33 protein-coding genes are annotated in these 45,865 nt (G+C 70.4%); 9 read left to right on the top strand and 24 right to left on the bottom strand.

Annotated features, from left to right (window positions below):
* Nucleotides 1-63: 63 nt before the first annotated feature.
* The 5 genes from CR470_RS08040 to ngcE form a co-directional block, all read right to left on the bottom strand.
* Nucleotides 64-1,176 (bottom strand): sugar ABC transporter substrate-binding protein, encoded by a 1,113-nt coding sequence (locus tag CR470_RS08040; RefSeq protein WP_097866872.1) that lies wholly within the window; start codon nt 1,174-1,176, stop codon nt 64-66.
* Nucleotides 1,177-1,296: 120 nt separating this feature from the next.
* Nucleotides 1,297-2,496 (bottom strand): ROK family transcriptional regulator, encoded by a 1,200-nt coding sequence (locus CR470_RS08035; RefSeq protein ID WP_097866871.1) that lies wholly within the window; start codon nt 2,494-2,496, stop codon nt 1,297-1,299.
* 215 nt (nt 2,497-2,711) lie between these two features.
* Nucleotides 2,712-3,659 carry a carbohydrate ABC transporter permease gene (locus CR470_RS08030; RefSeq protein WP_097866870.1) on the bottom strand — a complete coding sequence of 316 codons (948 nt, stop codon included), beginning with the start codon at nt 3,657-3,659 and terminating at the stop codon, nt 2,712-2,714.
* On the bottom strand, nt 3,659-4,579 hold the full coding sequence (locus CR470_RS08025; protein ID WP_097866869.1) for a carbohydrate ABC transporter permease: 921 nt from the start codon (nt 4,577-4,579) through the stop codon (nt 3,659-3,661). The genes CR470_RS08030 and CR470_RS08025 overlap by 1 nt, the downstream gene beginning before the upstream one ends.
* Nucleotides 4,580-4,628: 49 nt before the next feature.
* The gene (ngcE, locus tag CR470_RS08020) at nt 4,629-6,074 is read right to left on the bottom strand and encodes an N-acetylglucosamine/diacetylchitobiose ABC transporter substrate-binding protein (protein WP_097866868.1); all 1,446 of its coding nucleotides are present in this window, start codon (nt 6,072-6,074) and stop codon (nt 4,629-4,631) included.
* Between the two features lie 503 nt (nt 6,075-6,577).
* Here ngcE and CR470_RS08015 point away from each other — a divergent pair.
* Nucleotides 6,578-10,462, top strand: a complete 3,885-nt coding sequence (locus tag CR470_RS08015; RefSeq protein ID WP_097866867.1) for a GH92 family glycosyl hydrolase — start codon at nt 6,578-6,580, stop codon at nt 10,460-10,462.
* 59 nt (nt 10,463-10,521) lie between these two features.
* Here the strand turns inward: CR470_RS08015 and CR470_RS08010 are convergent, their stop codons facing one another.
* From CR470_RS08010 to CR470_RS07995, 4 genes are all read right to left on the bottom strand, one after another.
* Nucleotides 10,522-11,139 (bottom strand): histidine phosphatase family protein, encoded by a 618-nt coding sequence (locus tag CR470_RS08010; RefSeq protein WP_097866866.1) that lies wholly within the window; start codon nt 11,137-11,139, stop codon nt 10,522-10,524.
* A 138-nt stretch (nt 11,140-11,277) separates the two neighbouring features.
* Nucleotides 11,278-14,007, bottom strand: a complete 2,730-nt coding sequence (acnA, locus tag CR470_RS08005; protein ID WP_097866865.1) for an aconitate hydratase AcnA — start codon at nt 14,005-14,007, stop codon at nt 11,278-11,280.
* Nucleotides 14,008-14,293: 286 nt separating this feature from the next.
* Nucleotides 14,294-15,196 carry an aminoglycoside phosphotransferase family protein gene (locus CR470_RS08000; protein ID WP_097866864.1) on the bottom strand — a complete coding sequence of 301 codons (903 nt, stop codon included), beginning with the start codon at nt 15,194-15,196 and terminating at the stop codon, nt 14,294-14,296.
* Between the two features lie 83 nt (nt 15,197-15,279).
* Entirely contained in the window at nt 15,280-15,714 is a 435-nt protein-coding gene (locus CR470_RS07995) for a VOC family protein (protein ID WP_097866863.1), read from the bottom strand.
* Nucleotides 15,715-15,976: 262 nt separating this feature from the next.
* Between CR470_RS07995 and CR470_RS07990 the strand changes: the two genes are divergently transcribed.
* A complete protein-coding gene (locus CR470_RS07990; RefSeq protein ID WP_097866862.1) occupies nt 15,977-16,429 on the top strand; it encodes a RidA family protein in 453 nt (150 codons plus the stop codon).
* Between the two features lie 168 nt (nt 16,430-16,597).
* Entirely contained in the window at nt 16,598-18,127 is a 1,530-nt protein-coding gene (locus CR470_RS07985) for a helix-turn-helix domain-containing protein (protein ID WP_097866861.1), read from the top strand.
* 92 nt (nt 18,128-18,219) lie between these two features.
* Here the strand turns inward: CR470_RS07985 and CR470_RS07980 are convergent, their stop codons facing one another.
* Complete coding sequence (locus CR470_RS07980) at nt 18,220-19,617, bottom strand: YncE family protein (RefSeq protein WP_097866860.1); 1,398 nt, start codon at nt 19,615-19,617, stop codon at nt 18,220-18,222.
* Between the two features lie 364 nt (nt 19,618-19,981).
* On the opposite strand from CR470_RS07980, the gene CR470_RS07975 reads away from it, so the two are divergent.
* From CR470_RS07975 to CR470_RS07965, 3 genes are all read left to right on the top strand, one after another.
* Entirely contained in the window at nt 19,982-20,902 is a 921-nt protein-coding gene (locus CR470_RS07975; protein WP_097866859.1) for a hypothetical protein, read from the top strand.
* A 168-nt stretch (nt 20,903-21,070) separates the two neighbouring features.
* Nucleotides 21,071-21,739 (top strand): signal peptidase I, encoded by a 669-nt coding sequence (lepB, locus tag CR470_RS07970; protein ID WP_097866858.1) that lies wholly within the window; start codon nt 21,071-21,073, stop codon nt 21,737-21,739.
* 266 nt (nt 21,740-22,005) lie between these two features.
* Entirely contained in the window at nt 22,006-22,998 is a 993-nt protein-coding gene (locus tag CR470_RS07965; RefSeq protein ID WP_097866857.1) for an NAD(P)/FAD-dependent oxidoreductase, read from the top strand.
* Between the two features lie 52 nt (nt 22,999-23,050).
* On the opposite strand, the gene CR470_RS07960 is transcribed toward CR470_RS07965, so the two are convergent.
* The 5 genes from CR470_RS07960 to CR470_RS07940 form a co-directional block, all read right to left on the bottom strand.
* Nucleotides 23,051-23,653: a helix-turn-helix domain-containing protein gene (locus tag CR470_RS07960; protein WP_097866856.1), complete on the bottom strand. Its 603-nt coding sequence runs from the start codon at nt 23,651-23,653 to the stop codon at nt 23,051-23,053.
* Between the two features lie 124 nt (nt 23,654-23,777).
* On the bottom strand, nt 23,778-24,920 hold the full coding sequence (locus CR470_RS07955; protein WP_097866855.1) for an acyl-CoA dehydrogenase family protein: 1,143 nt from the start codon (nt 24,918-24,920) through the stop codon (nt 23,778-23,780).
* 4 nt (nt 24,921-24,924) lie between these two features.
* A complete protein-coding gene (locus CR470_RS07950) occupies nt 24,925-25,674 on the bottom strand; it encodes a thioesterase II family protein (protein WP_257138501.1) in 750 nt (249 codons plus the stop codon).
* A gap of 2 nt (nt 25,675-25,676) precedes the next feature.
* Entirely contained in the window at nt 25,677-27,302 is a 1,626-nt protein-coding gene (locus CR470_RS07945; protein WP_097866854.1) for a GMC family oxidoreductase, read from the bottom strand.
* A complete protein-coding gene (locus CR470_RS07940) occupies nt 27,299-30,580 on the bottom strand; it encodes a non-ribosomal peptide synthetase (protein WP_097866853.1) in 3,282 nt (1,093 codons plus the stop codon). The genes CR470_RS07945 and CR470_RS07940 overlap by 4 nt, the downstream gene beginning before the upstream one ends.
* A gap of 216 nt (nt 30,581-30,796) precedes the next feature.
* Between CR470_RS07940 and CR470_RS07935 the strand changes: the two genes are divergently transcribed.
* Entirely contained in the window at nt 30,797-31,381 is a 585-nt protein-coding gene (locus CR470_RS07935; RefSeq protein ID WP_097866852.1) for a flavoprotein, read from the top strand.
* A 64-nt stretch (nt 31,382-31,445) separates the two neighbouring features.
* Here CR470_RS07935 and CR470_RS07930 read toward each other — a convergent pair whose 3' ends face one another.
* From CR470_RS07930 to CR470_RS07890, 9 genes are all read right to left on the bottom strand, one after another.
* Complete coding sequence (locus tag CR470_RS07930) at nt 31,446-31,853, bottom strand: RidA family protein (protein WP_097866851.1); 408 nt, start codon at nt 31,851-31,853, stop codon at nt 31,446-31,448.
* 110 nt (nt 31,854-31,963) lie between these two features.
* Nucleotides 31,964-33,421, bottom strand: coding sequence for an NAD(P)/FAD-dependent oxidoreductase (locus tag CR470_RS07925; RefSeq protein WP_097866850.1), 1,458 nt, complete (start codon nt 33,419-33,421; stop codon nt 31,964-31,966).
* Nucleotides 33,422-33,532: 111 nt separating this feature from the next.
* A complete protein-coding gene (locus CR470_RS07920) occupies nt 33,533-34,282 on the bottom strand; it encodes a methyltransferase (RefSeq protein WP_097866849.1) in 750 nt (249 codons plus the stop codon).
* A gap of 130 nt (nt 34,283-34,412) precedes the next feature.
* Entirely contained in the window at nt 34,413-35,639 is a 1,227-nt protein-coding gene (locus tag CR470_RS07915) for a Cmx/CmrA family chloramphenicol efflux MFS transporter (protein WP_097866848.1), read from the bottom strand.
* A 371-nt stretch (nt 35,640-36,010) separates the two neighbouring features.
* Nucleotides 36,011-36,475 (bottom strand): group II truncated hemoglobin, encoded by a 465-nt coding sequence (locus CR470_RS07910; protein WP_097866847.1) that lies wholly within the window; start codon nt 36,473-36,475, stop codon nt 36,011-36,013.
* Between the two features lie 103 nt (nt 36,476-36,578).
* On the bottom strand, nt 36,579-37,406 hold the full coding sequence (locus CR470_RS07905; protein ID WP_097866846.1) for an AfsR/SARP family transcriptional regulator: 828 nt from the start codon (nt 37,404-37,406) through the stop codon (nt 36,579-36,581).
* A gap of 331 nt (nt 37,407-37,737) precedes the next feature.
* Complete coding sequence (locus tag CR470_RS07900) at nt 37,738-38,628, bottom strand: class I SAM-dependent methyltransferase (RefSeq protein WP_097866874.1); 891 nt, start codon at nt 38,626-38,628, stop codon at nt 37,738-37,740.
* A gap of 163 nt (nt 38,629-38,791) precedes the next feature.
* Nucleotides 38,792-39,535: a thioesterase II family protein gene (locus CR470_RS07895; RefSeq protein ID WP_097866845.1), complete on the bottom strand. Its 744-nt coding sequence runs from the start codon at nt 39,533-39,535 to the stop codon at nt 38,792-38,794.
* The gene (locus CR470_RS07890; protein WP_097866844.1) at nt 39,532-40,098 is read right to left on the bottom strand and encodes a hypothetical protein; all 567 of its coding nucleotides are present in this window, start codon (nt 40,096-40,098) and stop codon (nt 39,532-39,534) included. The genes CR470_RS07895 and CR470_RS07890 overlap by 4 nt, the downstream gene beginning before the upstream one ends.
* A 535-nt stretch (nt 40,099-40,633) precedes the next feature.
* Between CR470_RS07890 and CR470_RS07885 the strand changes: the two genes are divergently transcribed.
* The gene (locus CR470_RS07885; RefSeq protein WP_179892180.1) at nt 40,634-43,438 is read left to right on the top strand and encodes a helix-turn-helix transcriptional regulator; all 2,805 of its coding nucleotides are present in this window, start codon (nt 40,634-40,636) and stop codon (nt 43,436-43,438) included.
* Between the two features lie 393 nt (nt 43,439-43,831).
* Nucleotides 43,832-45,865 (top strand): sensor histidine kinase (locus tag CR470_RS07880; protein ID WP_097866873.1); only part of this gene is annotated, 2,034 nt, incomplete at its 3' end.

The following is a 45,865-nucleotide window of genomic DNA, read 5'->3' as shown; positions in this document are numbered from 1 at the left end:
AGCTCGCGGGAAGCGCGGCGCGGGCGGGACCCGGCGGCCCGAGGGCGGGCCGGGCCCGGGAGCCTACTTCAGACCGATCTTGTCGCAGTCGGCCTTGTACTTGGCCGAGCAGATCTCGTCCAGCGTCCAGATGCCGTCCTTGATGACGGTGTCCTTGATGTTGTCCTTGGTCAGCGAGACGACCGGGACGAGGACCGTCGGGATGCCCTTCGCCGTGGCGCTGTCGACCTTCGAGGTGGCGATGGAGTCGAGCTTCTCGCCCTTGGCGAGGGCGACGGCCATCTCCGCGGCGACGATGCCCTCGGCCGGGTAGGACTTGTAGACGCTCATGAACTGCTCACCGGAGACGATGCGCTGCACACCCGCCAGTTCGGCGTCCTGGCCGGTGACCGGGGGGAGCTTCGGCAGACCGGCGGCCTTGAGGGCGGTGATGATGCCGCCCGCCATGCCGTCGTTGGCGGAGTAGACGCCGTCGATCTTGTCCTTGCCGAGCGCGGTGATCGCCGCTTCCATGTTGGCGTTGGCGTTCTCCGGCTTCCACTCCTTGGTGTCGTACTCCTTGCCGTACTTCACCTTGCCGTCGAGGACCGACTTGGCGCCCTTCTTGAAGAGCGCGGCGTTCGGGTCGGTGATCGCGCCGTTCATCATCACGATCGTGCCGCCGTCGGCCTTGTCGCCCAGGGCCTCCAGCAGGGCGGTGCCCTGGGCCCGGCCGACCTCTTCGTTGTCGAAGGAGGTGTACGCGTCGATGGGACCCTCGGCGAGACGGTCGAAGGCGACGACGGGGATGCCCTCGTCCTTGGCCTTCTTGACGCTGTTCGCGATCGCCTTGGCGTCCACCGCGCCCAGGATGAGCGCGTCGACCTTGTTGGTGATCATGGTGTCGACCTGCTGCGACTGCGTGTTCGCGTCCTGCTTGGCGTTGGCGTAGACGACCTCCGCCTTGCCGCCGGTGAGCTCGCTGATCTTCTTCTCGATGATCGGCCGGTCGAACTTCTCGTAACGGGCCGTCTGGTTCTCGGGGAGGAGCAGACCTATCTTCAGGTCGTCGCCCTTCTTCTCCGAGCTCTGCTCGGCCTTGTCACCGGACTCCTTGGCGCTTCCGCAAGCGGCCAGCGAGACCGCCATCGTGGTGGCGGCAACGGCAACGGCGGCACGACGCATACGCGTGTTCATTCTCGAACCTCCCTGACGAGGCCGCGACGTTGCGGCCGAGGTGGCTGGAAGTCAACTCGGCCCCAGCGTCAGCGTCAAGGAGTAAATCCTTAACGAGATGACAACGGTGCCATTCGTTATCTAAGTGAAGGCAGGAGTCGCCGCAGGGAAGGTGCTCTCCAAAAGGGTTGAATCCCCCATCTCGCTGAGCACCAGGGCGAGTGCGCCCAGTACCTCGGCACGCCCGCCGAGCGCGCCGGGCAGCACCGAGAGCTGCCGGGCGGCGCTCGGGATCGCGTAACGCGACACGGAGTCCCGTATGGGTCCCAGGACCAGCTCCCCGGCCTCCGCCAGCGAGCCGCCGAGCACGACGCGGCTGGGGTTGAGCAGATTGCACAGGTTGGCCACGCCGCTGCCTATGTGGCGGCCCACGTCGCCGATCACCCGGCGGCAGCCGGGATCGCCCTCCCGCGCCAGCTGGACCACCCGCTCCATGGTGAGCCCGGGGCCGTGGCTGGGCTGGAGCAGCGGCAGGACGTAGCGGGCGGCGGTGAAGGTCTCCAGGCAGCCGCGGTTGCCGCAGCGGCACACCGGGCCCGACTCGTCGAGCGTGATGTGCCCGATCTCGCCGGCCGTGCCGCCGGGGCCCCGGTAGATGGTCCCGTCGATCACCAGGCCGGCGCCGACGCCGCTGGCCACCTTGATGTACGCGAGGTCCTTGACGCCCCGTCCGCTCCCCCAGACCAGCTCGCCCAGCGCCCCGAGATTGGCGTCGTTGTCGACGTACACGGGCACGCCGAGGCGGCCGGAGAGCTCCTCGCTGGGGTTGATGCCCGTCCAGCCCGGCAGGATCGAGGTGGAGCCCAGGGTGCCGGACTCGACGTCGATGGGGCCGGGCACGCCGAGACCGATGCCGATCACCTTGTCCGGGCCGATCCCGGTGGCCGCGATCAGCCGCTTGACCAGCACCTCCGCCCGGTCGAAGCCCTCGGCGGACGAGGCGTCGACGTCCAGCGGCTCGGACTCCTCGGCGAGCACCTGGTGGGCGAGGTTACCGACGGCGACGCGCAGATGCGTATGGCCGAAGTCGACGCCGATGACGATGCCCGCGTCGCCGCTGAGCGAGACGCTGCGGGCCCGTCGGCCACCCGCCGAGGTGGGAGTGACCTCGACCGTTCCGCCGTCCTTCAGCTCCCGGACGATATTGGAGACGGTGGCCGCGGAGAGCCCGGTGCTCCGGGCGATCTCCGCCTGGGTGAGCGATCCCGCCATCCGTACGGCGCGTACGACCCGCTCCAGATTGGCCCTGTGCAGCGATGTCTGCGACCCGGGAGTCTCCATCGACTCATCCACTCCTGCCCTTGGCGGGCGGTCCGGCAGGACCGCCCCGGCCGGGGCCGCAGCGATGAGACCCCGGCTTCCTCCAACATGTGAACTCTAAGCTGACCGTTCGGGGGTGCCTCCCGTCAAGACCTGAGCACCCGTGCGCACCGCGACGGCCCGGTGCCCCGGCGGAGGGATTCCGCCGGGGCACCGGGCCGTACGCGAGGGACGAGCTACTTCAGGGCGCCCGCCGTCAGGCCGGAGACGACCTGACGCTGGAAGATGATGTACGCCGCCAGCACAGGCAGCATCGCGATCACCAGGCCGGCGAAGAGGCCGGAGTAGTCGCCCTTGTAGCCCTGGCTGGACGCCAGCTCCACCAGGCCCTGGGCCAGCACCCGCTTCTCCGGGTCGGTGTTCAGCACCGTGGGCAGCATGTACTGGTTCCACTGCCCCAGGAAGTTGAAGATGCCGACGCTGATCAGGCCGGGCTTGGCCATCGGCAGCATGACCTGGAAGAACGTGCGGGTGTGCGAGGCCCCGTCGATGATCGACGCCTCCGCCACCGAGGTCGGCAGCGTCCGGAAGAACGAGGTCAGGAAGAACACGGTGAACGGCAGCGAGTACGCGATGTACACGAGGATCAGGCCGTGGATCGTGTTCAGCATCCCCATGTTGTCCATGACGTAGAACAGGGGGACCAGCGCCAGCATGATCGGGAAGCTCATGCCGCCGACGAACAAGAAGTAAATGAACCGGTTGCCCGGGAACTCGAAGCGGGCGAGCACATAGGCGGCCATGGACCCGAGGACCAGGGTGCCCGTGAGCGACCCGCCCACCACCAGGATGGTGTTCAGGAAGTACTCGCTCATGTGGGCCTGGCTCCAGGCCCGGCCCCAGCTGTCGAAGTTCAGTGAGCTGGGCAGCGACCACGGGGTGTTGAAGATGTCCGCGTCGGTCTTGAACGAGGACATCACCGCCCAGAACAACGGCAGGACGACCATGATCGCCCACAGGATCAGCACCCCGTGCGAGAAGACGTTGAGGACCTGGCCCTCGCTCTTCTTCGCGGGGGCGGGCGCGCCCTTGCCCACCGGCCCGGTGCGCTGGGCCGGAACCTTCGCCGCGTCGGCGTCGGCGGGGCCGGAGGGCCCGGTGGGAGGGGTGTCAGTGGTCTTCATCAGAACTCCAGCCGCTCGCGCCGGCCCACCCGCATGACGATGGCGGCGAACGCCAGCGTCACGAGGAGCAGGGCGACACCGATCGTGGTCGCGTAGCCCGCCTGTCCGTCACGGAACGCCGACTGGTACACGTACAGCGGCAGGACGGTGGTCGAGTAGTCGGGCCCGCCGGGACCGACGCTCATGATGTGGACGATCGCGAAGCCCTCGGCGCCGAGCGCCAGGATGCCCATGTAGACCCACCCGGACTGGACCGTGTCCCACAGCAGGGGCAGCGTGATCCGGAAGAAGGTCGTGAAGCGGCTCGCCCCGTCCAGCAGGGCGGCTTCGTAGAAGTCCTTGGGGATGGAGGCCATGCCCGCGGAGAACAGCACCACGAAGAAGCCGGTCGTGCACCAGACGAGGACCGCCATGATGCACCACAGGGCCAGCTGCGGATCGCCCAGCCAGTCCGGTACGTCGCTGATCCCCACGGCCTTGAGCGTGCCGTTGATCATGCCCTGGGCCGGGTCGAAGGCGAACTGGAACAGGATGGCCACGATCGCGATCGAGAGCACCTGCGGGAAGAAGTACGCGATCTTGTAGAAGCCCGAGCCCCGTACGCCGGCGATGGCGGCGTCCTTACGGCGCCGCCCGCCCACGTTGAGCATGAAGGCGAAGAAGAGTGCGAGCCCCAGCGTCACCAGCGGCAGCAGCACGGCCAGCAGCACACTGTGCTGCAGTGATTTCCAGAAGATGTCGTCATCGAGCATCTTGGTGTAGTTGTCGAACCCGACCATCTTGAAGTCGGGACTCAGCCCCGTCCAGTCCGTGAACGAGTAGTAGATGGACTGGATGAAGGGCCAGATGACGAAGATGACGTACAACGTCATCGGGACCACCAAGAACCCGATTATGAACCGGTATTTACCGTGTTGCATCGTTACCGACTCCGACCTTCCCGTGCTGCCCGCCGCTGGTGACGCGTGGTCACTGGTGCTTGAAGTGCTTGATGGACTGGTCCTTGGCGGTCGCGTCGGCGAAGGCCTGGATCTTCTTGATGGTCTCGGCCGGCTTGGCGCGGCCGGCCATCATCTCGCCGAGCGCGGCGACGCCGATCTGCTCCTTCTGGAGCTTCACGTACCAGTCCTGCAGGCGGGGGTTGACCACGTTGGTGCCGGCCTTCTCCAGCGCGGCGACACCGGACTTCAGGCCGTCGGACAGCTCGATGCCGTCCGTGCCGCCGTTGAAGGCGGAGAGCGACTTGGTGCTGCTGGTGAAGGACTTCGAGGAGGCCTCGCTGAGCATGATGCGCAGCTGCTCCATGCCGCCGGCGGGGTTCTTCGCCTTGCTCGGGACGATGAACGGCTCGCCGCCGGACGCCCACAGCGTGCCGAAGGGCAGCTTGTCGGAGGAGTCGAGGCTGGAGGGAGCGCCCACGGACAGCTTGAAGTCCTTGGGGATGATCGCCGCTTCCTCGTTCTCGACCCAGGAGCCGTTCGGGATGAACAGCGCCTTGCCGCGGGCCCACGCGCCCTGGGAACCGCGGTGGTCCAGACCCGGGGTGCCCTTGAGGATGTAGCCCTTGGCGACGAGCTCGTAGTACGCCTCGAAGGCCGCCTTGACCGCGGGGTGCTCCCAGGCCTTCGGCTCCAGGTTGTCGATCGCGTCGAGGACCTCGACGCCGCCGATCTTGGCGATGAAGGGGTACAGCGAGAAGGGGAGGTAGTAGGGGTGCTTGCCGGGGTAGGTCCAGCCGGCGATGTCCTGCTTCTTCGCCTTCGCGCAGAGCGCGAGCATGTCGTCCCACGTCTCCGGGTACGTGGCGTCGAGCTTCTCCAGCGCGGTCTGCGAGTACCAGACGCCGTAGACCGTGTACGCGTAGTACATGATCCAGACCTGCTCGCCGTCGAACTGGCCCATCTCGATGATGCCGGGCCGCAGGGTGTCGCGGACCTTCTTGGCGGGGTCGTCGATGGAGGGGGCGTCGAGCAGCGGGGTCAGGTCGGTGAGCTGCTTCTTGCCGACCAGGACGCCCATGTCCATCTGCTGGGCACCGGAGTTGTCGATCAGGTCCGGCGGGGTACCACCGTTGAACCGCGGCTGAAGAACCGACTGGATCTTCTGCGTCGCGGAGAACTTGACCTTCGCGTCAGGATAGGTCTTCTCGTAGACGGCCTTGGCGTCCTCGGCGTACTTGGTGCCGAAGCCACCGTCGAAGATGACGATCTCCAGCGGTGCGCTGCCGTTGACGGCCAGCGGGTTCTTCTCGGTCTTTTCGCCCTTTTCGACCTTGTCGTCGCTGCCGCTGTCGCCGCTCGCGCAGGCGGACAGGAAGCTCATCGTCGGAACAGCGATCAGGCCGAGTGCGGCAGAACGCTTGATCAGATCGCGACGGCCAAGGCCCTCATTGTTGTGGGCGGAGGTGGATCCCATGCTCAAGTCCTCGCCTTCTCCAGGACTCAGGCGGTGTACCGGTCACCCGTCGAAAATTCGCCTAGGCGAAGGGCCCCGCCACCGCGGTCAGTTGCGCTTGGGTCATGCGGATAAACAGATGTACCGGACGGGCCGGTGCAGTGGGGATGCCGGGAGACCGTACAGCGAGGACACCTCTGGCGTCCTCGCAACCGTCTCTGTTTCCCCCGTGCGCACGTCCGCGCGAAGCGGCTGTGCGGGTGCCGACAGGTATAGTCCACTTGTCGCCAACTGAGCAAGATCGAAAGCAGGTTTGGGCGGCAGTCTTTCCCGAGTTGAGACCTCACGGATACCTCGGCACCCCGCGCCCTCCTCCCGCGGCGGCTATTTCCCCATTCCGGCCGATTCGCCGACGAGCCCCGCGACAACACCCTTGACACGTCCAGCCACTTGGATCCCTACTGGACCTTGCATCCCGCTTGACAACGTTGTCCACGCATTTTCCCGGGGAGGAACGGCTCGGCATGCAGCCACCACGCGGCCTCGATCACGGATCCGACAAGGCCCCTCACGCGGTCCCCCGCCCGGCTTCCCGCCGGAGACGGACCCCCACAGCAGCCGCCCTGGCGGCATCCCTCGCCCTGGTGGTGATCGCCCCGGCGGTCGCCACCGCTCAGCCCTCCTCACCGGACCGGAAACCGCCCGGCGACCGGACGTTCAGCACCTCGTTCGAGGCGGACGAGAAGCAGCCGGACTGGCGCAGCACCGTCGAGGAGGGCCCCGACGGTGAGGAACGCTCCTCCGGCGTCGACGGGGGCTTCTCCTCCGGCATACCGGGCAATGTCACCGACCGGGTGACGGAGCTGCGCGCGAGCGCCGAGAACACCGCGGGCGGCGAGGTCAAGGAGAACCTCGTCGACGTCGAGCCGGGCTCCAAGTGGCTGACGTTCAAGCCCACCGGCTGGGTCGAGTTCGATCTGGACGAACCCGTCAAGGTCGTGACGTACGCCCTCACCTCGGCCAACGACCACGCCGAACGCGACCCGAAGGACTGGACGCTCAAGGGCTCGGCGGACGGCAAGGAGTGGACCGACCTCGACACCCGCGCCGGCGAGACCTTCGCCAAGCGGCACGAGACGAAGACGTACGACTTCTCGGGCGGCACCGCCTACCGGCACTTCCGGCTGGAGATCACCGCGAACAACGGCGCGTCGGACGCGCTCCAGCTCGCCGACGTTCAATTCTCGAACGGTGACACCTCCGCACCGGTGCCCGAGGAGATGCGCAGCCAGCCCGACCGCGGCCCCTCCGGATCCCCCACCGCGAAGTCCGGCGCGGGATTCACCGGAAAGAAGGCACTGCGTTACGCGGGCACCCACACGCCCGACGGACGCGCCTACTCGTACAACAAGATCTTCGACGTGAACACGGCCATCACCAAGGACACCGAACTGTCCTACCTGGTCTACCCGCAGATGGGCGAGACGGACCTGAACTACCCCGCCACGCACGTCGCGGTGGACCTGGCCTTCACCGACGGCACGTACCTGAGCGAGCTGAAGGCCACCGACAGCCACGGCGGGCCGCTGACACCGCAGGGCCAGGCGGACGCCAAGCGCCTCTACGTCAACCAGTGGAACAAGGTCGCCGCCCGCCTCGGCACGGTCGCCGCGGGCAAGACGGTCGACCGGATCCTGGTGGCGTACGACTCCCCCAAGGGTCCGGCGAAGTTCCAGGGCTGGATCGACGACATCACGATCGCCCCGAAGAAGCCCGAGAAGCGCAAGGCGCATCTGTCGGACTACGCGCTGACGACCCGCGGCACCAACTCCAGCGGCGGCTTCTCGCGCGGCAACAACATTCCGGCCACGGCCGTGCCGCACGGCTTCAACTTCTGGACGCCGGTCACCAACGCGGGCACCACCAGCTGGCTGTACGACTACCACCGGGGCAACAACGCGGACAACCTCCCGACGCTCCAGGCCTTCGCCGCGAGCCATGAGCCGAGCCCCTGGATGGGCGACCGGCAGACCTTCCAGCTGATGCCGTCGGCCGTGAGCGGCACCCCGGACGCGTCCCGGAGCGCCCGCGCGCTGCCGTTCCGGCACGAGAACGAGACGGCGAAGCCGCACTACTACGGCGTCACGTTCGAGAACGGCCTCAAGGCCGAGATGACGCCGACCGACCACGCGGCCCGGATGCGGTTCACCTACCCGGGCAAGGACGCGAGCCTGGTCTTCGACAACGTCACGAACGACGGCGGCATCACCCTCGACCCGAAGACCGGTTCCTTCTCCGGCTACTCGGACGTCAAGAGCGGCCTGTCCACCGGGGCGACCCGGATGTTCGTGTACGGCGTCTTCGACGCGCCGGTCACCGACAGCGGCAGGCTGAAGGGCGGCGGGGGCGACGACGTCACCGGCTTCTTCCGCTTCGACGCGGGCAAGGACCGCACCGTCAACCTGCGGCTGGCCACCTCGCTGATCGGCGTCGACCAGGCGAAGCGGAACCTGGCGATGGAGATCCCGGAGTCCACCTCCTTCGAGCGCATCCAGCGCAAGGCGCAGAACGCCTGGGACGACATCCTGCGGACGGTCGAGGTCGAGGGCGCCGACGCGGACCAGCTGACCACCCTCTACTCCAGCCTCTACCGGCTCTACCTCTACCCGAACTCCGGCCACGAGAAGGTGAAGGGCAAGAACAGGTACGCCAGCCCCTTCTCCAAGGCGACCGGTGAGAACACCCCGACGCGGACGGGCGCGAAGATCGTCGACGGCGAGGTGTACGTCAACAACGGCTTCTGGGACACCTACCGCACGACGTGGCCCGCCTACTCCTTCTTCTCCCCGAAGAAGGCCGGCGAGCTGGTGGACGGCTTCGTCCAGCACTACAAGGACGGCGGCTGGACCTCGCGCTGGTCCTCCCCCGGCTACGCGGACCTGATGACCGGCACCAGCTCGGACGTGGCGTTCGCCGACGCGTACGTCAAGGGCGTGAAGTTCGACGCCGAGGCGGCGTACGAGGCGGCGCTCAAGAACGCCACCGTGGCCCCGCCGTCCTCGGGCGTCGGCCGCAAGGGTCTTGAGACCTCGGTCTTCACCGGGTACGCGGACACCGCCACCCACGAGGGCCTGTCCTGGTCGCTGGAGGGTTACGTCAACGACTACGGCATCGCCCGGATGGGCGAGGAGCTGTACAGGAAGACGAAGAAGGCCCGGTACAAGGAAGAGTCCGAGTACTTCATGAACCGGGCGCAGAAGTACGTCAAGCTCTTCGACGACAAGGCCGGATTCTTCCAGGGCAAGAAGCCGAACGGTGACTGGCGCCTGCCCTCCGGCAGTTACGACCCGCGTGTCTGGGGCTACGACTACACGGAGACCAACGGCTGGGGCTACGCCTTCACCGCCCCGCAGGACAGCCGGGGCCTGGCCAACCTGTACGGCGGCCGGGACGGGCTCGGCAAGAAGCTGGACACGTACTTCTCGACGCCGGAGACGGCCGGCCCGGAGTTCGTCGGCAGTTACGGCGGCGTCATCCATGAGATGACCGAGGCGCGTGACGTGCGGATGGGCCAGTACGGGCACAGCAACCAGGTCGCCCACCACGCCACGTACATGTACAACGCGGCCTCGCAGCCGTACAAGACGCAGGAGAAGGTCCGCGAGGTCCTGGGCCGGCTGTACGTCGGCAGCGAGATCGGGCAGGGCATCCACGGCGACGAGGACAACGGCGAGCAGTCGGCCTGGTTCCTCTTCTCGGCACTCGGCTTCTACCCGCTGGTCATGGGCAGCGGTGAGTACGCGATCGGCTCGCCGCTCTTCAAGAAGGTGACCGTCCGCATGGACAACGGACGCAAGCTGGTCGTGAAGGCCCCGAAGAACAGCGACAAGAACATCTACGTGCAGGGCGTGAAGGTCAACGGCAAGAAGTGGACCTCCACGGCGCTCCCGCACGACGTGCTGGCCAAGGGCGGCACGCTGGAGTTCGCCATGGGTCCGAAGCCGTCGGCCTGGGGCACGGGCGAGGACGCGGCCCCGGTCTCCGTGCAGAAGGACGACAAGGTCCCGACGCCCAAGGGCGACGCGCTCAAGGGCGACGGCGCGCTCTTCGACGACACCTCGGCCACCTCGGCGACGGTCGACTCGGTGGAGCTGCCGGTGTCCTCGGCGACGAAGGGGCTCCAGTACACGCTGACGTCGGCGGCGGCCGACAAGGCCCCGCGGGGCTGGACGCTCCAGGGCTCGGCCGACGGCGAGAAGTGGACGGACCTCGACCGCCGCTCCGGCCAGTCGTTCGCCTGGGACAAGCAGACCCGGGTGTTCTCGGTGGACAGGCCCGGCTCGTACACCGCGTACCGGCTGGTGCTGACGGGTTCGGCGACGCTCGCGGAGGTGGAGCTGCTCTCCTGACCCCTACGCGATGAGTGCGGGCGGCCGGCACCCCCTGGTGGGGTGCCGGCCGTCGGCGTTCACGTCTGCTGGAGGCTCTCGGGCAGGGCGAGGTTCAGGGCCACGACGACCGGCCGGCCGTGTTCGGTACCGAGCCGGGAGACGGCTCCGGTGGCGAGCTGGAAGAGCCGCCCCTCGGCCGGTGTCAGACCGAGATAGCGGGCGGTCAGGACGCGCAGGAAGTGCGAGTGCGCGACGAGCGCGATGTCCGCGCTCCCGATTCCCTCGGCGGCGGACCGGACGCCCGCGAGGACCTGGTCGGCCCGCGCCCCGATCTGGGCGGGGCTCTCGCCGGGGTGCTCCTCGGAGCCGGGGTCGACGCCGTCGGTCCACAGGTTCCAGAAGGGCCGGGTACGGCGGATCGCCAGGGTGGTGATGCCCTCGTAGCCGCCGTAGTCCCACTCCCGCAGTTCGGGGGTGACCCGGGGGTCGGGGAGTCCTGCCAGTTCGGCGGTGCGGCGGGCCCGGATCAGCGGGCTGACGAGGGTGAGCCCGATGTTCCGGTCGGCCAGCAGCGGGACGAGCGCGCGGGCCTGGCGCTCCCCGACGTCGGTGAGAGGGAGGTCGGTGTAGCTCGTGTGCTGTCCGGAACGGGACCACTCGGTCTCGCCGTGCCGGATGAGGATCAGCTCGCCCATGGGGTCCGTTCACTTTCCGTACGGGTGGTGCGGGTGGGGCGCCGCAGCCCCACGATCGCACGCCGGGCTCCGGGAACGCGGAAGGGCCGCGCCCCGGGGAGACCCGGGACGCGGCCCTTCTGTTCCGCTGTCCGCCGCCTACTTGCGGATCAGGCTGCGGAGCACGTACTGCAGGATGCCGCCGTTGCGGTAGTAGTCCGCCTCGCCGGGGGTGTCGATACGGACGACGCCGTCGAACTCCACACCGGTGTCGGTGGTGACCTTGACCGTGCGCGGGATCGTGCCGTTGTTCAGCTCGGTGACGCCGGTGAAGGAGAAGGCCTCCTCGCCGGTGAGGCCGAGGGTCTCGGCGGTCTGGCCCTCGGGGAACTGGAGCGGGAGGACGCCCATGCCGATGAGGTTCGAGCGGTGGATGCGCTCGTAGGACTCGGCGATGACGGCCTTGACGCCGAGGAGCGCGGTGCCCTTGGCGGCCCAGTCGCGGGACGAACCGGAGCCGTACTCCTTGCCCGCGAGGATCGCGAGGGGGGTACCGGCGGCCTGGTAGTTCTGCGAGGCGTCGTAGATGAACGACACGGGAGCCGCGTCAGCAGTCGCAGCCTGGGTGAAGTCGCGGGTGTAGCCGCCCTCGGTGCCCGGCGCGATCTGGTTGCGCAGGCGGATGTTGGCGAACGTGCCGCGGATCATGACCTCGTGGTTACCACGGCGCGAGCCGTAGGAGTTGAAGTCACGGCGCTCGATGCCGTGCTCGCTGAGGTACTTGCCGGCCGGGGTGTCGGCCTTGATGGCGCCGGCCGGGGAGATGTGGTCGGTGGTGACCGAGTCGCCGAGCTTGGCGAGCACCCGGGCGCCGGTGATGTCCTCGACCGGGGTCGTCTCCATCGTCATGCCCTCGAAGTACGGGGGCTTGCGCACGTAGGTGGACTCGGCGTCCCACTCGAAGGTGTCACCGGTCGGGATCGGCAGCGCCTGCCACTGGGCGTCGCCCGCGAAGACGTCCTGGTAGGACTTGTTGAACATGTCCTCGCCGATGGCGTTCGCCACGACGTCGTTGACCTCGGCCTCGGAGGGCCAGATGTCGGTCAGGTAGACCGGCTTGCCCTCCTGGTCGACGCCGAGGGCGTCCTTGGTGATGTCGACCTTCATCGAACCGGCGATGGCGTACGCGACGACCAGCGGCGGGGACGCCAGGTAGTTCATCTTGACGTCGGGGTTGATCCGGCCCTCGAAGTTACGGTTGCCGGAGAGCACCGAGGTGACGGCGAGGTCGTTGTCGTTGACCGCCTTGGAGACCTCCTCCGGCAGCGGGCCGGAGTTGCCGATGCAGGTGGTGCAGCCGTAGCCGACGAGGTTGAAGCCGACCTTGTCGAGGTACGGGGTCAGGCCCGCCTTGTCGAAGTAGTCGGTGACGACCTTCGAGCCCGGGGCGAGGGTGGTCTTGACCCACGGCTTGCGGGTCAGGCCCTTCTCGACGGCCTTCTTCGCCACGAGCGCGGCGGCGACCATGACGTAGGGGTTCGAGGTGTTGGTGCAGGAGGTGATCGCGGCGACGGTGACGGCGCCGTGGTCGATCTCGTACGTCGAGCCGTCGGGGGCCGTGACGGTGACCGGCTTGGACGGGGCGCCGTTCGGCGTGTTGGCCGGGGCGTCGGAGGCCGGGAAGGACTCCTTGCTCGCCTCCATGTCGTCCGAGACGTAGTTGCGCACGTCCTGGACGAACTGCTGAGAGGCGTTGGCCAGGACGATACGGTCCTGCGGGCGCTTCGGGCCGGCGATGGAGGGGACGACCGTGGAGAGGTCGAGCTCCAGCTTCTCGGAGAAGTCCGGCTCGGCGGCCGGGTCCAGCCAGAGGCCCTGCTCCTTGGCGTAGGCCTCGACGAGCGCGACCTGCTGCTCGTCGCGGCCGGTCAGGCGCAGGTACTTCAGCGTCTCGTCGTCGATCGGGAAGATCGCGGCGGTGGAGCCGAACTCCGGCGACATGTTGCCGATGGTGGCGCGGTTGGCGAGCGAGGTGGCGGCGACGCCCTCACCGTAGAACTCGACGAACTTGCCCACGACGCCGTGCTTGCGGAGCATCTCGGTGATGGTCAGCACGAGGTCGGTGGCGGTGGTGCCGGCCGGGAGCTCGCCGGTCAGCTTGAAGCCGACGACGCGCGGGATGAGCATGGAGACCGGCTGGCCGAGCATCGCGGCCTCGGCCTCGATGCCGCCGACGCCCCAGCCCAGCACGCCGAGGCCGTTGACCATGGTGGTGTGCGAGTCGGTGCCGACGAGGGTGTCGGGGTAGGCCTGGCCACCCCGGACCATGACGGTGCGGGCCAGGTGCTCGATGTTCACCTGGTGGACGATGCCGGTGCCCGGGGGGACGACCTTGAACTCGTCGAAGGCGGTCTGGCCCCAGCGCAGGAACTGGTAGCGCTCCTTGTTGCGGCCGTACTCCAGCTCGACGTTCTGGCCGAAGGCTTCCTTGGTGCCGAACTTGTCGGCGATGACGGAGTGGTCGATGACCAGCTCGGCCGGGGCCAGCGGGTTGATCTTCGCCGGGTCGCCGCCGAGCTCCTTGACGGCCTCGCGCATGGTGGCGAGGTCCACGACGCACGGCACGCCGGTGAAGTCCTGCATGATCACGCGGGCCGGCGTGAACTGGATCTCCTGGCTGGGCTGCGCCTGGGAGTCCCAGCCCCCGATGGCCCGGATGTGGTCGGCGGTGATGTTCGCGCCGTCCTCGGTGCGGAGCAGGTTCTCCAGCAGGACCTTCAGGCTGTACGGGAGGCGCGCGGAGCCCTCTACCTTGTCCAGCTTGAAGATCTCGTACGACTCGTCGCCCACGCGCAGCGTGCTGCGGGCGTCGAAGCTGTTCGCCGACACGACAGTCTCCTTCTTCAATGTGCGCGTATCTCCGCGCCGCGCCTCATTGGCAGTCGGCGCCGCGTTTTGCCGCCTACTGCCCCGCCCATCCGCTAAGGTAAGGATTAGTTAGGTAACCCTTACCGGGCAGCGGCCGCGGTGCGCCTCGGCAGATATCTCGATGTCGAGATAACTCTAGTACATAGCCGCCGCCCGGTCATGCCCAGGTGTCCCACCACACCCCTGGCGCGCCGGTCCGCCCCGATCACCAGCGGCCTTCACCGACGCCGCACGCAGGACAGGGCGCTCAGACCACACCCGTACGCAGAACGCGGTCGAGGGCCGTCCGGCCCGCGGGCCCCCAGGCCGGCTTGCCGCCGGGAAGCCCCCGGTCCCCGTTCTGGCCCATGAGCATGAGGAAGAGGCTTTTCAGAGCGGCCAGCCCGCGGGCGCGCCGGATCGTCGCCCCGTCCGCGCGCCCGTACGCGTCGAAGAACCGCGAGGCGGCGCCCCCGGGGAGGACGACCCATGCGGCCGCGAGGTCCCACGCCGGATCGCCGGCGAACAGGTCGCCGAAGTCGATCACGCCCGAGAGCGTCCCGTCCGACACGACGACGTTCGCGGGGTGGAGATCACCGTGGACCCACACCGGCGGCCCCTCCCACCCCGGGGCCGCGACGGCATCGTCCCAGACAGCCCGGACCTCGGCGGCGACGTCCTCCGGGACGACGGCGTGGAAGAAGTGGTCGAAGCCCTCCGTGTGCAGGCCGGGATGGCCGCCGCGGTCCGAACCGGCCGGCGCGTCGACGGGCGCCTCCACGTGGAGTGCCCGGAGGAAGTCCGCCAGAGCGCCGGCCGCGTGGTCGCCGCGACTGATCGAGGTGCGGTCCAGCGGCTCGCCGGGGACCCACGTCATGATCGTCCAGGGCTTCGGGAAGCGCACGGACGGTTCACCGGCCCGCACGGGGTTCGGGACGGGCAGGGGCAGGCGAGGAGCCAGGACCGGCAGCCACCGGCGCTCCTTGCGCTGCAGTTCCGGGGCGCGTTCCGTACGCGGCATGCGGACGGCCAACTCGCCCCCGAGGCGCCACTGCTGGTTGTCCCATCCGCCCGTGACCTCACGGACGGCCAGCCCCGCGAGGTCCGGATGCTGCTCCTGGAGCAGGCCGCGGACCAGGTCTGCCGTGATCTCGATCTCGATGCCGGTCATGCGAGGCCACGGTAGTGCGGTGGACCGGGTGAACCCGGCCGGACGGCCCCCGGGCCCTGCCCGCGCGGACAGGGCCCGGTGCGTCAGTCGAGGCAGAACTCGTTGCCCTCGATGTCCTGCATGACGAGGCAGGACTCGTTCTCCTCATCGGCGAGCAGCAGCTGCACGCGCACCGCGCCGAGCGGGATCAGCCGCGCGCATTCGGCCTCCAGCGCGGCGAGGCGCTCCTCCCCCACGAGCCCGGTGCCGACGCGCACGTCGAGATGCACCCGGTTCTTGACGACCTTGCCTTCGGGAACGCGCTGGAAGTACATCCGCGGACCCACACCCGTGGGGTCCTGGCAGACGAATCCCGCGTCCCGCTTCTCGGGCGGCAGCGAGAGGTCGTAATCGCCCCACGTGGCGAACCCCTCCGGCGGGGGCGGAACGACGTACCCCAGCACCTCGCACCAGAAATACGCGACGCGCGAGGGCGACGCGCAGTCGAAGGTGATCTGTACCTGCCTGATCGGAGCCATCGGGCCACCCTAGTGGCGCGCCGTTCGCCGATCCTCCGATTTTCTCGTCAGGGACGCCCCTGCACGACGGACGGGACGGTCGCCGGCGGCCGGAAAAGGGGAAGCGAGACGCGAAGCGCGCTGAAAGGATGGCGTGCTCCGGGGGCGGGCCGACAGAGGGCGGGACACCCGGCCCGGCCCGGCCCGCTCGCCCCTCGCCGCACACAACCCGGCACGACCGCACCACACCCAGCACGCGCCCAGCACCAGGAGACGCACCACCATGACGCGCACCAGCGCCGTTTCGCTGATCCGTTCCCGCTCCCTCTCCGACGTGGCCGAGTACGCCTATGCGGCCACGGCTCCCGCCGAGTCCCGGCTGATCTTCCTCGCCGGCTCCTGTCCGCTCGACGAGCACGGCAACACCGTGGCCGTGGGGGATTGCGCGGGCCAGGCGGCGAAGGCCGTGGAGAACCTGCGGACGGCGCTCGCCGACGCGGGCGCTTCGGTCGAGGACGTCATCAGCACGCGGGTCCTCGTGGCATCCGCCCGGCAGGAGGATCTCGTGGCCGCCTGGGAAGTGGTCCGGGACTCCTTCGGCGACCACGACGTGCCCAGCACCCTGATGGGCGTCACCGTGCTCGGCTACACGGACCAGCTCGTCGAGATCGAAGCCGTGGCCGCCGTCCTTGACGCCCCGACACCGGATGGCCCGGCAGGCCCCCCGTCGGTGTAGTGGCGGGGGGGCGCGGCCCCACGACCCGTACGGACGCGCGGACCGCGCCCTTCGCTCCCGCGCGGGCGACGATGGAAAAGGCGGCATACGCGGAGCCGGTGCACACCTGTCACTCGAACGGCACACCCCCACATCATCCTCATCTCATATCTGAGATAACCTGCCGACATGTCAGACGACTACCTCGCACGCATCGGCAAACTCATCCGTGACGCCCGTCAGCACCGGGGCTGGACACAGACGCAGTTGGCCGAGGCGCTCGCCACGAGCCAGAGCGCCGTCAACCGCATCGAGCGCGGCAACCAGAACATCAGTCTTGAGATGATCGCCCGCATCGGCGAAGCCCTCGACAGCGAGATCGTGTCGCTCGGTTACGCCGGGCCCATGCATCTGCGGGTCGTCGGCGGCCGTCGGCTCTCCGGCGCCATCGACGTCAAGACCAGCAAGAACGCCTGCGTCGCGCTGCTGTGCGCCTCGCTCCTCAACAAGGGGCGCACGGTCCTGCGCCGGGTGGCCAGGATCGAGGAGGTGTTCCGGCTCCTGGAGGTGCTGAACTCCATCGGGGTGCGCACCCGCTGGGTCAACGACGGCGTGGACCTGGAGATCGTGCCGCCCGCGCAGCTGGACCTGGAGGCGATCGACGCCGACGCCGCGCGCCGCACCCGCTCGATCATCATGTTCCTGGGTCCGCTGCTGCACCGGACGGAGCAGTTCACCCTGCCGTACGCGGGCGGCTGCGACCTCGGCACCCGCACCATCGAGCCGCACATGATCGCGCTGCGCCGGTTCGGGCTGGAGATCGCCGCCACGGAGGGCCTGTACCACGCACAGGTGGACCGCTCCGTCTCCCCGGGCCGGCCCATCGTACTGACCGAACGCGGCGACACGGTGACCGAGAACGCCCTGCTGGCCGCCGCCCGCCACGACGGTACGACCGTCATCCGCAACGCCTCGTCCAACTACATGGTCCAGGACCTGTGCTTCTTCCTGGAGGCGCTGGGCGTACGGGTCGACGGGGTCGGCACGACGACGCTCACGGTGCACGGGGTCCCGCAGATCGACGTGGACGTGGACTACTCCCCCTCGGAGGACCCGGTCGAGGCGATGAGCCTGCTGGCCGCCGCCGTGGTGACCGAGTCCGAACTCACCATCCGCCGGGTGCCGATCGAGTTCCTGGAGATCGAGCTCGCGGTCCTGGAGGAGATGGGCGTCGACTGCGACCGCACCCCGGAGTACGCCGCCGACAACGCGCGCACCCGCCTGGTGGACCTGACCGTGCGGCCCTCCAAGCTGGAGGCGCCGATCGACAAGATCCACCCGATGCCGTTCCCCGGCCTCAACATCGACAACGTCCCGTTCTTCGCGGCCATCGCCGCCGCCGCACACGGCCAGACCCTGATCCACGACTGGGTCTACGACAACCGCGCGATCTACCTCACCGACCTCAACCGCCTCGGTGGCCGCCTCCAACTCCTCGACCCCCACCGGGTCCTGGTCGAGGGCCCGACCCGCTGGCGCGCCGCCGAGATGATGTGCCCGCCCGCACTGCGGCCCGCCGTGGTGGTGCTGCTGGCGATGATGGCGGCGGAAGGCACCTCCGTACTCCGCAACGTCTATGTGATCAACCGCGGTTACGAGGAACTGGCCGAGCGCCTCAACTCGGTGGGCGCGCAGATCGAGATCTTCCGGGACATTTGACAGGAGGACGCCGCCGCACCCCGTCTGACCTGCGGCTCAGCGGGTCAGGGAGGGGTGCGGCGGCGTCTCTGGGACTTTGAGCCCGCCAGCGGTCAGTCCGAGACGATGTCCACCGTGACCGAGCCGTACGAGTAGGCGTGCCGGGCGTCACCGTAATAGTGCGCGGTGTACTGCACGGAGCCCTTCGCGCGGGGCAGGTCGACGAAGCTGAAGGTGCCGTCGGCGGCCACGGGGGCAGTGCCGATGTGGGTGCCCTCGCCGAGCGCGGGGTCGTCGAGCCGTATGACGTCGACGGTGCTGTCCGCCGCGAGAGGAACCGGCGAGACCACACGGCCCGTCAGCGTCAGGTCGTGGTTGCGCGGTGAGGTGGCGGGTGCCGTGAGGGTGAGGCTGGTGGCGACCTGCGGCATGTCCAGGACCCGCAGCCCCACGGACGTGGGGTGGCTCGCGCCGATCTCGGTGACCGCGAAAAGACGCCCGCCGTCGGGCGCCCAGGCCAGGCCCGCCGAGCGGAGCGTGTCCTCGGGCGCGTACAACTCGTCCGAGGTCGCCGGGAGGTCCCAGTTCTTGAACGCCGCCTCCTCACCCGGCGTGAAGAGCGAGACGTCCGGCTGTCCGCCGCCGGCGTGGGTACCGGTGGCTATCGTGCCGTCCGGGGCGACGGCCACCGCGACGGGGTTGCCGTCGACCGCGTACTGGCCCTGGTGGGACAGGTCCGTGGTGCTGAAGACCTGGTGCATGTCGGGCTCGGCGCAGGAGACGACCACCTGCCGCGCGTCCGGCGTCAGGGAGAGGTCCTGCAGGCTGGAGCATCCCTGAGGGCCGGGGCCGACCTTCTGCTCACGCCGCTCGGCCTGCCCGGAGCCCACGTCGTACAACGCGACGGCCACCGAGTTGCCGTCGGCCTCGGCGGCCACCAGGAGGTCCGGGTCCGCCGGGGAGGCGACCAGGTGCGGGAAGCCCCCGAAATCGTCCATGACGTGGTCCAGAGTGACCTTCGGCTCGGTGTCCGAGAGGTCCACGGAGCCGAGCGCGCCCGTCCAGGTGTCCTTGGCATAGCCGAACCAGAGCTGCCCGCCGGCCGTCGCCAGCGAGGTGGGGCCGGCGTACACGCCCGCACCGGTGCCGGTGTCGAACCGCGCGGTCTCCCGCAGGGTGGCGGTGTCCACGGCGGCGATCGCCCCGGCATCCCGCAACGCCACGTAGAGCGTCCCGGAGTCCGCGGAGAGGGCGAGCCCCCAGGCGCCGGCCGCACCGTCGATACGCTGTACGACCTGGCCCTGGTAGTCGGTCACCAGGACGCTGCCGCCGACCGGGTCGCTGAGGAAGACGTGCTGATGGACGCCGTCGACCACGATGTCCTTGTACGAGCTGATCGGCAGTGCGCCGCTGTTGGTGTCCGCGCTCGCGGCGGGTGCTCCGACACCCAGGAGCGACAGCCCCAGGGCCGCGGTGAGCGCAGCCCGGCCCACTCGTCGTCGAGTCTTCATCTCTGTGGTCCCCTCCTCTTCGCCCTACGCGGACCGTTTCCGCGCAGGGCGTGACGGACAAGGCGGTCGGATCTCCCCGACCACCCGTCGTGACCAACAAACTAGGCGGCACCACTGACACATCGTCGGCCGTGCCGGTGACGACGCGCCCTGGTGCCGTGCCGGAGCAGGGTGAGCAGCCGTGCGTCGTCGGCTCGCCCGGTAGCAGGTGAGGGATGGCCCGGGCCGGCTCCGGATCCGTAGGCCCTGTGACGTTTCGCAGCAGGTAGGCGCTGGACCTTTCAGGCCGCCCATGTGACGGGTGTGCGCCGCCGTGATCACAGTCCGGTCGTGGGGACCGGGACCATTCGTATGAGGGAGCATCATGACAGGAAGCAGCATCCTGGGCCGTAACGTGGCCCGTACGGCGGCCGTCCTGACAGCGGCATTCGCACTGGCGGTGACGACGGCCCCGTTCACGGGCACGGCGCACGCCCATGAAGCGGTGACGGGATCACTCAGCTTCAGCGGTGAGCCGGGTGAGTACATATCCGGCGGGCAGTCCCACGTCCATACCCCCGAGACGACGGAGATGTTCGACATCTCCGGGCCGACCTCGGAGTCCGCTGTGGGCGCTACGGTCGTCACGCCCGAGGGTGAGCGCTGGGCCCTGTCCATGTCAGCCCCTTACGGCCAGAAGCTCGTGGCCGGCACCACCTACTCCAACGCCCGCAGTTGGCCCGAGGCCGGGCCCGAGGACCCCCAACTGCAGTTCAGCGTGACCGACAGGTACTGCGAGAGCGGCACCGGTTCCTTCACCATCTCGCACATCGTCTACGGGCCCCACGGCTACATCCGTGAGATCGACGCCGCCTTCGAGCGGACCTGCAGCGGATCCACGCTGCCCGTGCGCGGCGAGCTCCACGCCCGTATGCCCGAGCCGCCCGCGGAACTCGCCGTCGGCGTGCAGCTCAACACCACGGGTCCGGTGGCCACCCGCACCGGTGAGATCACCGTCGGCGGCACCACCACGTGCAACAAGCCGGCCCGCATCAGCATCGACGTCAGCGCCTACCAGACGCAGAAGCACGGGACGGCGACCGGCTCGCACGAGAACCTGATCGTTGTCTGCGAGCCCGGCACCCCGGCCCCGTGGACCACGTCCTTCACCAGCAACATCGACCCCACCGTCTCCTTCCAGCCCGGCACCGCCGTGCTCCGGGGGCTGGCCCGTGCGGACGACCGCGACTATCCGGTGAGCGTCACCGACTTCCAGAGCGACGACATCACGCTCGTCAGGTCCTGACCCTGTGGCGGGCCCGGCCCGGCCGGGCCCGTCCTGTTCGTGTAAGCATCAAGCGCGCCAAGGGCTTCAACGTCCTGTGCGGCCTTGAGGGTGAGGTGCGTTTCCGTCCCGGAACCGCCTGGCCTCCACTGGTCCGCCCGGCCCGGGGCGTTTCAAGGGAAGGTGTTCATGCAGCAGCAAGGAGCGGGCCGCGGCCTGAGAGTCGCGGCCCGGGTACTGGTGCCACTCGGACTACTCCTGGCGGTAGGAGGCATCGGGTACTTCTTCACGCACTACCAGGGGGCCACCGTCATGAGCGAGGCGATGGAGCCCACCTACCACCAGGGGGACCGGCTGGTCATCGAGCGCATCGACGCGGACGAGGTGCGCAGGGGTGATGTCGTGCTCGTCGATGTGCCCCATCGCTATGAGGGCGGTCCGGTCCTGCAGCGGGTCATCGGGATGACCGGTGATCACGTGGTGTGCGACGGACATCGGATCACGGTGAACGGCAAACCGGTCGACGAGCCGTATCTGATGCGCGGCGAGGTGAACCCGGCGACCGGGCCGTACGACGTGCGGGTGCCGGACGGGCGGCTCTTCCTGCTGGGCGATCACCGGGGGAACTCCAACGACTCGCGGTTCTTCCTCGACGAGCAGTCGGGCAGTGTCGCGGACTCCGGGGTGCTCGGGCGCGTGCACAAGGGTCTCGCCGCGCCGGCGGCTTCGGGGACGCTCGGAGTCCTGGGGCTCCTGCTGACCCTGGTCGGAATCGGCTTGGGGATCGGGGGCTACGTGGCCGAACGGAGCGCCCGGCGGCCGAGCACGGCTGTGCCGCCGTGGCCCGCGGCCCAGTGAGGCGGCGGCGACTCCGCGTCTGCCGGCCTTCTCCTCCGGGGGCGCGGGCGGCGTTATCCAGGCGCGCGAGCCGGCGTTCTCTCCGCGCGAGCGGAGGTGAGCCGGGATGCGAGATGACGACCGTTCCGGTGAGTACGGCCGGGAAAGGCTGAGCGTCGAGGCGACGCGGGGCTGCTCGGCCCGGGGCCGCGGCCGTGTTCCGGAAACGGCAACAAAGATTGCGCGGTGGGGGTCCGCACCGCACCCTTGCGGCGGAGGTGATCGCCATGACCGGCGCCAACAACACCACGAACACCCGGACTTCGTATGACGTCATTGTGATAGGTGGCGGGGCGGGCGGACTGAACGCAGCGCTCGTTCTCGCCCGGGCCCGTCGAACCGTCGCCGTCGTCGACGCCGGGGAGCCCCGCAACGCTCCCTCGGCCCATATGCACAGCTTCCTCTCGCGCGACGGTGTCCCCCCGCTCACCGTGCTGGAGGTCGGCCGTGCGGAGATAGCGCGCTACGGCGCGGTCCACGTCGACGGCCGGGTCGATCAGGTGGAGGCCGCGGAGACCGGGGGGTACGTGGTGCGGCTCGCCGGAGGCGCGACGCTGGACGCCCGTCACGTCGTGCTCGCCACGGGGCTGCACGACGAGCTGCCCGACCTTCCCGGCGTGCGCGCCATGTGGGGGCAGGACGTGCACTTCTGCCCGTACTGCCACGGCTACGAGGTCCGTGACCAGCCGATCGTCGTGCTCGGTGTCCACCCCGCGTCCCCCGGGCAGGCTCTGCTGCTGCGCCAGTGGTCGAGCCACATCACGTACGTCCCGCACGGTCGGCCGCTCACCGACGAGGAGCGGGAGCGGATGGACGCGCGGGGGGTCGAGGTGGCCGAGGGGACGGTGTCCACCCTGCTCGCCAAGGACGGCCGGCTCAACGCGGTGGAACTCACCGACGGGCGGACGCTGGAGTGCGCCGGCGTGTTCCTCTTCCCGAAGATGACTCCGAACGACGGGGCCTTCGACGGGCTCGGCTGCGAGAAGAACGAGCAGGGCTGGCTGGTCACGGACCGGGCGGGCCGCACGAGCCGCCCCGGCCTGTGGGCCGTCGGCAACGTGGTGGACTCGCGCGCCCAGGCCGTCACGGCGGCCGGTATGGGTGCCGCCGCGGCCTTCGCCCTCAACCACGACCTGGTGGACGAGGAGATCGAGCGCGCTCTCGCCGAGCACCGGGCTTCCGCCGACCGGTCGACGGAAGCGCCCGTGCCCGCGTCCTGAGTGGCCCGACCGGAGACTCACACCTCCGTGTTCGCCCCACGCCCGCCCCGGCTCAGGTGCCGGAGGCGGGCGTCCGGCGTGTCGGCCGGGCTCTTATGTGCATCCTCTCGCCCTGCTGCCCGAAGAGGCTCAGGACCTCGACCGGGCCGTCCCCGGTGCTGCCGAACCAGTGCGGCAGCCGCGTCTCGAACTCGGCCACCTCGCCGGGGTCGAGCACGATGTCGTGGTCGGCCAGGACCAGACGCAGCCGCCCGGAGAGCACGTACAGCCACTCGTACCCCTCGTGGGTGCACAGCTCCGGGGTGGCGCGGCTCGCCGGCAGGACCATCTTGTAGCTCTGCAGCGGACCGGGCTGACGGGTCAGCGGCAGGACGGTGTTGCCGTTCACCGCGTGCGGCTTGAGCCGCACGCGCGGATCGCCCACCTCCGGGGCGCCGACCAGTTCGTCGAGCGGGACCTGGTGGGCCTGGGCGATGGGCAGCAGCAGTTCGAGACTGGGGCGGCGCTGCCCCGATTCGAGGCGGGACAGCGTGCTCTTCGAGATGCCGGTGGCCTGCGACAGGGCGGCGAGGGTGACACCGCGCGCTGTGCGCACCCGCTTGAGCCGGGGTCCGACAGCGGACAGGGCCTGGGTGATGGTCGAGGACTGCTCCACGCCGTCATTAGACCGACTGAATCCGGGAATCGCAACCGACGGTGCCGGTTCGGCAACACCCCGTCCCCGGCTCGGGGCCGGGGACGGGGCGCGGGTGCTTCCGGGGCTGTGCCCACGGACTGTTTCAGAGGCCCAGGGACCGCCCGATCAGCTCCTTCATCACTTCCGTCGTCCCACCGTAGATCGTCTGCACCCGGCTGTTGGCCCACTCCCGGGAGATCGCGCTTTCCTTCAGATACCCGTAGCCGCCGTGGATCTGGAGGCAACGGTTCGCGATGTCCACCTGGAGCTCCGTCGTCCACCACTTCACCTTCGCGGCGTGCGTCACCGAGAGCCGTCCGGCGTTGAGTTCGGCGACACAGTGATCGAGGAACACCTGGGCGACCGTCAGCTCGGTGTCCATCGTGGCCAGTTGGAAGCGGGTGTGCTGGAAGCTGCCGATGGTCTGGCCGAACGCCTCGCGGGTCTTGGCGTACTCCAGCGTGTCCGCGAGCATCCGCTCGATGGCGCCCACCGCCACGGTGGCGATGCTCAGTCGCTCCCGGGGCAGCCCGGCCATCATGTAGGCGAGACCGGCGTTCTCCTTGCCGATCAGGTTCTCGGCCGGCACCCGGCAGTCGTCGAAGAACAGCTCGCAGGTGTCGCTGGCGTGCCAGCCCAGCTTCTCCATGCGCCGCCCGCGGGTGAACCCGGGCGTGCCGCGTTCCACCACCATCAGACTGATGCCCTGCGCGCCTCGGTCGGGGGCGGTCTTGACGGCGACCACGACGACGTCGGCGTTCTCACCGTTGGTGATGAACGTCTTCTGCCCGTTGAGGACGTAGGAGTCACCGTCGCGGCGCGCGGTGGTGCGGATGTCGGCGACGTTGGAGCCGGCGTCGGGCTCGCTCATCGCGATCGCCGCGATCAGCTCACCCGAACAGAGCCCCGGCAGCCATCGTTTGCGCTGCTCCTCGGTGGTCCGCCCGGCGAGATAGGTGGCGATGACGTCGTTGTGCGCCACGAAGCCCGGCGCGGTCGCGCGGGCCCACATGATCTCCTGCGAGAACACCGCGGGGTAGCGGTAGTCGGGCTCGCCGCCCCCGCCGTACGCGGGGTCCACGCCGATGCCGAGGAGCCCCGTCCGCCCGGCCTTGCGCCACACCTCACGGTCGACGATGCCCTCCCGCTCCCACCGGGCGTGGTGCGGCACGACCTCGCGATGGAGGAACTCCCGGCACGTCGTCCGGAACTGCTCGTGCTCCGCCTCGTACCTGCTGCGTGCCACGCGGTCACCCCTTCCCGGGGTCGGTGTCGTCGACGATGGTGGTCAGGGTTTCCTTGGGGCGCTGTACCGCCGCGAAGTGACCGCCGTCGATGGCGACCCGGCGGACGGGGGCCGAGGTGCAGGGGGACCACTGCCAGACCTTCTCCGGCGGGGCGTGCACGTCCTGACGGGCGGCGATCAGGGTGAGCGGGAAGTCCACCCGCAGCCCGGAGGCCTCCTCGGCGAACTCGGCCCGTACGGCGTCGTCCTCCCGGAGCATCCGCAGCAGGATGCGGCTCATCGTCGGATCGGCGAGCACGGCGGACGGCGTTCCCCCGTCGGCGGCGGTCCTGGCCAGCAGTTCCTCGTCGGGTACGGAGTCGAGCAGCGTTCCCGGTCGCTGGAGCCGGGGCGGAATCGCCGCGGACAGCACGGCCCGCTCCGGCGCCGCACCGACCTGGCGGACCACCTCCGCGGCCACCGCCAGGGCCATCGTCGCGCCGAAGCTGTGACCGAAGGTGGCCCAGCGTACGCCGGGGGTCCGTTCCCGTTCGGCCAGCAGATCGGCCACGACCGGCTCGGCCATGGACCGTACGAGGGCGTGGAATCCCGCGGCCTTCCGCTCCCGGCGGCGGGTGCCCCGGCCCGGTGCGTCCACGCCCCGGACCAGGAGGTGCGGCTCGCTCTGGGCCTGCCACGCCCGGTAAACCAGCGAAGTCGCCCCGGCGTGCGGAAAGCAGTAGAGCCGCAGTGGGGGGCTGGGTACTGACTGCACCTTCACTCCTTCGTGCTCCGGGCCAGCTTCTCGGCCAGCATCAGGGTGGTCAGGTTGGTGGGCGCGCTGGGGATGACCGGGAAGAGCGAGGCGTCGGCGATCCGCAGGTTCCGGATGCCGTGCACACGGCCTTCCTGGTCCGCGACCGCCCACGGGTCGCTCTCCGGGCCCATCCGGCACGAACCGGCGGCGTGCCAGCCGGGGTTCATGATGTGACGGACTCCGCTGCGCAGTACGCCGTCGTTGGCGACCATCCGGTCGCTCCAGAACTGGGTCCGGGTCAGGCTGCCGGAGAGACCGGGCGAGCGCAGGAAACTCCAGGCCCGGCGGACGCCGTGGCACAGCCGATCCACGTCCTCGGTATCGGTGCCCAGGCCCAGCTCGATGACGGGCGCGGCCTGCGGGTCGGCGCTGTCGAGGTAGACCCGGCCCCGGGAGCGCGGGCGCATCAGCATCACCGAGATGCCGACGACGAGCGGCCAGCCGAGACGGTCGACGAAGCCGGGGATGGTGTGGCTCTCCACGTTGTTGAGAAGGCCCACCTGGACGTCGACGTCGTCGTCGAAACCGCTGCTCATGCGGGCCGCCACCTGCCGCCAGGGCAGGCCGGGCGTGCAGACCCCGTCGGCCGGCTTGGACCAGATGACCACCGACGGGTGGTCCACCAGGTCACGGCCGACCCCGGGCAGGTCCACGACGGGGGTGATGCCGAGGGACCGGAGCAGTCCGGCGCCGCCGACGCCGGAGCGCTGAAGGATCACGGGCGTGCCCACCGCACCGGCGGTCAGCAGAACGTTCCGGGCCCGGATCGTGGTGAGCGTGCCGTCGATCTCGGCTTCCACGCCGACGGCCCGGTCCTTCTCGAACAGCAGCCGGGTGACCCGGACACCTGTGCGCAGGTGGAGGTTGGGCAGGTCACGGACGCCGGCCAGGAAGGCGGTGGAGGCGTCGATGCGTTCGCCGTCCACGGCGTTGCCGGGGATCGGGCCGACTCCGGCATCCAGACCGGCGTTGAGGTCCGGGAGGTCGGCGACGCCCTGGCGGTTGCACTCCTCCCAGAAGGCCGCGTCCAGCCGGTGCACCTGTTCGCGCGGGGTGCGGCGGATCGGCAGCGGTCCGCTGTCCCCGTGCAGGCGGCCGGGGAAGTCGGCGTCGTTCTCGATGTCCTTGTAGAACGGCAGCACCTGCTCCCACGACCAGTCCGGGTTGCCGCCCGCCTCCCAGGCGGCGAAGTCGCGCGGCAGCCCCCGCAGGGCGATGGCGCCGTTGACGGCGGAACCGCCGCCGACGACCTTGCCGAGCTGATAGGGGAAACGCTCCCACAGGGCCCGGGCCGCCGCGCGGCCACCGGCGCGGCCCTGGATCACCTCCTCCCAACTGCTGTCGCTGGTACGCAGATTGGCGCGGTAGTCCCAGTTGTGGCCGGCCAGTACGAGACGGCCGGCGTCGGCCAGGGGGTGGGAACGGTGCCGGGGGCGCGGCTGGTCCTCGCCGGCCTCCAGGAGCAGGACGTCCCCGGCGTCCCGGGCGGCGAGCCGGGCGGCGGTCACAGCTCCGGCGGAGCCCGCACCGACGATCACGTACTCCCACTCGCGGACCGGCGCGACGGGCTCAGGGGTGGCGGTCACGCTGCGGACTCCTCGACGGATGCGATCAGTTCGGCGAACGAGGCGATCGACGCGTTCATGAACAGGCCCTCGACCATCTCCTGCTCCATGTCGGCCTCGGTGCCGAACTCCGTGCGCAGCAGCGCCAGCAGGCCGACGGCGTGCAGCGAGTCGCCGCCGATGTCGAAGAAGCCCTCCTCGACGCCGAAGTCACTGTGCTCCAACTGCTGGGACCAGAGGGCGAACAGCCTCTCCTCGACCCGGCTGCGTGGCGCCACGCGCGCGGAGACGCCGGCGGAGTCCTCGTTCCACGGCGTGGGAAGCGCCTTGTGGTCGATCTTGCCGTTCGCCGTCACGGGAAGGGTGTCCAGGGTCAGGAAGCGGCTGGGCACCATGTAGCCGGGCAGCCGGGCGGTCAGCGCCTCGCGCAGCACGGCCGGGTCCGGTTCCGTCCCGGGCTCGGGCACCACGTACGCGACGATCTGCCGTTGTCCGGTCCGGGCGTGGGCGGGCGCGGTGACGAGTGCGGTGCGCACCTCCGGCCGGCGCACCAGGGCGGCCTCGATCTCGCCCAACTCGACGCGATAGCCGTTGATCTTCACCTGGAAGTCCTCGCGGCCGAGGATCTCGATGTCGCCGCCCGGCAGATAGCGGCCGAGGTCGCCGGTGCGGTAGACGCGCTCTCCCGTGACCGGGTGGACGGGGAAGCGTTCGGCGGTGCGCTCGGGGTCGCCCAGATAGCCCTGTGCCACGCCTACGCCACCGATGTGGATCTCGCCGGTGACGCCGACGGGAGACGGCTCCAGCCACTGGTCGAACACGTGCATGGTCTGGTTGGCCAGCGGCTTCCCGTAGGGGATGCTCGACCACTCGGGCCGAACGGTCTCGATCGGATGGTGGATCGACCAGATCGATCCCTCCGTTGCTCCGCCGAGGCTGATCACCCGCATCGCGGGGATCTTCTCCCGGATGCGGTTCGGCAGGTCCACCGGGATCCAGTCACCGCTCAGCAGGGCCAGTCGCAGCCGGCAGCCGCGCGGTACGGCCCCCTCGCCGAGCGAGTCGATCCACATCCGCATCGGAGCGGGCACGCTGTTCCAGATGGTCACGCCGTACCGGCCGATGAGCTGCGACCAGTGGGCGAGGTCGTTGCCGCGCGCGGGGTCGGGCACGACGACGGTGCCGCCGGCGCCCAGGACGCCGAAGACGTCGTACACCGACAGGTCGAAGCCGGCCGGCGCGAGCGCCATCACCCGGTCCTCCTCGCCCACGGCGAAGCGCCGGTTGATGTCCTGCACGGTGTTGGCGGCGCTCCGGTGGGTGATCATCACGCCCTTGGGTTCGCCGGTGGAGCCCGAGGTGAAGATGACGTACGCCAGGTCGTCGTGGTCCTGCCGCCGCTCCGGCCTCTCGGCGGAACACGCCAGGGTCTCCTCGTCGTCGGCGGTCACCACCGCCACATCCGCCGGCCAGGCCAGCTCGTCCCGTAACCCCGGCTCGGTCACCACGGCCCGCACCGAACACCGGGCCAGCAGCTTCAGCCGCCGTTCCTCGGGCAGTTCCGGGTCGATCGCCACGTAGGCGGCACCGGTGTGCAGCACGCCGAGCAGCGCGGAGAACTGGGCGGCGCCCGGCCGCATCGACACCGCGACGATCTCGTTCGGCCCGGCGCCGGGGCCCTGGAGAAGCCTGTGCGCGATCCGGTGGGCGTCCTCGGTGAGCCGGCGGTAGGTGGTCTCCGCGCCGGGCGTGATCACGGCGATCGCGTCGGGGCGGCGCGCGGACGCCTCGGCGACCAGCTCGTGCAGCAGGGCCGGCGGGATGTCCTCGGCGGTGGCGTTGGCCCGTTCCCGCTCCGCTGCGTCCGCGGCGGGCAGCGGCACGATCCCGCGGGTGGCGTCCCACACGGTGGGGTCGTCCGTCAGCCGGTCGAGCAGCGTCACGTACGCCTCGAACATGGCCTCCAGGGTGCCGTCGGGAAACAGCCCCTCGACCGCGTTCCAGTTCACCGAGAGCCGGTCGCCCAGCTCCAGGATCTGGTTCTCCAGCCACACCTGGGGGGTCCGGCTGTGGTCGTGGACCAGCTCCCCGAACGACTCCAGGCTCCGGGCGCGTGGCTCGCCGTCGTCGTCGGCGCCGAGCGTGCTGGAGAAGACGACGGGCATCGACGCCCGGCCGTCGTCCCTGCGGCGGGCGAGGTCGCGCAGCACCTGGATGCCACCGTGCGCGGAGTGCGCGAGGTCCTCCAGGGCCCGCTCCTGCAGGTTTCGTGCCCGCTGCTCGAAGGTCTCCTCGGGCCGTCCGCCGACGGCGAGCAGGCTCGGGGCGAGGAAGTCGCCCATGATCCGGCCGACCTGCGGGTGGCGGCCGAGCCGGTGGAACTGGGTAACGGTCAGGGTGAACTCCTGCCGTCGCGACCAGGTCCGCACCACCTCCGCGTAGGCGGCCAGCAGCACGGCCGACGGCGTCAGTCCGTGCCGGCCGGCCGTCGCCCGCAGCGCTTCCCAGCGCCCCGGTGCGAGCACCGTGCGGTGTCGGACGAAGCGCGGGGTGCCGAGCTGTTCGGGGGCCGTGGCCAGCGGCAGCTCGGGCGCCGGGGGCAGGTCGTCCAGGCGGTCCGCCCAGTACGCGGCGGCCTCCTTGCCCGGGGTGTCGCCCCGCAGTTCCTCCTGGGCGAGCACGTAGTCGCGGAATGCCAGCTCCAGCGGTTCCGGCCGCCAGGCCGGGGCGTCGTAGAACCGGCGCCACTCGTCGAGCATCCGGTAGAGGCCTCGCATGTCGAGGAAGAGCAGATCCACGGCCAGGTGGAGCCGTACCCGGTCGCCGTCGAGCAGCGTGGTCCGGACATCGAACAGCGGCGCCCGGTCCACCGGCAGCACCTGGTCGGTCAACGCGTCGCGTGTCGACCGGACCTGGGCTTCCTGCTCGTCCGGGGTCCGGCCGCGCACGTCCGTGCCGCGAATGAGGTACGGCGCCACCTCGTCGGCGGGCAGGACACGTTGGGTCTGGTCCGGCCCCACCACGGTGCGCAGCGCGTCGTGTCGGGCGACGACCTTGTCCAGAGCCTCGGCCAACCGGTCCACGTCGAGATTCGGACAGTCGAACTCCAGGTAGAACTGGCTGGATATGCCGCCCAGTTCCAGGCCCTTGTGGCGGCCGATCAGATAGGCCTGCTGAATGTCGGTGAGCGGGAACGGCTCGTGACGACGCTCCGGCCGCGGCTCGATATCGGGCAGCCGGACCGCCTTCCGACCGGGGTGGCCGGCACCGCCGCGCAGCTTCGCGAAAAGATCCTCCATCGATTTCCGCCTTTCATCGGACGCCCTGGCGGGCTATCGAATTCGTACGGAAATCGAGGCTAAGCAATGGTGGTAAAGAGCCTCAATACGGTCGGACCGTAGGGACGACCGTAGGATTTGGCCCGCGCTCGACCGCCGCTGGACCGGCGGCGTACTTCCCGCGTCCGGCCCGGTAGGGCCCATTGACCGACGGGAACACGACGACATCATCGAAGCATGAGAACTCAGGAATCCCCGGGAACAGCCGGGAAACGCATACTCGTCGGTGGCACCGGATCCATCGCGGTGTCCCGCCTTCCTTCGTACGTCGGAACGATGCGCCGGGAGATCGCGGGCAGCACGTTCACGGTTCTGCTGACGCACACCGCGGCGTCGTTCATTTCCCCCGAGAGCGTGGCGCTGTTCGCCGAGCGGGTGGTGAGCGGCGAATCCCCGGCGGACTGGCCGACCGACAAGCCGTCCCGGCTCGCCGCCGACCACGACGTGCTGGTGGTTCTGCCGGCCACCGCGCACACGCTCGCCGCGGCCGCGGGAGGAGCGGCGCCCAACCGTCTGATGACGGTCGCGCTGTCGGTGGACTGCCCGGTCGTCTACTTCCCGGTGATGGGGGCCCGGATGTGGGAGAAGCCGGCCGTCCAGCGGAACATCGCCCGGATCCGCGAGGACGGGGGGCTCGTCAACGAGCCGGAGTGGCACGACGGTTTCGACCCGACCACGGGGACCGCCAGCCACCACCCCGATCTGCCGTCACCGGAGTCGGTGGCCGCGGTGGTCCAGGACCTCCTCGCCAAGCGGCACTGACCCGCACAGCCGTACGGCCCCGCCGGATCGGATCCGGCGGGGCCGTACGGCTGTGCGGGCATCGTCAGGAGGCGATGGCGGTCGCCTCGATCTCGATGAGGAAGTCGGGTTCGGCGAGCGTGGCCACCCCGACCAGGGTGGTGGGCCGGATGACGTCGGCGCCCAGCTTGGCCGCCGCGCGCTCGGCGCCCGCGGTGACGGCTTCCCACTTGTCCAGCGACCAGTCCACGACGTACACGGTCAGGCGGAGGACGTCGTCGAACGTGGCGCCGGCCGCGGCGAGACCGGTGGCGATGTTGAGGTAGACCTGCTCGGTCTGGGCCGCGAGGTCTCCCAGGCCCACCGGCTCACCCTCGGCGGTACGCGGCGTCTGACCGCTGAGGAACACCACCCGGGTGCCGGTGCCGACGGCCAGCTGCCGCCATCCGAAGGGCTTCGGGAGGCCGGGTGGGTCGATCGCTTCTACTGCCATGGCGTGTCCTTGTCTCGGAGTGCCGCGCGGGCGGCGTACCTGCACCCGCCCGCGCGGCGGTCATCGGTGCGAGGGGCGGCGCGGGGCGCGGTGGGACGCGCCCCGCCCGGTCAGCTGTACTCGCGGCAGGTCGCGTAGTACTTGCGCAGCAGGCTGACGACCTCGGGGTCGAAGCGGGAGGCGAAGAGCAGCTCGGCCGGCGGCGTGTACTCGGGGTCCAGCTCGTTGGCCCAGGCGAGGGTGGCCGGCCGCAGGTCCATCTCGATCCACTGGTGCCACTCGACGGGGATCGTCCAGTCCTGTTCGTAGCCGATGCCCATCTGGTGGTCGATGAGGAGATCCACGATCTCCTGGCGGGACCCCGCCTGGATGGGCTGACGGAGCGGGGCGAACCGGTCCAGGTCGGCCCGCGGCTGCTCGCCCAGGATCCGGGCGGCGAAGTCCTGGGCCAGCAGCGGTGAGAGGTGCAGCCCGTCACGGTAGGTGCCCGTCATGATCCACAGGCCCTGCATGCCGCCTTCGCCGAGGAGCGGGAACCCGTCCATCGACACGGGCCGGTTGCCCACCTGGACCTTGGTGACGTCGCTGTTCCAGAGGCTGCGGCGGACCTGGCGGTGGGCGCACTGGAGGAGGAAGACCAGGTCGCGCATCTCGGCGGTGTCGCGAGGCTCCACGGAGATGACGTTGGTGGCGCCGAGGTAGACATGCCCGTCACCGCGGGGGACGACGTGGAGTCCGCAGGCGAAGGAGCGGTTCGGGGTCCGGATGACGCTGTCCGGCGTGCTTCCGTCCACGGACTTGACCAGGGCCGAGACACCGTAGCCGCTGACCAGTCGGGGGATGCGCGGGCCGACGGGCAGGCTGTCGAGCAGTTCCTGGGTACGCGCGCCCGCGGCCAGCGTCACCTGGTCGGCGGCCATCGTCCTGCCGGAGGAGGTGACGACTCCGGTCACCCGCTCGCCCCGGTACTCGACGCGGGTGGCGGACTCGGGGACGAGGACGGCCCCGGCCCGGACGGCCGCGGACTCCAGCCGCTCCAGGAGGGCGGCGGCGTCGACCGCGTGCTCCCCCGGTATGTGGAAGGCCTTGAGCGGGCGGGAGATCGGCTCGGCGTCCACCCAGTCGAGGTCGGCGGGCTCGACGTCCTCGAAGGGCTCCGAGTAGCGGGTGAGCTCGGCGCGGATGGCGTTGTAGTTGGCGTCGTCGATCTCGGCCGTGCCGATGGTGTTGAGGACGACGGTGGTGCCTTCGGCGGTCTTGACGCCGGCACCCTCGGTCCCGTCCTCCAGCTCCGCCAGCCACTGGGGCCACACCTTGGTGGCCTCCATGCCGAGCTCCAGCTTGGCGCGGCCGTGCTCGGTGGCCAGCAGCGAGGTGGTGACCTCACCGAAACAGCCGAGCATGGCGCCGGCCGCGGCCGAACCGGCCCAGGGGCGGTTCGGCTCGCCGAGCACCGCGACGCGCTTACCCCGCTGTGCCAGGACCCAGGCGAGCGAGAGCCCGAGGACTCCGTTGCCGGCGATGACGACATCGAAGCCGGTGCTGTTCGTGTTCCCGTTGGCGCTCATGACATTCCCATCCTCCGGGGCGCTCGTGTCGCCCAGTCGTGAATCGAATTAGTCGGAACCGGTGGCCCTGGCTCGAAACAGGGAATGGTCGGCCGGGCCTGGAACAGAAGGTCAGCTGCGCTGGAACTCGTACATCGTGAAGTCCATGTCCACGATTCCGCGCTCGTTGGTGTGGGCCGCGACGACCGGGGAGTCGCCGAATTCCGCGGCGGGCAGCTCGACGGACTCGCTGCGGTACCGGTGGCCCGCGAAACCCGCTTCCGCGGCGGCCCGCAGCATCTTCTCCTTGTTGCCCATCGCCTCGCTGGTGCCCAGATAGACCCGCCCGTCCGCCGCCAGGTGCGGCACCACGTCACGGAAGAACCTGTGGACCATCTCGTACCCGGGGTCGAAGACCGCGCGCTCCATCTGCCCGGCGTAGGGGCGGTTCTCGGGCGCCTCGATGAAGGGGGTGTTCCAGAAGACGAGGTCGAACGGCTCGGCGGGCTCCAAGGCGTCGAAGAGATCGCTGGTCAGTGCTGTGATCCGGTCGGACACCCCGTGTCGGGCGGCATTGCGCAGGGTGTTCTCCGCCGCCGCCGGGTTGATGTCCAGGGCCACCACGTGCTTGCTGCCGCGCTGGGCGGCGAGCACCGAGGCGACGCCCGCGCCGCAGCCCATCTCCAGGAAACGGCCGTCGCTCGCGTACGGCACCCAGGAGGCGAACAGGCCGGGCCCCGGGTCCGTGTAGGGGGGAAACACCTCCGGGAGCAGGTCCCATTCCATGTCCAGCAGCGAGAAGGTCGTCTGCGTCGGACGGTCCGGGCTCTGGATCTGTGACACCACCCAATTTCCTAATTCGTAACCGAGCTTGTTGTCCATGTGGTCCTCCCTCAAGGGGAGCCGCAGAGAAACCCTCTCGGTATTTCCCTGCGGCTCCTGGCGATGGAAAGCTGCCGGCGGAGCGGGACGTGCCACGCCGGACGGGGAAGCGACGAGCTCGGAGCGGGGGTCAGTTCTCGCCGGTCGCGGCGCTCCGAGCCCGGTTGCGGGCCATCGTCCGGTCCATCAGGACGACCGGGATGGTGATGGCGGCCAGAACGGCGCCCAGCCAGGGGATCGACGTCAGACCGGCGCCGGCCCCCAGTGCGATGCCCGCGATGACGGGGACGATGCTGATGCCGAGCTGGAACATGGAGACGGCGGTGGCCCCGGCAAGGGTGGGCGCCTCTGCCGCCACGGTGAACACCCGCCCGTAGATGGCCGGGTTGAGCACGAATCCGGCGACGCCCAGGAGCAGGACGAGGACGACGACGGAGATGGCCGACTCGGCGAGCAGGGCGAGCAGGATGGACGTGACGAGGATCCCGCCGGCGCCGATCAGCAGCGCGTGGTGTGGTCGTCCATCGGCGATCCTGCCACCGACGGAGATGCCGACGAAGGCGCCGACGCCGAACAGGACGAGGATCGGGGGCACCCAGACGGAGTCGATTCCGGTGGTGTCCGTCAGGAACGCCGCGAGGTAGTTGTAGGTGATCATGTAGGCGGCCGTGCTGAGCAGGGTGGCCGCGTACACCACCCACAACTGCGGCTGACGCATCGTGCGCAGTTCCCGCCGCACGCTGGGTTCCTCGGCGGCGCGGGTCGCGGGTACGGCGATGGCGGTCGAGATCGCGCCGATCAGGGTCAGGACGACCACTGCCCAGAACCCGCCCCGCCAGCCGGTGAAGTGGCTGAGCAGCGCGCCGGCCGGACCGCCGCCGACCATGGCGATGCTGAGCCCGCTGACGACCACGCCGGAGGCCCGCGCGGTGCGGTCCGGGGTGACGAGTCCGATCGCGGTGACCGCGGCGACCGCCCAGAACCCGGCGTAGGCCAGGCCGGCCAGGAAGCGGGTGACCATCAGCACGGTGAAGTTGTCCGTCAGGATGCCGATGCCCACGGCGAGGGCGAACACCACTTGCGAGACCACCAGGGTGGTCCGCCGCGGCCAGCGCAGGGTCAGCACGGCGAGCGGCGGGCCACCGATCACCACGCCGATGGCGAACGCGGAGATCAGCGCACCGGCGGAGGACAGGGAGATGTTCAGGTCGTCGGCGATGTCCGGCAGGACACCGGCGAGCAGGAATTCGGCGCTGCCCATGGCGAACAGGCTGAACGCGAGCAGGTACACCGCGAACGGCAGTCTGTTGCTCGCCTTGCCGGACGCGGCCTCGTGGACGTCTGTCTCGACGCTCATCGGCTGCCACCTCCCGACAGCTCAGAGGCCGACTGCCGGGGGGACCGCGGGGGACGCTGGGAACGCGGGTGCGCGATGACATCGCGCACCGGCCCAGGACTGGTCAAACGCATGGGCGAACTCCTTGCTCGGATGGTTCGGGGACGAATCAGGGCGGGTGCGCGCCGAGCTGCCAGGTGGCGGGAGTACGGCGCCGGACCCCGTCGGTGGACGCCCTGGTGGCACGGGCGCCTCGGCGACCGGCTGGATCGTGGCGGTCACCGCTGGTCCCCATGCTGGAACCGAGCGTGGCGAGCGGGCAACTTTTGTTGCCGATTCCGGGACGCCGGGCGGGGGCCCGGCCGGGCTGCCCGCGGGGGCCCGCCACCCGGTCAGTCATCGCCCGGCTGGGCCTCGCCCCAGCCCCACTTCTTGATGGTCGTACGGCTCGTGGGCCCTACGCCCGGCTGCGAGTTGGCCATCGCGCGGCGCGACCCGAACTCGATGTAGCCGACGAAGGCCGAGCGGAACTCCGCGTCCTGGGGAAGGCCCACGGCGTCCATGGCCTCCAGCATCAGCTCCACCCAACGCGCCCGCTGCTCCGGCTTGACGGCCCGGCCGCGGTGCTGGCGGACCATGTGGGGGTAGCCCCCGTGGTCCTCGGTGTAGCGCTCGGGGCCGCCGAGCACCTCGCCGATGAAGGTGGCGACGTGCTGCGGGTGGTCGTCCGCCATGTGCTGGAAGAGCGGGGCGAGCAGCTCGTCCTTGCGGACGCGCCGGTAGAAGTCCTCCGTGAGCCGTTCCAGCGCCTCGGCGCCGCCGGCCCATTCGTAGAGGGTGGGTGTCTGGTCCGTCACTGTGTCACCTTTCGCTCGGCCGTCCTGGGCGGAGGCGCGGGTGTCCCTGTGTCCGTGCGTGCTCGGTGTTCTCGCGAAGCCGTCGTCCGGGGCCGGGGTGTGCTCAGGACGCGTACAGATCGAAGGTCGGGGTGGGCCGGCCGCCCTGGGCGACGGTGTCCAGCCGGGGATCGACCGAGAGCATCGCCTGGTGCAGCCGCTGGAGTTGGGGAGCGGGCTCGAGGCCCAGCTCCTCGATCAACCGCCGGCGCAGGCCGCGGTACAGGTCGAGTGCGGCGCACTGCCGACCGGAGCGGTAGAACGCCACCATGGCCTGGGCGTGCAACCGCTCGTCGTTGAGGTGATGCCCGGTCAGCCGGACGAGTTCGGGCAGGAGTTCTCCGTGCCGGCCGAGGCGCAGCTCGGCGTCGATCCGGCGTTCGGTCGCGAGCAGTCGGCTCTCCTCGAGGCCGGCGGCCTCGATCCGCAGCGGCGCTCCCACCCGTACGTCCGCCAGCGCCGGCCCCCGCCACGACGCCAGGGCCCGGCGCAGCAGCCGGGACGCGAGCTCGCTGTCGCCTTCCGCGAAGGCGGCGTGGCCCGCCTGGGCCGCCCGCCGGAACGCGAAGGCGTCCACGTCCTCCTCGGCGATCCGCAGCAGATAGCCTCCCTGCCCGGTGACGAGCAGCCTCCGTGCTCGGGCCGGTCCGTCAGGACCGTCGAGGGCGGCGGCCAGGGTGCGGCGCAGCCTCAGGATGTACGTCTGGAAGGTGGCGTGCGCGCTGCGCGGCGGTACGGTCCCCCACAGCTCCTTCCGCAGGGTGGTCACCGGGACGAACTGCCCCGGGTGGAGAGCGAGGAGCGCCAGAATCTGCCGCTGCTTCGCCGCCGTGGGGGCGATCGGAACTCCGCCCGCCTCTGCGTGCAGCGGGCCCAGAAGCTGAATCTTCACGCGTCCTCCGTCTCCGGCGTATGCCCCTCCGGCCTCTTGGCCCGGGGAATCGGCTGCTCTGGGAAGGAACGTAGGAGTGCGGGGGTGGGGGGCTCAATACGGTCGCACCGTAGGGCTGACCGAAGAATCTGTGGGGGGTCGCCCTACGGTCGTGCGGATGTCCGCACGTGCGGACATCCGCACGTGCGGACATGCCGGAACGGCCCGCGACGGGAACACCGCGGGCCGTTCGAACTTCGGGGACCGTACGCGCGTCGGGAGCCGTGCGAGGGGGGCCGGGCGAGCACGCCGACGGCATCCGGACGGTCTGGTCGGGTCAGGTCAGGTCAGGTCAGGTACGGTCCCGGCACAGGCGGGCGGTGTGCACGGTGATCGCCGTGAGGTAGAAGACGTCGGGACGCCACAGGACGCCGGTTTCGGCCTCGGCGTCCACGAGTTGTTCCAAAGTCAGCCGGTCGACGGGGTCGAGCCGTTCGCCGAGCTCGGTGAGTGTGCGCTGCAGGCGGGCCTGCAGATGGCGGCGCACGGCCAGGTCCAGCGGAGCGGGGAAGTCTATCAGGAAGGTGCGGGTGCCAGCGGGAACGAGCCCGGCGGAGGCCAGCAGGCACGGCCAGTCCTCGGCCACGGAGATGGCGTCCGGCAGACCGGCCCGGGTGTCGGCGAACTGCGCTTCGAGGGCGACGTCCAGGCGTGCCTGGAGCCCGGCTCGGCCGATGCCTATGTCACGGGGCAGGAAGCGTGGCGGCAGCCCCCGTTCGGCGACGGCGAGCATCCCGCCGGGCCGCAGTGCGGACGCCAGGCTCCGCAGGGCCTGCTGCTGGTCGCCCAGATGACGGCACACATTGCCGGTCCAGATCAGGTCGGCCGGTCCCAGCCTGCCGAACTCATCGGGCCGTTCGGCCCGCCTGGTCGTGATCCGTCCGGTCAGCCCGCGCTCCGCGGCACGGGCCCGGGCCCGGGAGAGCAGCGCGGGCGACCGGTCCACGGCGACGACGTCCGCCCGGGGGAAGACCTCGGCCAGGACGCAGGAGGCCGCCCCGGGCCCACTGCCCACGTCGAGGACACGGCGGATCGTCGCCGCACTCCGCTGCTCGGGTCCGAGGACGCCGCTCAGCCAGTGCGCCGCGTCCGTCAGAAAGCCGGAGTGCGGTTCCGCCTCGTGCTCCGGCGCAGCGCCGAGGGCCTCGTCGTCGAGGCCCTCGGTGCGGTCTGTGGGTGTCATACGGTCACCTCCGGCGGCCAGCATGGGGGCGCCGTGCATCCCGGACAACTCTTGTTGCCGATTCAGCAACCGGTCCGGGCGCCCCCCGCGGCGCCCGCCGCGGGCTCGTGCGACCGGTCCCACGAGGCCGGTCGCACGAGGCCGGAGCGCGGCCGGCGCCCTGTCAGTACGCGGCCGCGTACCGGCTGCGGCGCACGGCTGCCGGGCGGATCAAGTCCCGTGCGAAGGTGCCCAGGAGCTCTTCCCGGGCGGTGAGCGGAAAGTAGTGGTCGCCGGGGAACACCGCCACCCGCAGCGCGCGCCGGCTGCACCGGCCCCAGCCGGCCAGGTCCGCCCCCGAGACGCTCCGGTCCTGCCGCCCGCGCATCGCCGTGACCGGGCAGTGCACCACGTGGCGCGGGTCGCGTCGGTACGCCTCCATGACGGCGAGGTCCGCGCGGAGCGTGGTCAGTGTCCCGGCCGCGCGCCGCGGACTCCGCCCGACCGGCGGCATCCGGCCCCGGTCGCGGAGCCTGCGGATCATGGCCGCGTCCGGCAGATGGCCGACCGCCCGCTCGGGCGCGGGCCGGTGCGGCACGCCGGAGCCCGACACGTACAGCCGCTCGGCGGCCGCGTCGTGCTCCCATTCGAGCCGCGCCGCTATCTCGTACGCGAGGAGGGCGCCGAAGCCATGCCCGTACAGCGCGAAGGGCCGGTCGCACATGCGGGCCACGTACGGGATGATCTCGGCCAGCAGCGGCTCCAGGTCGCCGCAGGGGCGGGTCCGCGGGTGGCGGCCTCGTCCGGGCAGTTCCACCGGGGTGACCACCACCGAGGGGCCGATGGCCTCGGCCCACGGCAGGTACACGCCCGCCGAGACGCCCTCGAAGGGGAGACAGAACAGCCGCACCGAAGTGTCGCCGGTCATCGGCCCACCGTCCCCACGAGTCGGCCGACCGCGCCGGGCCGGGTGTCGGCGCTTCGCGGGGCAGCACCGCTCAGCAGTGCCCCGTACGCCTCGGTGGCCGCGTCCAGGAGGCGGAGCCCCGCCCGTCGGCCCATCAGTTCCCGGGCGTACCGCCAGGCGAAGGTCCAGGTCCGGTCGGAACGCCGGATCAGCGTGGCGCACATCAACGGCGCCCGGTCGAGCGGGAGTCCGATGGCCGACTCCCGGGCCAGCCGTTCGCGGAGACGGGCGTCCTGCACCTCCGGGCGGGTGGCACGCCAGTCCACGGTGTGCAGGTGGAAGCGGGCGTCCGCCCGGACCGTACGGCGCAGTCCGCCGTCCGGCGTCCGGAACAGGGCGGTGCGGCACAGCGGCGTGTCGTCCAGGACGGCCTGCCAGGCCTGCTCGTACACCAGGGGCAGAACGCGGTTCAGGGACAGCACGAATCTCTCCGTGCGGTCCACGTCGGACGGGGTGTTCGGCCGAGGCCGCCGGGTCGGGTGGATCGCCCTCGACGGCCGTTGCTCCTCACTGATCACGGTCACGCGGGCACCGATCCCTCCATCAGGTTTTCGCCATTAGGCCGCGGCTGAATACGTCGGACGCCATGAGGTGATTTCCACATGGATCACAGGCCACCGCAGCGGTGCCTGCAGAACGTACCTGTGCGGTACCTGCGCACATCAATACGGTGGCACCGAAGCAATGGCCGAAGAAATACGCTCCCGACCCTTCGGTCGGATGCAGTCATACAAATTGGATGCCCGACCGTGCTAGCGTCGGCACTCATCAGAGGTGTACGTCGTTCACCGGCGATCGGGGGATCGAAGTGGGGGCCCGGGCTTCCTCCACACCGTCGAAAGATGCCCTTTCCATAAGGGAGTCGACAGCTTTTCTCATGCTCGGCGAACGACCCTCACGGTGCTGGTTCCGCATGTACTCGAGACATCGGCCGGCCTGCCACCCCATCCCGATGAAGAGCGCACCCACGCCGGTCGGCAAGCGGACGAGAGCATGCTGCTCGCCGAACCGGACATCACGTCCGAGGCGATTCACTCTTCAGATAAGAGGTGCAGGACCGTGCCGCAGGAACTGTTCGGCAGGAGCGAGGAATCGAAGATCGTCGCGGAGATGCTCGAGTCCGCGAAAGGCGGGGTGGGCTCGGTCGCGCTGGTTGAGGGCATCATCGGCACGGGCAAGACCTCCTTCCTGCGCTGGGCCGAACAGACCGCCCGGGAGCAGGGCATGGTCATCCTCTCCGCCACGGCCTCCCCCACCGAACAGCACTTCTCACTGGGCGTCGTGCACCAGCTCCTCGGCACGCTCCCCGAGACCGCGCAGGGGTGGGAAGACGCCTTCGCGTCGGGCGGGGCCCTTTCCGAGGGCGGTCCGGACATACCGGACTACGCGCTGCTCGCGGAATTGTGCGCCGGCCTGGGGAGGGCCGCGCGGCGCGCCCCCATCCTGCTCACGGTCGACTGCGTCCAGCACGCCGACAGCAGGTCCCTGCTCTGGCTGGGCTTCCTCGGCCGCCGTCTGGACAACCTCCCCGTCGTCCTGCTCGCCACCAAACGCTGCGGGGAACCGGCGCTCGACCAGCACCTCCTGGTCGAGATCATGGAGGGCGTCCGCCCCGACCGGCACATCCACCTGCACGACCTCAGCCCGAGCGCCGCCCTGGACCTGGCCGCCACGCTCCGCGGTCAGGACCACGGGTCCGTGGCCGCACTGGTCGCCGACACGGGCGGCAACCCGTACCTGCTGACCGAGCAGTTACGCACCGCGCCGACGCGCCCCGCCGGCAGGAGCCCGGCGGACCCGTCGGGCGAGGGGCTGCGCCCGGGGGCGGTAAAGGAACGGATCCTGTGTCTGCTCAGGCGGCTCGGCCCGCACGGCCTGGCCATCGCCAGGGCGGCCAGCATCCTCAGAGCTCCTCTGGATCCCGCCATCCTCGCCGCTCTCTGCGGCGTGCCCACGGAGGACGCCTGTCACACCCTCACCCGGCTCACCGAGTCGGGGCTGCTGTGCGCCGAGAGGATGACGTTCCGACATCCCGTGCTCGCCGGACTCCTCTACGAGGACATCCCGTGCGCCGACCGTGGGGAACTCCACCGCCTCGCCGCCTGCTTCATGCGCCGCCACGGCGCTTCCCGCGAGGACATCGCCGCCCATCTGCTGCACTCCCACCACCTGGACGAGCCGTGGATGGTCCGTCTGCTCCTCGACGTCGCCCAGGGAATGGTGGGCCGCGACCCCGCTGGGGCCCGGCGCCTGATCGACAAGGCCGTCCTGCACGGCGTGCCGGAGGAGCACGCCGCTCACGCGGAAGCGCTACGGATCCAGACACTCACCGCCCTGGACCTGCCCGCCTCCGCCCGCGCGCTCACGGCACACGCGGCCGGGGCCTGCGACCCCGCCGAGCGGTTCCGGGAGGCGTTGCGGCTGTCGGACATCCACCTCCGGCTGGACGATCCCGCCTGCGCCCGCCAGGCTCTGGAGCAAGCCCTGCGGGCGAGCGGCACGCCGGACCCCGCCACCGCCGCGCGGCTGCGCGAGCGGTTCACCCGCATCCGGATCCACGAGGGCACCTACCGGCACGGGGACGGGGTGGAGGACCGGCTGGAGCGGGTGCTGCTGCTGCGTACGGCCACCGGGGACTCGGCGGCGGCGGTACGGCGGATCGCCGACCGCATCCTGACCGTGCCGCGCACCCCGTACGGCTCGACCACCTGGTACCACGCGCTCCTCGCCCAGCTCTGGGCGGGCGACGTGGACGAGGCCGGGCGGCACATGGACACCGAGGTGCGGCTCGCGCACGCCGAGGGCACCGCGACGAGGATCGCCGATGCCCATGCCGTACGCGGCCTGGTGCAGCTGCACCGGGGCCAGCTCGCGGAGGCCGAGCGCGACGCCCGCAAGGCGCTCGAACTGCTCACTTCGATACACGCCGACAAGTACCACGTCGGGGCGCTCACCCGGAGCGTCCTCATCGACGTGGCTCTGGAGAGGGGCGACCTCGCCGTGGCCGGCGCTCTGCTCGACGAGGCCCCGATGCTCCTCGGGGAACAACCCGGCACCTGGTGGCGGCTGCATCTCCTGCACAGCGCCGGGCGGGCCCTGGGCAGGATGGGTCAGGCGCAACAAGGCCTCACGCTGCTCGCCCGCTGCGGGGAGGAGCTGACCCGCCGGGGCATCGTCAACCCGGCGATCCTGCCCTGGCTCTCCAGCTTGTCCACCCTCCGGCTGTCCCTCCGCAATGTGGCCGCGGCCCGCAGCGCGGCCCGGGAGGAGACCGAACGGGCCCGCCGCTGGGGCGCTCCCCTGGCACTGGGCCGGGCCCTGACCGCCCAGGCCTCGGCCGGTTCGGGAAGCGAGGCGCTCCAGCTCGCCGAGCGGGCCGTGGAGCTTCTCGAACCGACCCCGGCTCCGCTGGTCTTCGCCCACGCCCTGTTCGCGGCGGGGAGTGCCCAGCGGCGGAGCGGCAAGGTTCGGCGTACCCGCGAGTTGCTTCACCGGGCCAACGAGGTCGCCATCTCGCTCGGCGCCGACGGTCTGGTGGAGGCGGTGCAGCAGGAGTTGCGGCACGCGGGCGGGCGGCCCGACCCGCGCAAGGACTCCACGGAGTCGCTGCTCACTCCGACCGAACGGCAGGTCTCCGAGCTGGCCGCCCGGGGCCTGAGCAACCGCGGCATCGCCCAGCTCCTGAAGGTGAGCCTGCGGAACGTCGAGTCCCATCTCACACACTCCTACCGGAAGTTGCGCATCAACGGCCGGCACGAACTGGCCAAGTTCTTTCCGGCGGACGCGGCTCCCGCCCCGGCCACGGTGCTGCTCCACCAGCCTCGGTCCACGCTCACTCCGCAGCAGCGCCTGCGGACCGGTTGACCGGCGGCGCCTCCACAGCCCTGAGGCGCTTGCCGGACTTCATGGTCAGCGGGGGCGGCTGCGGGCGTGCCCGTCGGGCTGCCCCGCCCCCGCCGGCCGCCCGGCTCCCCAGCCATTCCGGGCACGGTCAAGAACCTTTGGTTTGTGCTCACTTGTGAGCGAAGTCGGAGCACCTCCGTGCGATCCGTGCGCAGATTTTCGCGGATTCACCCATCGGGAGGCGCGCACTACGGCATAGGATCATGCCGCGCGCCCCTGGGGCCTCTTCTGTCCCACCAGCATCACACCCCCCAGCGGCACGCCCTCACCGACACCCCCCCACCATCCGTTAACAGGTACAGGTATCTGCGTGTCACCGATACTCAAGCCCGGTTCCGGCGACGGAGCCGCGCAGTGAAAATCAATCGTCGCCTCGTACTCCTCGTCACCGCGCCGCTCACCGTGGCCGTCGCCTTCTCGGTGCTGGCCCTCGCACCCGAGACCAACCAGGCGCTCCAGGCGGACCGGCTGACCTCTATGGTCGAAGCAGCCGACGGGGCGAGCGAGTTGGCCAGCCGGTTGCAGCGTGAGCGGGCGGCGGCCACCGCCCTGGTCTCCGAGCAGGGAGACGCGGAGGCCTTCCGGTTACGTGCGAACGCGACCGACGAGAGCATCGCCGGATTCCGCAGCCGGACCAAGGGGCTCTCCGCGGTACCCGGCAGCGCACAGCGCGCTCTGGACCGTATCGAGCGGTTCGTCGAAGAGATGCCCGGTCTGCGCGCCCAGGTGCGCTCGGGAAGCAGCACCGTCTCCGCCCTCGCGTTCGGCTATCGCATCGTGATCGCCGACCTCAACAGCTACCGCGACGGCATCGCGCAGGCGGATGGCGTGGACGCCGACATCGCGGACCGGATCCGTGCCGCCGCCGCGCTGTCCGAGGCCGCCGAGCACACGGCCCAGCAGCAGGTCACCGTCATGAGGGCGCAGGCCGCGGGCGGCTTCACCACCGCCTCGCAGCGGACCTTCGACGCCGGCCGGATGGGCTACACCGAGTCGACCGGCGTCATGTTCGACCTCGGACCGGGCGAATGGCGGACCTGGCTGGAGCGCACCCTCTCCGGGGCGAAGGCGCTGGAGGCGCGACGGCTCGAGGACGAGATCGGGCGTACGGGCACCGGCAAGGACCTCACGGTCACCCCGGAGGAATGGCAGAAGGCCTCCGACGACCGTCAGGAGCTGCTGCGTTCGGTCGAGAAACGGGTCGACGCGGCCGTCCTCGCCCAGGTCTCCGACGTACGCGCTACCCTCATCTGGACGGCCGGCGCGGAGGTCGCGCTGGTGGTGCTGACGCTGGTCGGCGTCGTCGTCGTCGCGATCCGTCTGGGCCGCGTCATGGTTCGCCGGCTGCGCGATCTGCGCAACGCCGCGCACGAGGTCGCCCACTCCGGACTGCCCGCCGTGATGAGCGAGCTGTCCCAGCCCGGCGCACTGCGCGGCGCGACTCCCGAGGAGGTGGCCCGGCGGACCGGCGACCCGGTCAGGACCACGGGCGAGGACGAGATCGGCGAGGTCGGTGAGGCGTTCAACGCCGTCCACCACGAAGCCGTCCGCCTTGCGGCCCAACAGGCTTATATCCATGAACAGCTGGCTGAGACGCTGGTCGGCGTCGCACGCCGGGGAGCACGGTTGACCGCTGTCATGGTGTCCGAGCTGGACACGGTGCAGCGCGACGAGGCCGACCCCGTGCGGATGAAGACTCTCTTCGCTCTCGACCACCTCGCCATCCGCATGGAACGCAACACGAACAACCTTCTGGTGCTGGGCGGTTACGGGAACGCCCGGGTGCGCTCGGCCGACGTGGGGTGCTCCACCGTCATCGTGGCCGCCGCCCAGCAGATCGAGCGGTTCGACCGCGTCTCCCTCGGTGTGATCGAGTCGGGGATCGGTGTCACCGCCCGCGCCGTGCACGACGTGGCGCACATCCTGGCGGAACTGCTCGACAACGCGACCCGGTACTCGCCCCCGGACAAGCAGGTCGGGGTCGCCGTCTGGCGGCTGGCGGACCGGGCCGTCATACAGATCGTCGACGAGGGCGTGGGCATCACGGCGGAACGCCGCGCGGTCCACAACGCCGCGTTGCTCGAACCGCAGGCGGGCATCGGCGACGTACGGTCCATGGGTCTGCACGTGGTGGCGCGGCTCGCCGCGCGCCACGGCATCGTCGTCGAACTGCGCGACTCCTCCGGCCCCGGCACGATCGCCGAGGTCACGCTGCCCGCGAAGGTGCTGGCACTGGACCTGAAGGAAGACCACGGGCCGACGCCGGGCGCGCTCGGCAACGATGTCGGCTACGAGGCGCCCCGGCCGATCACGCCGCCGGGGCCGGGGGGCCGCCGGCAGCCGGCCGGAGCGAACGCGCGCCCCGGCCACGACAGCACTCCGGTCGCT

It is taken from the genome of Streptomyces sp. rh34 (assembly GCF_002551245.1).
GTDB lineage: Bacteria > Actinomycetota > Actinomycetes > Streptomycetales > Streptomycetaceae > Streptomyces.
The sequence above is the reverse complement of the archived record's forward strand: the minus strand, read 5'-3'. Positions and strand labels throughout refer to the sequence as shown.

Coding starts and splice junctions, on each gene's coding strand:
- CR470_RS08025 (WP_097866869.1), bottom strand. CDS start 4,579: ATGCAACACGGTAAATACCGGTTCATAATCGGGTTCTTGGTGGTCCCG.
- CR470_RS08035 (WP_097866871.1), bottom strand. CDS start 2,496: ATGGAGACTCCCGGGTCGCAGACATCGCTGCACAGGGCCAATCTGGAG.
- CR470_RS07895 (WP_097866845.1), bottom strand. CDS start 39,535: ATGACCGGCGACACTTCGGTGCGGCTGTTCTGTCTCCCCTTCGAGGGC.
- CR470_RS07990 (WP_097866862.1), top strand. CDS start 15,977: ATGACGCGCACCAGCGCCGTTTCGCTGATCCGTTCCCGCTCCCTCTCC.
- CR470_RS07920 (WP_097866849.1), bottom strand. CDS start 34,282: ATGGACAACAAGCTCGGTTACGAATTAGGAAATTGGGTGGTGTCACAG.
- CR470_RS07925 (WP_097866850.1), bottom strand. CDS start 33,421: ATGAGCGCCAACGGGAACACGAACAGCACCGGCTTCGATGTCGTCATC.
- CR470_RS08010 (WP_097866866.1), bottom strand. CDS start 11,139: ATGGGCGAGCTGATCCTCATCCGGCACGGCGAGACCGAGTGGTCCCGT.
- CR470_RS07900 (WP_097866874.1), bottom strand. CDS start 38,628: ATGACACCCACAGACCGCACCGAGGGCCTCGACGACGAGGCCCTCGGC.
- ngcE (WP_097866868.1), bottom strand. CDS start 6,074: ATGGGATCCACCTCCGCCCACAACAATGAGGGCCTTGGCCGTCGCGAT.
- CR470_RS07935 (WP_097866852.1), top strand. CDS start 30,797: ATGAGAACTCAGGAATCCCCGGGAACAGCCGGGAAACGCATACTCGTC.
- CR470_RS08000 (WP_097866864.1), bottom strand. CDS start 15,196: ATGACCGGCATCGAGATCGAGATCACGGCAGACCTGGTCCGCGGCCTG.
- CR470_RS07995 (WP_097866863.1), bottom strand. CDS start 15,714: ATGGCTCCGATCAGGCAGGTACAGATCACCTTCGACTGCGCGTCGCCC.
- CR470_RS07985 (WP_097866861.1), top strand. CDS start 16,598: ATGTCAGACGACTACCTCGCACGCATCGGCAAACTCATCCGTGACGCC.
- CR470_RS07930 (WP_097866851.1), bottom strand. CDS start 31,853: ATGGCAGTAGAAGCGATCGACCCACCCGGCCTCCCGAAGCCCTTCGGA.
- CR470_RS07975 (WP_097866859.1), top strand. CDS start 19,982: ATGACAGGAAGCAGCATCCTGGGCCGTAACGTGGCCCGTACGGCGGCC.
- CR470_RS08015 (WP_097866867.1), top strand. CDS start 6,578: ATGCAGCCACCACGCGGCCTCGATCACGGATCCGACAAGGCCCCTCAC.
- CR470_RS08030 (WP_097866870.1), bottom strand. CDS start 3,659: ATGAAGACCACTGACACCCCTCCCACCGGGCCCTCCGGCCCCGCCGAC.
- CR470_RS07940 (WP_097866853.1), bottom strand. CDS start 30,580: ATGGAGGATCTTTTCGCGAAGCTGCGCGGCGGTGCCGGCCACCCCGGT.
- CR470_RS08040 (WP_097866872.1), bottom strand. CDS start 1,176: ATGAACACGCGTATGCGTCGTGCCGCCGTTGCCGTTGCCGCCACCACG.
- CR470_RS07915 (WP_097866848.1), bottom strand. CDS start 35,639: ATGAGCGTCGAGACAGACGTCCACGAGGCCGCGTCCGGCAAGGCGAGC.
- CR470_RS07965 (WP_097866857.1), top strand. CDS start 22,006: ATGACCGGCGCCAACAACACCACGAACACCCGGACTTCGTATGACGTC.
- CR470_RS07980 (WP_097866860.1), bottom strand. CDS start 19,617: ATGAAGACTCGACGACGAGTGGGCCGGGCTGCGCTCACCGCGGCCCTG.
- lepB (WP_097866858.1), top strand. CDS start 21,071: ATGCAGCAGCAAGGAGCGGGCCGCGGCCTGAGAGTCGCGGCCCGGGTA.